Origin of the sequence: Streptomyces sp. AN091965 (assembly GCF_022698285.1) — a bacterium.
Classification (GTDB): Bacteria; Actinomycetota; Actinomycetes; order Streptomycetales; family Streptomycetaceae; genus Streptomyces.
Genome location: NZ_JALDMY010000001.1, coordinates 2,776,900 through 2,832,465, shown reverse-complemented (window position 1 = coordinate 2,832,465; position 55,566 = coordinate 2,776,900). Strand labels below are relative to the sequence as shown.

Genomic DNA, 55,566 nt, shown 5'->3' with positions numbered 1-55,566 from the left:
GGCGGCGATGATGGCGGCGGTGAGGGTGACGTTGCGGTGTTTGGCGGTGAGGGTGTTGAGGCGGGGGATGAGTCCGGCGCGGTGGAGTGCGGTGGCGCCGAATCCGGCGGTGATGAGGAAGCCGATGAAGAGTTCGGTGTAGGCCTCGATGCCGTAGGCGAGGACGTAGAGGCCGATGCCGAAGGAGGCGGCGATGATGAGGATTTCGATGGCTTCTGGGAGTGGTTTGGCGCGTTTGGGTGCGGGTGCTTTGAGGCTGTGGCGCAGGCGTTGCCAGGGGTTGGTGGTGTCGGTGTCGGGGGTGTCGGAGGGGAGGCCGAGGGCGCCGATGGTGGCGATGAGGGCGCCGATGCCGGAGACCCAGGCGCCGGGTTCGAGGTTGACGATGCCGCCGAGGTGGTCGGCGATGGCGCCCATGGTGTAGCCGGTGGTGCCGAGGACGCCGAGGGTGAGGAGGAGGGTGGGGCTGTTGGTGCCGCCGGGGAGGAGCCAGTTGAGTCCGCGGATGCGGTAGGTGGCGAGGGTGAAGAGGATGGTGAGGGCGGCGCCGGTGAGGGTGATGAGTTGGAGGCCGCCGGGGTAGCCGGTGACGGTGAGGTCGCCGGGGAAGTCGTCGGTCCAGGTCCAGGCGAGGAAGGTGCCGATGAGGGCGGTGGCGGAGCCGATGAGGACGAGGAGGCGGGCGAGGGGTTCGGGGAGGGGGAGGGTGGAGATGGGGGCGCCGGTGTGGGTTTTGGCGAGTTGGGGGGCGTCCGGGGTGTTGGGTGTTTTGGTGGTCATGGGTATCACGCCCGATCCGCGACGCGTTCGCCTAGGAGCCCTTGGGGCCTGAGGAGGAGGACGAGGATGAGGAGGGCGAAGGCCCATACGTCCTTCCAGGCGCCGCCGCCGAACTGTTCCATGCCGGGTACGTCGCCCATGTAGCCGGTGGCGAGGGCTTCGGCGACGCCGAGGACGATGCCGCCGAGCATGGCGCCGTAGATGTTGCCGATGCCGCCGAGTACGGCTGCGGTGAAGGCTTTGAGGCCCATGATGAAGCCCATTTTGAAGCCGACTTGGCCGTTGTGGAGGCCGTATCCGACGGCGGCGATGGCGGCGAACGCGGCGCCGATGGCGAAGGCCATGACGATGATGCGGTCGGTGTTGATGCCCATGAGCTTGGCGGTGTCGGGGTCTTGTGCGGTGGCCTGCATGCCGCGGCCGGAGCGGGTTTTGTTGACGTACCAGCCGAGGATGAGCATGCAGGCGGGGGCGGCGATGATGAGGAAGAAGTCGCCGCGTTGGATGTCGGCGCCGAAGACATGGACGGGGTCGCCGCTGAATTGCGGGAAGGAACGGTCCTTCTTGGCTTCGGGGTACCACTTCCATACGGCTTGTTGGAGCAGGATGGACAGGCCGATGGCGGTGATGAGGGGGGCTAGTCGTGGTGCTCCGCGCAGGGGGCGGTAGGCGAAGCGTTCGGCTGCGGTGCCGACGGCGACGGAGCAGATGATGCCGCCGATGATCATGATGGGGATCGCGGCGAGCAGGGAGAATCCGTCGGGGAGCCACAGGGAGACGGTGAGGGCGCCGAAGCCGCCGACCATGAAGATCTCGCCGTGGGCGAAGTTGATGAGCTGGACGATTCCGTAGACCATCGTGTAGCCGATCGCGATGAGACCGTACATCGCGCCGAGGATGAGTCCATTGGCCAGCTGTTGCGGCAGTTCGTTCACCGCAGGGCCTCCGTTGGATGGTTCGGATATGGCACCGCGCGGGAGCGCTGGTAGCGCGTCCCGCGCGGTCTTGTGTCAGTGGGTGTGGGTGCCTGTTAGGCAGGCACGCTGATGTCCGCTGCGGTACGGGGGCGCCCTGTGGGGGCGTGGGGAACTGTGCGGCCGGTGGCAGAGGGGCCGCGGGTTCGGCACCGCATATCCGGGGAAGCGCTTAGCGGGGCTTGTAGGCCTCGCTGAACTTGGATGCCCACTTGTTGTCCTTGCCGACCTGGTAGGCGGTCATCATGGTGTTCGTGGTGTCGCCGTACTGGTCGAAGGAGACGTCGCCGGTGACGCCCTGGAATTTGACCTTGCTCATCGCTTCGAGGACCTTGACGCGGCCGTCGGAGGGGAGTTTTCCGTCGTTGCCTTCGACGGCGAGCTTTACCGCTTCGATGATGGACCAGGTGGCGTCGTAGGTGCCGCCGCCGTAGGTCTCCATGTTCTCTTTGTAGTTCTTGTTGTATTCCTCGATGAACTTCTTGGCGGAGTCCAGTTCCTCGACGGGCTTGCCGACGGAGGTGCCGAGGTCGCCGATGGCCTTCTTGTTGAGCTTGGGGAACTCTTCGCTCTTCATGCCGTCGCCGCCCATGAGGGGGATCTTGGCGCCGGATTCCTTGAGCTGCTGGCTGAGGGGGGCGGCGGCGGGGTATTCGCCGCCGTAGTAGACGGCTTCGGCGCCCTTGCCCTTGACCTGGGAGACGACGGATTTGAAGTCGCGGTCCTCGGGGTTGACGTGGTCCTGGCCGACGATCTTGCCGCCGAGGTCGGTGAAGGTGTCCTTGAAGGAGGCGGCGAGGCCTGCTCCGTAGGTCTTCTGGTCGTCGAGCAGGTAGACCTTCTTGATCTTCGCCTTCTGGAACAGGTACTGGGCGGCGAACTGGCCCTGGACCTGGTCGGTGGTGGCGGTGCGGAAGAAGGTCTTGAACTGGCGCTTGCGCTCGCCCTTCTTCCAGCCGTCGCCCTGGGTGAGCTCGGTGCCGGTGTTGGCGGGCGAGATCTGGGTGAGGTTGGCGTCGTTGAAGGGCTTCTGCATCGACTGGGAGACGCTGGAGTTCAGCGGGCCGACGACGCCGAGGACGTCCTTGTCGCTGATGAACTTCTGGGCGTTCTGGCCGCCGACGGAGGGCTGGGCCTGGTCGTCGAGGGGCTGGAGCTTGAACTCGACCCCGTCGACGGTGTTCTCCTTGTTGGCCGTCTTGACGGCCAGTTCGGCGGAGTTGCGCATGCCGATGCCCAGGGCGGAGAGGTCGCCGGTGAGGGGGGCGTCGAAGCCGATGACGACGGTCTTCTTGTCTCCGCTGCTGCTGTCGTCGTCCTTGTCCTTGTCGCGCGACCCGCAGGCGGTGAGGGTGAGGGCGCCGGTGGTCAACACCGTGGTGAGGATGAGCGCGGAACGGTTTCGCACGAGTGGTCCTTTCCCCAGGCGCGGCCCTCTGCTGAGGTGCCGTGAAGATCGCCGGGCCGTACTGGTGGTGGTACAGGGCCGTGCAATTCAGTTCGCGCCCGGCGGCGCGGTGACTGGCCGTGACTCTAAGGGCGCATTTGATCCTGGAGGAGTGGTCGGACCTAGGCTGTGACGCTCTTGTTATGCCACGGAGTATTCCGCGCTGGAACGCAGGGGGTGGTTGTGGCGGAATCTGCACGCTTCGGCGCATCCGGCGCGCGGGAAGGGGCAGGACTGTTTCCCGGTTTTACTCATGACGCCGGTGTTCGGGGGAGTGTGGGGCCGGGCGCCCCGGAATGATCTCTTTCGCGGGTGGCGACGCTATTCGATCTTGATTTCAAGATCGTGTCCGGATTACGGAGTGTTACGCGGAAGAAAGGGAGGCGGCCATTCCGTGGCATGTTTCCGCATACGCGAATGTGCGCGGTCAGGAGTGTTTTAGCGGAGCACACCTGTTTTTCCGGTGAAGACGACACCCGGCGAAGGCCTCACGAGGCGGGTGCGGGGGGCCTGGCGCGCGGCCCCGGCGCTTGGCGAAACACCCCGCCCACCCGACCCCGACGGGGACGGATGGGCGGGGTGTTCGAGCCCGTCGGCGACGGAGAGCCGCGAACGGTGGGATCGGGCACGGTTCTTCAGCCCGTCCGGTGTTCGAGGACGAGGCCGGAGGCCGATGCGGTGACGGACGGCAGAGGAAGGCGCGTCCGCCGACCGGGGGCGGGGCCGGAGGCCGACGGAGGGGCGGGTGGGCGGAGAGAGAAGACCCCGGCCGGAGTCAGGCCGCGGGCCCGGCCTCGGGGGCGTCCCGGAGCAGGCAGGTGAGCCGCGCGCTGCACACCCGCTTCCCCCCCTCCTCGCTGACGACGATCTCGAACGTGGCCGTGGACCGCCCCAGATGCACCGGCGTGGCCACCCCCGTGACGAGCCCGGAGCGCACGCCCCGGTGGTGCGTGCAGTTCAGGTCGACGCCCACGGCGATCTTCCGGCTGCCGCCGTGCAGCATCGCGCCGATGGACCCGAGCGTCTCCGCGAGCACGGCGGACGCGCCCCCGTGCAGCAGTCCGTACGGCTGGGTGTTGCCCTCCACGGGCATCGTGCCGACCACGCGCTCGGCGGAGGCCTCCAGGATCTGTACGCCCATGCGGTTGCCGAGGTTCCCGGCGGAGAACAGGGCGCGCAGGTCGACGCCGAGTCCGGCGTACTCGTCGATGACCTCTTGCGGGAACTTCGTTGGCTGCTGCTCGCCCATGGGGCCGGGCTCCGTTCGTCGTCGACGTCTGAAGGACAGCTATGGCTGAGCGAACGCTCAGTCGGTGATCGATTGTTCCAGGCGTACGACGACGGACTTGCTGGCGGGGGTGTTGCTGGTGTCGGCCGTGGCGTCCAGCGGTACCAGGACGTTGGTCTCCGGGTAGTACGCCGCCGCGCAGCCGCGGGCCGTGGGGTAGTGCACGACGCGGAAGCCGGGCGCGCGCCGCTCGACGCCGTCCTGCCACTCGCTGACGAGGTCCACATAGGTGCCGTCGGCGACGCCGAGCGCCCGGGCGTCGGCGGCGTTGACGAGGACGACGCGGCGGCCGTTCTTGATGCCGCGGTAGCGGTCGTCGAGGCCGTAGATCGTGGTGTTGTACTGGTCGTGGGAGCGCAGGGTCTGGAGGAGCAGACGGCCCTCGGGCAGGGCCGGGTACTCCACGGGCGCGGCGGTGAAGTTGGCCTTGCCGGTGGCGGTGGGGAAGCGGCGCTCGTCGCGGGGGGCGTGGGGCAGGGTGAAGCCGCCGGGGCGGGCCACGCGCGCGTTGAAGTCCTCGAAGCCGGGGATCACGCGGGCGATGCGGTCGCGGACGGCGGCGTAGTCCTTCTCGAACTCTTCCCAGGGCGTGGCCGACGCGGGGCCGAGGGTGCGGCGGGCCAGGCGGCACACGATGGCGGGCTCCGACAGGAGGTCGGGGCCCGCGGGCTTGAGGCGGCCGCGGGAGGCGTGCACCATGCCCATGGAGTCCTCGACGGTCACGAACTGTTCGCCGCTGCCCTGGAGGTCGCGCTCGGTGCGGCCGAGCGTCGGCAGGATCAGGGCGCGTGCGCCGGTGACGACGTGCGAGCGGTTGAGCTTGGTGGAGACGTGCACGGTCAAGCGGGCGCGCCGCATGGCCGCTTCCGTGACGTCGGTGTCGGGGGAGGCGGAGACGAAGTTGCCGCCCATGGCGAAGAACACCTTCGCGTCGCCGTCGCGCAGCGCGCGGATGGCGCGGACGACGTCGAGGCCGTGGTGGCGCGGCGGCGCGAAGCCGAACTCCTTCTCCAGGGCGTCCAGGAAGGCGGGGGCGGGCCGTTCGAAGATGCCCATCGTGCGGTCGCCCTGCACGTTGGAGTGGCCGCGGACGGGGCAGACGCCGGCGCCGGGGCGGCCGATGTTGCCGCGCAGGAGCAGGAAGTTGACGACCTCGCGGATGGTGGGCACGGCGTGCTTGTGCTGGGTGAGGCCCATCGCCCAGCACACGACGGTCCGCTCGGAGGCGAGGACCATGCGCAGGGCCCGCTCGATGTCGGTGCGCTCCAGGCCGGTGGCGGCGAGCGTCTCGTCCCAGTCGGCGGCGCGCGCGGCGGCGGCGAAGTCCTCGTAGCCGTGGGTGTGTTCGCGTACGAAGGTCTCGTCGACGGCGCCTTCGGTCTCCAGGACGAGCTTGTTGAGGAGGCGGAAGAGGGCTTGGTCGCCGCCGAGGCGGATCTGGAGGAACAGGTCGGTGAGGGCGGTGCCCTTGAGCATGCCCTGGGGGGTCTGGGGGTTCTTGAAGCGCTCCAGGCCCGCTTCGGGCAGCGGGTTCACCGTGATGATCTTCGCGCCGCCCTGCTTGGCCTTCTCCAGGGCGGAGAGCATGCGCGGGTGGTTGGTGCCGGGGTTCTGCCCGGCGACGATGATCAGGTCCGCCTTGTAGAGGTCTTCCAGGAGGACGCTGCCCTTGCCGACGCCGAGGGTCTCGGTGAGGGCGGAGCCGGACGACTCGTGGCACATGTTCGAGCAGTCGGGGAGGTTGTTCGTGCCGAGTTCGCGGGCGAACAGCTGGTAGAGGAACGCCGCTTCGTTGCTGGTGCGGCCGGAGGTGTAGAAGACCGCCTCGTCGGGGGAGTCGAGGGCGGTGAGTTCCTCGGCGATGATGTCGAAGGCACGCTCCCACGACACGGCTTCGTAGCGGTCCGCGCCGTCGGCCAGGTACATGGGGTGGGTGAGGCGGCCCTGCTGGCCCAGCCAGTACCCGCTGCGGGTGGCGAGGTCGGCGACGGGGTGCGCGGCGAAGAAGTCGGGGGTGACGCGGCGCAGGGTGGCTTCCTCGGCGACCGCCTTCGCGCCGTTCTCGCAGAACTCGGCCTTGTGGCGGTGGTCGGGCTCGGGCCAGGCGCAGCCGGGGCAGTCGAAGCCGTTCTTCTGGTTGACGCGCAGCAGGGTGAGGGCGGTGCGCCGCACGCCCATCTGCTGCTGTGCGATCCGCAGGGTGTGGCCGATGGCGGGCAGGCCGGCGGCGGCGTGTTGTGCGTCCGCGACCTGCGGGGCGTCCTGGACCGGGTCACCTTGGGGCGGCTTCGTCGCCATGGCCTGCTCCTCTTCGAGCGCATGTGCGTGCGGGTGCCTCCGATCCTCCCACGCGGTGCTGACACCGCCGGTGCGCGGGGGGCGACCTGGGGAGGTGTCCTGCGGCCCGTGCGGGCCGCACAGCGGGTCCGACACCGGGGCGGCCGGCGGCGGGGGCGGGGCCGAGTGTCAGTGGGGCGTGGCAGGATCGGGGGCGTGGCAGAGAAAGCATCGAAGAAGACCGAGAAGACGACCGCCGGCGATCGGCCGCGCCTGCTCCTGATGGACGGGCACTCCCTGGCCTACCGGGCGTTCTTCGCGCTGCCCGCGGAGAACTTCACGACGGCGACGGGCCAGCCGACGAACGCGATCTACGGCTTCGCGTCGATGCTGGCGAACACCCTGCGTGACGAGGCGCCCACGCACTTCGCGGTCGCCTTCGACGTGTCGCGCAAGACGTGGCGCTCGCAGGAGTTCGCGGAGTACAAGGCGAACCGCTCGAAGACCCCGGACGAGTTCAAGGGCCAGGTCGAGCTGATCGGCGAGCTCCTCGACGCGATGGGCGCGGTGCGCTTCGCGGTGGACGGCTTCGAGGCGGACGACGTCATCGCGACGCTCGCCACGCAGGCCGAGGCGGCGGGCTTCGAGGTCCTCATCGTCACGGGCGACCGGGACTCCTTCCAGTTGATCACCGAGCACGTGACGGTGCTGTATCCGACGAAGGGCGTCTCGGAGCTGACCCGCTTCACCCCGGACAAGGTCCAGGAGAAGTACGGCCTCACCCCGAGCCAGTACCCGGACTTCGCGGCGCTGCGCGGCGACCCCTCGGACAACCTCCCGGGCATCCCGGGCGTCGGCGAGAAGACGGCCGCGAAGTGGATCAACCAGTTCGGTTCCTTCGCGGAGCTCGTGGAGCGCGCCGAGGAGGTCAAGGGCAAGGCCGGGCAGAACTTCCGCGACCACCTGGAGGCCGTGAAGCTGAACCGCAGGCTCACGGAGATGGTGCGGGACGTCGAGCTGTCCCGGACGGTCGCCGAGCTGGAGCGCGCTCCGTACGACCGCAAGGCCGTCGCGATGGTCCTGGACACCCTGGAGATCCGCAATCCGTCGCTGCGGGAGCGGCTGCTCGCGGTGGACCCGGGCGCGGAGGAGGCCGAGCAGGCCCCCGTCGCCGAGGGCGTGGCGGTGGACGGGGCGGTCCTCGGCACGGGCGAGGTGGCGCCGTGGCTCGCCGAGCACGGCAAGGCGGTCCTCGGTCTGGCGACGGTCGACTCCTGGTCGCTGGGCACGGGTTCGGTCACCGAGGTCGCGCTGGCCGCGGCCGCGGGGGCGGCCGCCTGGTTCGACCCGGCGCAGCTGGACGAGGCCGACGAGAAGGCGTTCGCGTCCTGGCTGGCCGACGCCGACAAGCCGAAGGTGCTGAACAACGCGAAGGCCGCGATGCGCGTCTTCGCCGAGCACGGCTGGACCGTCGAGGGCGTCACCATGGACACCGCGCTCGCCGCGTATCTGGTGAAGCCGGGCCGCCGCTCCTTCGACCTGGAGGCGCTCGCGCTGGAGTATCTGGGCCGTGAGCTGGCGCCCGCCGCCGAGTCCGACGGACAGCTTGCCTTCGGTACGGAGGACGACGAGCAGGCCGGTGCCGAGGCCCTGATGGTGCAGGCCCGCACGATCCTGGACCTGGGCACGGCGTTCGGCGAGAAGCTGCCGGAGGTCGGCGCGGCCGGGCTGCTCACCGATGTGGAGCTGCCGACGTCCGCGCTCCTGGCCCGCCTGGAGCGGCACGGCATCGCGGCGGACCGCGCGCATCTGGAGTCCATGGAGCAGCAGTTCGCGGGCGCCGTGCAGCAGGCGGTGAAGGAGGCGCACGCGGCGGCGGGCCACGAGTTCAACCTGGGCTCGCCCAAGCAGCTCCAGGAGGTCCTCTTCGGCGAGCTGGGCCTGCCCAGGACGAAGAAGACGAAGACCGGGTACACCACGGACGCCGACGCGCTCGCCTGGCTCGCCGCCCAGACGGACAACGAGCTGCCGGTCATCATGCTCCGCCACCGCGAGCAGGCGAAGCTGCGCGTCACCGTCGAGGGCCTGGTCAAGACGATCGCCGCGGACGGCCGCATCCACACGACGTACAACCAGACGGTGGCCGCCACCGGCCGTCTTTCGTCGACGGAGCCGAATCTGCAGAACATCCCGGTGCGCACGGACGAGGGCCGGGCGATCCGCCGCGGCTTCGTCGTCGGCGAGGGCTTCGAGTCCCTGATGACGGCGGACTACAGCCAGATCGAGCTGCGCGTGATGGCGCACCTGTCGGAGGACGAGGGCCTCATCGAGGCGTTCACGTCCGGCGAGGACCTGCACACGACGGTCGCCTCGCAGGTGTTCGGCGTGGCGGGCGCGGACGTGGACGCGGAGATGCGCCGCAAGATCAAGGCGATGTCGTACGGCCTGGCGTACGGCCTGTCGGCGTTCGGCCTCTCCCAGCAGCTGAACATCGAGGCGGCGGAGGCCCGCGCCCTGATGGACACGTACTTCGAGCGGTTCGGCGGGGTGCGCGACTATCTGCGCCGGGTCGTCGACGACGCCCGCGCCACGGGGTACACGGAGACGATGCTGGGCCGCCGCCGCTATCTGCCGGACCTGAACAGCGACAACCGGCAGCGCCGTGAGATGGCCGAGCGGATGGCGTTGAACGCGCCGATCCAGGGCACCGCGGCGGACATCGTCAAGGTCGCGATGCTGAATGTGGACCGGGCGCTGACCCAGGCGGAGCTGACCTCGCGGATGCTGCTCCAGGTCCACGACGAAATCGTCCTGGAGATCGCGCCGGGCGAGCGGGAGGCCGTCGAGGAGCTCGTGCGCCGTGAGATGGCCGGGGCGGTGTCGCTGCGGGCGCCGCTCGACGTGTCGGTGGGCGTGGGCCCCGACTGGGAGTCGGCCGCGCACTAGCCTCCCGGCGCGGGCTGCGGTTCATCGGCCTGTGGCCTCGTCCTCAGCCGCCGGACGGGCTTCGAGGCCCGGCCCGTCCGGTGTTCACGCCGTGCTGAGCGCCGGGCCGCGGGCGGGGGCGGCTGCGGGGGCCGTCCCCGTGTACGGCCGACCGTTCGCGGCCTTTCGGGCTCGCCTCGTCGCCGGGCGGGCGCACGGCTTCCGCCACGGGGAAGTGAACGGTCGCGGGCCGGTAGGAGAACCGCTACAGGCCCGTGACTGGCCAATCAGACAAAAACGGACGCGAACAGGTGTCTCGGCTCCGAGAGTTGTCGTAGTGTCGCCTGAGCCGTCCCCTTGAGGGCACGCGCGCGGGCGACGGGGCGGCACGAGCAGGTCGTCAAGGGGAGGGATTCACGGACATGGCGCCGGTATTCGGCAAGCGGCTGCGCAAGGCGACGGTGACCACCGCGGTCGCCGCCGCGGCGGTGGCGGCCCTGGCCGCCTCGCAGGCCCCGGGCGTGGCGACGACGGACCAGCCGCGTGACGAATGGGCCGCCGACTCCGCGCCGCCGCCGGACGGCGACTCCGCGACCGGCAACTCGCCGTACTACACGGACCTGCCGCCCCTCGAAAGCCCGGTGCCGCCCAGCGGCAAGCCGGGTGGCGGCGCCAAGGGCGACGCGGAGGCAGGCCTGCCCGCCACGGTCCTGGACGCGTACAAGAAGGCCGAGTCGGCCGTGCGCACGGCGAAGCCCGGCTGCAACCTGCCCTGGCAGCTGCTCGCCGCGATCGGCAAGGTCGAGTCGGGCCAGGCCCGCGGCGGCCGCGTCGACGACGACGGCACGACCCTCACGCCGATCCTCGGTCCGGTCCTCGACGGCAACGGCTTCGCGAAGATCACGGACACCGACGGCGGCGCCTTCGACGGCGACACCACGCACGACCGTGCCGTGGGCCCCATGCAGTTCATCCCCTCGACCTGGGCGTCCTCCGGCAAGGACGGCAACGGCGACGGCAAGAAGGACCCGAACAACATCTACGACGCCGCGCTCGCCGCCGCGCACTACCTGTGCGGGACCGGCCGCGACCTGGCCGTCAAGGACGACCTGCACGCCGCGATCCTCAGCTACAACCGGTCCACGGAGTATCTGAACACGGTCCTGTCGTGGCTGGAGTACTACCGCAAGGGCACCCACGAGATCCCCGACGGCACCGGTCAGCTGCCGGGCGACCGCAGCGACACCGACCAGCCGCGGCGGCCCGGCCCGACCACGCCGTCCTCCCCGCGCCCCGGCACCACCCCGGTGGAGCGCGAGGGCACGTACACCCCGCCGCCCTCCGGTGGCGGCAAGCCGGGCGACGGCGGCTCGCAGAAGCCGCGGCCGCCCAAGCCCCGGCCCAAGCCGCCGTCCCCGCAGGAGCAGGTCTACGCGCTGAAGAACATGGGCCCGGTCGAGCTCACCGCGACGGCGGGCGACGCCTTCGCCGAGCGCGTGCGGGTGTACGCCGAGACCGGCTCGGGCCGCGCGGTGCCCAAGGTGAAGATCCGGTTCACGATCAGCGGCAAGACGGACACGCGCTTCGAGGGCGGCGTCCGCAGCGTCACCGTCGCCACGAACTCCCAGGGCGAGGCCGTCTCGCCGAAGCTGCGGGCGGGCGAGACGACGGGCGACTTCACCGTCCGCGCGCTGGTGGTGGGCCGCACCATCGACCCGGTCAAGGTGTCCGGCACCGTCACCGCCCGCAAGGCCGACAAGGTCGTGCGCACCAGCGACAAGCCGCTGACGTGCGTGGCGGGGCAGGCCTTCGCCGAGCGGGTCGAGGTCAAGGCGACGTACAAGAACAAGCCCGCGGCCGGTGTCGCCGCCACCGCCACGATGATCAAGTCCAAGGAGAGCCCGGTCGTCGCTGACAAGGGCCCCTACTTCAAGGACGCCGACGGCAAGCCGGTCCGCACCCTCAAGGGCCTCAAGACGGACGCCGACGGCAAGCTGCTGCTGCCGAAGCTGTACGCCGACGACGCGGCGGGCACGTATCTGCTGCGCATCGTCACCCAGGGCGGTGGCACGCTCCTGGTCGAGCTGGAGGTGACGGCACCCGTCACGGAGGAGCCCGAGGAGCCGGGCGAGCCGTCGTCGACCCCGTCCGGGACCGCGTCGCCGTCCGCGTCCACGTCGGCATCGGCGTCGCCGAGCACCTGACCGGCCCGCCCGGCACCCGCACCACCGAGACCGCCCCCGCGCCCCGTACGGCGCGGGGGCGGCCCGCGTTCACGGCAGCCCGCAGCCCGCAGCCCGCAGCCCGCAGCCCGCAGCCCGCAGCCCGCAGCCCGCAGCCCGCAGCCCGCAGCCCGCAGCCCGCAGCCCGCAGCCCGCAGCCCGCAGCCCGCAGCCCGCAGCCCGCAGCCCGCAGCCCGTCTCCGCGCGAGCTGTTCTCATCTCGTCCGGGCGTTGCTACGGTGCCCCCGATCTGACGAATAGTCAGTTGCGGACGGGCGGTCAGGCGCGTCCGGCCCGAGCCCGCCCGGGAGGCCCCCATGCGTGCCCTCATCGCCGCCGCCACCGGACTGGCCCTCGCCCTCGCCCTGGTCCTGACCGTCACGGCCATCGGCGCCCCGTCCGGCGAGACCTCGCCGAAACCGCTGCTCACCACCGTCCCCGAGCACCCCTAGGGAGGGCCGCGATGCGCCGCAAGGCCGGTCTGGTCCTGCTCGCCCTCGCCGTGTTCTTCGCGACCACGGCCCCGCTCCTTCGCTGGTACGCCTTCCCGCGCCTGGTCAAGATCCCGCCCGGCCGGTACGAGACGATGGTCCTGGAGGCGAAGCCCGCGACCCTCATCGACTACGGCACGATGAAGGCCAAGAAGGTCCCCAAGGTCACCATCGTGCAGACCCTCAAGGGCAACGTGGAGGCCTCCGAGAAGATCGAGAAGAGCGCCGACCGCGACGTCGTGGTCTGGGACGCGCTGTCGTACGTCCAGGGCCCCGACGGCAAGATGGTCTCCAAGATCCCCGAGCGCTACATCTTCGACGCCCACAGCCAGGAACCCGTCCACGCCACCGGCGAGATGGTCGACGGCGACCGGGTGCGGCGCGAGGGCATCGAGTTCAAATGGCCCTTCCTGACGGAGAAGCGGGACTACGAGTACTTCGACGCGCAGGCCCGCGTCACCAAGCCCATCCACTACGGGGGCACCCGCACCTTCCGAGGCGTCGAGGTCTACTACTTCGAGCAGACCATCCCCTGGACCAAGGTCCCCCTGCCCAAAGCACTCCCGGTCAAGGACCTCAAGGCCGAGGCCATCGCCAAGACGGGCACGACGCGCTGGTACACCACGGTCCGCAGGTTCTGGGTCGAGCCGACCACCGGGGCCCCCGTGTACGGCGAGGAGATCCACAAGGAGGAGCTGCGCGGCGGCACCCTGCTCGGCGGCCGCGACAAGGTCACCGCGTTCTCCGGGCACGTGAAGATGCGTGAGGACTACATCCGCCACACCGTGGACCTGGTCAAGTCCCAGCGCGTCCTGGTCCTGCTCATGACCTCGTACCTGCCGTGGGGGTTCCTCGGCCTCGGTGTGCTCCTGCTGGCCCTCGCCCTGTGGCTGGAGGCGCGCGGCCGCACGCCCGGCGACCCGGAGCCGACGGGGGAGCCGGAACCCAGGCCGCAGCCGGTGAACGCCTGAGCCTCAGGCCCGTTCGGCGCGCTCCTGGCGGGCCTTGGTGTGCCGCGTGGGCGTGGCCCGCGCCGGGTCCTCGGGCCACGGGTGCTTCGGATAGCGGCCGCGCAGCTCCGCCCGCACCGAGCGGTAGCCGTCCCGCCAGAACGAGGCCAGGTCCGCGGTGACCGCCGCCGGACGCCCCGCGGGCGACAGGAGGTGCACGAGGAGCGGCACCCCGGCCACCCGGGGCGTGTCGTCGAGCCCGAACAGCTCCTGCAGCTTCACCGCCAGAACCGGCCGCTCCGGATCCGTGTAGTCCACCCGGATCCGGGAGCCGCTCGGCACCTCCACGCGCTCCGGCGCGAGCTCGTCCAGGCGCACCGCCTCGCCGCCCGCCCACGGAAGGAGTCGCGTCAGTGCCTGCCCCGCCTCGATCCGGGCCAGGTCCGCGCGGCGCCGGGCCCGGCCGAGCTCCGGTTCGAGCCAGGCGTCGGGCGCGGCGAGCAGGGCCGCGTCGGACACGTCGGGCCAGGGCTCGCCCAGGTGCAGCCGCAGGAAGCGGAGCCGGTCCCGCAGCGCGGCGGCGTCCTTGCTCCAGCGCAGCAGCGCCACGCCCTCCCGCCGCAGGCCGTCGAGCAGCGCGTCCCGTACGCGGCGGGGGTCGGGGTCCCGCAGCGGCCGCACCGCGAGCTCCACCGCGCCGAGCCGCGCCACGTGCCGGGCCACCACGTCCCCCTCCGCCCAGGCGACCTCGTCCCCTTCCGCGTACAGGGAGGAGGCGGCGGCCCGTGCGACGTCCTCGTCGACGACCGCGCCGAGCCGTACGCGCGCGTGTCCCGCGCCGACGGGCCGGTCGGCCACCGCCACGGCCACCCAGGGCGCCCCGCCGAGCCCGGAGCCCGGGCCCGCCTCGGCCCGGGTGCCGCCCGCCATCAGATACGTCCCGTCCGCCGCGCGCCGGGCGACGCGCTCGGGGAAGGCGAGGGCGGCCACGAGCCCGACGACGGCGTCGTCGCGGGAGCCGGGCGCGCGCGGCGCCGTGGCGGGGGCGGACGCGGCGGAGCCGTCCGTGGCGGCGGCCACGGCCGCCGTGAGCCGGGACACCTCCGTACGCCACCGCCCCGCGTACCCGTCGCCCCCGCGCCGGGCGCCGCGCAGGGCCGCCGCGAGGTCGTCGCCGTACTCCCGGGGCGGTTCCTCGCTCAGCAGCGCCACCGCCTCCGCGGCCCGGCGGGCGCCGACGCGCGGCGCGGCGTCCAGGAGGGCGCGTGCGAGCCGGGGGTGCACCCCCATCCGGGAAAGGCGCAGGCCTCGCTCCGTGGCTCGGCCCGTGTCCGCGTCGACCGCCCCGACGGCGGTCAGGACCTCGCGGGCGGCCGCCATGGCGCCGCCGGGCGGCGGATCGAGCAGCGCGAGAGCGCCGGCCCCAGGGTCGCCCCAGCACGCCGCCTGGAGGGCGAACGCCGTCAGGTCCGCGACCTTGATCTCGGGGGCGGGGAACCGCGGAAGGCGGCCGTCCTCCGCCGGGGTCCAGCAGCGGTACACCGTGCCCGGTGCCTCGCGCCCGGCACGCCCCGCCCGCTGGCGCCCGGCCGCCTGCGAGGCCCGTACCGTCGTCAGGGCGCTGAGCCCGCGCGCGTGGTCCACGCGCGGCTCCCGGGCCAGGCCCGAGTCGACCACCACCCGCACCCCCGGCACCGTCAGGGACGACTCGGCCACCGAGGTCGCGAGCACCACGCGCCGCCGCTCGCCTCCGGCGAGCACCGCGTCCTGCACCTCGGCCGGGGCGCGCCCGTGCACCTGGAGGACCTCCACGTCCGCGAGCCCGGCCAGCTGCCCGGCCACGCGGCCGATCTCGCCGACGCCCGGCAGGAAGCACAGCACGTCGCCCGCGCGCTCCCGCAGCGCCCGCCGCACCACCGCGGCGACGTGGGAGAGCAGCGCGGGGTCCACGCGCAGGCCGTGCGGCGGCCGCACCGGGGCCGTCGGGGGCGCCCACACCACCTCCACGGGGTGGGCGACGCCCGCCGCCTGCACCACCGGCGCGTCCCCGAGGACCCGGGCCCAGCTCTCGGCGTCCGTCGTCGCGGATGCCGCCACCAGCTTCAGCTCCGGGCGCAGCGCCTCGCGCACGTCGATCAGGAAGGCCGCCGCGGTGTCCGCGTCCAGGTGCCGCTCGTGGCACTCGTCCAGGATGACGACGTCCACGCCCGCCAGCTCCTGGTCCCGTTGCAGGCGCTGGAGCAGGACGCCGGTCGTGACGACCTCCACGCGCGTGTGGGGACCGGCCACGCGCTCACCGCGCACCGTGTAGCCGACGGTCCGGCCGACCTTCTCGCCGAGGAGCCACGCCATGCGCCGGGCGGCGGCGCGGGCCGCGATGCGCCGGGGCTCGGCGACGACCACGCGCCGCACCGGTCCCTCACCCTCCGTGAGGCCCGCGAGGGCCAGCGGCACCAGGGTGGTCTTGCCCGTGCCGGGCGGCGCGCACAGCACGGCGGCTCCGGGCCCGTCGAGGGCGGCGCGCAGCGCGGGCAGCGCCTCGCGCACGGGCAGGTTCAGGGCGGCGTCACGGATCACGCCCCCAGTGTCGTACGGACCCGGCGGACGGCCGCCGGGCCCCCGGGGGAACGTCAGTCCCGCTCGCACACGAAGATCGCGGTCCCCGGGATCAGGTTCCCGCGCAGCGGGGACCAGCCGCCCCACTCCTGGGTGTTCCACGCGGGCCACTCCGGCTCCACCAGGTCCATCAGGCGGAAACCGCCCGCGACCACGTCCCGGACCCGGTCGCCGAGCGTCCTGTGGTGCTCGACGTAGACCGCGCGGCCGCTGTCGTCCTGCTCGACGTACGGCGTGCGGTCGAAGTACGAGGCGGCCACCGACAGGCCCTCGGGGCCCGGCTCGTCGGGGAACGCCCAGCGGATCGGGTGCGTCACGGAGAACACGAACCGGCCGCCGGGCCGCAGCACCCGTCGCACCTCCCGCAGCACCCGCACGGGCTCCGCGACGAACGGCAGCGCCCCGTACGCGGAGCAGGCGAGGTCGAAGGAGCCGTCCGCGAAGGGCAGCGCGCCCGCGTCCGCCTCCACCAGCGGTACCCGGCCGCCGTCGATCCGCAGGGCGTGCTGGAGCTGGCGGTGGGAGAGGTCGAGTGCCACGGGCCGCGCGCCCTGTCCTGCCAGCCAGCGCGAGCACTGGGCGGCGCCCGCGCCGATCTCCAGGACGTCCTTGCCCTTCAGGGCCTCCGCCGGGCCGAGCAGCTCCGCCTCGACCTCGTCGAGCCCCTCGGGGCCCCAGACGAAGCGGTCGTCGCCGAGGAACGTGCCGTGCTCGATCTGGTACTCGTCGGCGTTCCGGTCCCACCAGCCCCGATTGGCGCACACACTCTCGGTGACGCCGGAGTCACGACGGGTGGCCTCGGGCTCGGACGTGTCGGGCTCTTGGATGATCTGCTCCCTCGTCGGTACGCTGCGGGCGCCGCCGTCCGGAAGGCGACGCGGCAGAGCGCGCTGCGGCCGGTGTGGCCTCATGGAACTGGATTTGTGCCGGGTATGCGGCGTTCCGCCCCGGGTGTGCGCCTTCGCGCATTGACCCTGTCGGGCGGCCCCCGTATGCTACAAGTTGCGCTGCGAGCTTGCGTTCCTCAGACATAGCAGGCTGCGCTCGCGTCTGTATGTATGTCCCCTCGGTTGTCGAGGCGCTTTCCGTTCCCTTCGGGGTCCGGAAGCCTGCGTCTCCTAAGCTGTCCGGCTTCTGCAGAGCGAAACGGGCTCCGGCGTATGCAGTACCTACGACTTCAATGTCCGTACCGGAGCCCTTTCCCACATGACGAGCAGCACCGAGACCACCGCCACCACCCCGCAGGTTGCGGTCAACGACATCGGTAACGAGGAAGCCTTCCTCGCCGCGATCGACGAGACGATCAAGTACTTCAACGACGGCGACATCGTCGACGGCGTCATCGTGAAGGTCGACCGGGACGAGGTCCTGCTCGACATCGGTTACAAGACCGAAGGCGTCATCCCGAGCCGCGAGCTCTCCATCAAGCACGACGTCGACCCGAACGAGGTCGTCGCGGTTGGTGACGAGATCGAGGCCCTGGTTCTCCAGAAGGAGGACAAGGAAGGTCGCCTGATCCTCTCGAAGAAGCGCGCCCAGTACGAGCGTGCCTGGGGCACCATCGAGAAGATCAAGGAAGAAGACGGCATCGTCACCGGTACCGTCATCGAGGTCGTCAAGGGTGGTCTCATCCTCGACATCGGCCTCCGCGGCTTCCTCCCGGCCTCCCTGGTCGAGATGCGCCGTGTTCGCGACCTCCAGCCCTACGTGGGCAAGGAGCTCGAGGCGAAGATCATCGAGCTGGACAAGAACCGCAACAACGTGGTCCTGTCCCGCCGCGCCTGGCTGGAGCAGACCCAGAGCGAGGTCCGTCAGACCTTCCTCACCACCCTCCAGAAGGGCCAGGTGCGCTCGGGCGTCGTCTCCTCCATCGTCAACTTCGGTGCCTTCGTGGACCTGGGTGGCGTCGACGGTCTCGTCCACGTCTCCGAGCTGTCCTGGAAGCACATCGACCACCCGTCCGAGGTCGTCGAGGTCGGCCAGGAGGTCACGGTCGAGGTCCTGGACGTCGACATGGACCGCGAGCGCGTCTCCCTGTCGCTGAAGGCGACCCAGGAAGACCCGTGGCAGCAGTTCGCCCGCACCCACCAGATCGGCCAGGTCGTGCCCGGCAAGGTCACGAAGCTGGTTCCGTTCGGTGCGTTCGTCCGCGTGGACGAGGGCATCGAGGGTCTGGTCCACATCTCCGAGCTGGCCGAGCGCCACGTGGAGATCCCGGAGCAGGTCGTCCAGGTCAACGACGAGATCTTCGTCAAGGTCATCGACATCGACCTCGAGCGTCGCCGGATCTCGCTGTCCCTGAAGCAGGCCAACGAGTCCTTCGGTGCCGACCCGGCGTCGGTCGAGTTCGACCCGACCCTGTACGGCATGGCCGCGTCCTACGACGACCAGGGCAACTACATCTACCCCGAGGGCTTCGACCCGGAGACCAACGACTGGCTGGAGGGCTTCGACGCCCAGCGCGAGGCGTGGGAGACCCAGTACGCCGAGGCGCAGCAGCGCTTCGAGCAGCACCAGGCTCAGGTCATCAAGTCCCGCGAGGCCGACGCCCAGGCGGCGGCCGAGGGCGGCGACGCCGCGGCTGCGGCTCCGGCCGCTTCCGGTGGCGGCGGCGGTTCGTACTCCTCCGAGGGTGCGGACACCTCCGGCGCGCTGGCTTCGGACGAGGCGCTCGCCGCGCTTCGCGAGAAGCTTGCCGGCGGTCAGAGCTGACCGCACGCCGTTCACTGAGCGGTAGCTGAACGCCCTGTGGGCCCGCACTCTTCGGAGTGCGGGCCCACAGGCGTTCTGCCGTGTGCTTCTTTCCGGCCGCGGGTTGTTCTGGGCTGGCCGCGCCGTTCCCCGCGCCTCTAAAGGGCGCTGCTCCCCGGCAGGACTGTTACGGCGTGACGGGGACGTTCGTCAGGCCCTTGCCGCCCCGTACCGTGTTGCTCGCGTGGACCGTCGTCCGACAGGACCCGCTCTGGTTCGTCACGTTGATCGCCAGCTGCTTGTCGCCCGTCGCGCCGGTCAGGTCGGACCTGTTGGCGCGGAACACCGTGCCGCACCCCCAGCCGGACTGCTGGGAGTGCGTCTCGAAGCCGTTGTTCGTGGTGTTCTTGCCGGTGTTGTTCTCGATGACGTAGTCGTTGCCCTTCACGTCGATCCACGAGTCGTCGTAGTTGTTGCCCGTCAGGCCCCTGCCGTCGAACGTGTTGCCCGCGACGCGGCCGCCCCGGGTGCCCTCCTTCAGGTCGACGGCCTCCCCGCCCACGTCCGGGCCGATGACGTTGTCCAGGATCACCACGTTGTCGCTCCTGTCGGACAGGGTGTTCGCGGAGCCCACGTACACGCCCTCGCCCATGCCCCGGTCGTCGTTGCCGGTGTCGTAGATGCGGGAGTTCTTGATGACGCCGTCGGAGCTCGACTTGCGGAAGTGCACGCCCTCCATGTCCAGGCCGTGGACCGTCACGCCGTCCACCACGACACCGCGCGCGGAGTCGATCATGATGCCCTTCTGGCCGCCGGTGACGGTGACGCCCTTGACCGTCCAGTACGAGGCCCCGTCGAGGTGCAGGCCGTAGCCGCCGCCCGCGGTCAGGACCGCCTTGGGGGAGCCGGTCAGGGTGATGCGGGCGCCGGAGCGCGCGGCGGTCGTGGTCTTGAAGTTCCCGGAGTACGTGCCGTCGGCGAGGTGGATCGTGTCGCCGGGTGCCGCGGCGGCGAGGGCCGTCTTGAGCTGGGCGGCCGTGGAGACCTCGATGGTCCCGGCGGGCGCCCCGGACCGCGCGTGCGCGGTGAGGGCGAGGCCGCCCGTGGCGGTGGCGGCGGCCAGGACGGAGGCGAGCAGGGAGCGCGTGCGCATGGGGGGTCCCTTCCCGTGAACGGACGAAGCAGGTTCGTGTACGTGAATGCTGGGCGGGATGCTGAACGCCGAACTGCTTCGAGACGGTAGAGGTGGGGCATGTGCGCGTCAAGGTCTGCGCCGAAGGCGGGTGAGCCGGCGTGTGGGGACATGCGGAAGCCGTGAACTCGGCGCCTCCTGGGCCCAGTTCACGGACAGGAACAGCGCGAGGTGCCGGTTCCGCCGCTCCGGCGGGGGCGCGTCAGCCCTGCTCTTCGCGCGCCCTCGGCTCCGCGTCGCGCAGGCTCTGTTCCGTGCGCCCGGTGCGCGCTTCCGTGCGGTGGCCCCGCGCGATGTAGTCGCGTACGACGGCCTCGACGGCGTCCTGCGGGGAGCCCACTCCGGCCAGGACCATCACCTCCACCACGAGTTCCGCGTCGAGACTGATGCTGACCTTGGCCACGGGTGCCCCCTTCGCTGCGTCGTACCCGGACCCTAACTGCTCAGGTGCGCACGCCGATCGCCGACGGCGGGAATGCCCGCCTTCCACGGCGCGTTCTGCTCTATGAACACGAGGAGGAGCGGTCACTGTGCTTGATCCGCAGGGTTTGTACGCGTGGGAGCCCAAGGGGCTCGCGGTCGTCGACATGGCGCTTGCCCAGGAGTCGGCCGGTCTTGTCATGCTCTACCACTTCGACGGATACATCGACGCGGGCGAGACCGGCGACCAGATCGTCGAGCGGCTCGTGGACAACCTGCCCGGACAGGTCGTGGCCCGCTTCGACCACGACCGGCTCGTCGACTACCGCGCGCGGCGCCCGCTGCTCACCTTCCAGCGCGACAAGTGGAGCGACTACGAGGAGCCCACCCTCGACGTGCGGCTGCTCCAGGACGCCACCGGCGCGCCCTTCCTGCTGCTCTCCGGCCCCGAGCCGGACATCGAGTGGGAGCGCTTCGCCGCCGCCGTCAAGGAGATCGTCGAACGGCTCGGCGTGCGGCTCTCGGTGAACTTCCACGGCATCCCGATGGGCGTCCCGCACACCCGCCCCGTCGGCCTCACCCCGCACGGCAACCGCACCGACCTGGTGCCGGGCCACGCCAGCCCCTTCGACGAGGCGCAGGTGCCCGGCAGCGCGGAGGCGCTCGTCGAGTACCGCCTGTCGCAGGCGGGGCACGACGTGCTCGGCGTCGCCGCGCACGTGCCGCACTACGTGGCCCGGTCGGCGTACCCCGACGCGGCCCTGACCGTCCTGGAGGCGATCACCGCCGCCACCGGTCTCGTGCTGCCCTCGGCCGCGCACGCGCTGCGCACGGAGGCCCACCGCACCCAGACCGAGATCGACCGCCAGATCCAGGAGGGCGACGAGGAACTGGTCGCGCTCGTGCAGGGACTTGAGCACCAGTACGACGCCGCCGCGGGCGCGGAGTCGCGGGGCAACATGCTCGCCGAGCCCGTGGACATCCCGTCGGCGGACGAGATCGGCCGCGAGTTCGAGCGCTTCCTCGCGGAGCGGGAGGGCGACGGCTGACGGCAGGGCCTAAGCTGCCGGTCATGCTGAAGGTGGGTTTGACCGGCGGTATCGGCGCCGGCAAGAGCGAGGTGTCGCGGCTGCTCGTCGCGTCCGGGGCCGTCCTGATCGACGCCGACCGCATCGCGCGCGAGGTGGTGGCGCCCGGCACGGACGGGCTCGCCGAGGTCGTCGAGGCCTTCGGCACGGACGTCCTCGCCGCGGACGGCTCCCTGGACCGGCCGAAGCTCGGGGCGATCGTCTTCTCCGACGCCGCGAAGCTGGCCACGCTCAACGGCATCGTGCACCCCCGGGTGGGCGCGCGCTCGGCCGAGCTGGAGCGGGCGGCGGCCCCGGACGCGGTGGTCGTGCACGACGTGCCGCTGCTCACCGAGAACGGGCTCGCGCCGCTGTACGACCTGGTCATCGTCGTCGACGCCGGTCCCGCGACCCAACTCGACCGCCTGGTACGGCTGCGCGGCATGACCGAGGACGACGCCCGCGCCCGGATGGCCGCCCAGGCCACGCGCGAGAAGCGCCTGGAGATCGCTGACATCGTGATCGACAACGACGGCCCCCTGGACGACCTCGCCCCGCGCGTGGCGGCCGTCTGGCAGGACCTTCAGGAACGGGCGCGGAACGCCCCGTAGGGGGGATGGGTGCGGGCTGAGCGGGAAGCGCCCGTAGGGGCGCGGGGAACTGCGCGACCAGCCACAGCGGCCCCGCAGACGATCGACGTGTCCAGGGCGGCAATGCCGGCGAAGCGCCGAAGCGCAGGAAGGGCGGGGCCGTGGCCGTATGGGCGGCGTTCACCGTAGTGGGCGGGCTCGTGGCCCTGCTCGCGGGCGCGTACGGCCTCGACCGGACCCGGCGCGTCACCGAGGCGGGGGAGTGGGCGGAGGCGCTGGTCAAGGCGGTGCGGCAGGGCGCCGACCGGCCCGCGCTCCAGTTCGAGACGGCGGACGGGCAGGTCGTGGAGGTCCCCTCGCCGGTGCCGGTGAGCCGCAGACGGCCGCTGCGGGCGGGGCAGCGGGTGCCGATCCTGTACGACGCCGACGACCCCCGCGAGGTAGTGGTCCTCGGGCGCGAACGGCGCGGCCTCGACTGGACGTTCGTGGGGGCGGGCGCGGGCCTGGTGCTTGCGGGGCTCGTCCTCGCCGTCGTGGTGTAGGCGGCCCGGGGCGCGGGGCCGCCCGCGCGATCGTCACGTAGGACCGTACGGGAATATGCGCACACACCCGGGGCGTTAACGCACAGAGGCGAGGGAAGGAGTCCGGCGTGCCCGAAAGCAGCCCGGAGAGTCATGTCATCGACTTCCGCGCGGCGGAGCAGCTCCTCGCCGCACGGGATCCGCGGGGCGCGGTGAAGCTCCTCGACACGGTCATCGCCGCCCATCCGGAGAACACGGCGGCGCGTCTGCTGCGCGCCCGAGCCTTCTTCGCCTCCGCCCAACTGCGGGCGGCTGAGCTGGAGTTCAGCATCGTCCTGGAGCGCGAGCCGGACAACGCGTTCGCGCACTTCGCGCTCGCCCGCACCTATGAGCGTGCCCTGCGGCCCGACCAGGCGCGCCGCCACTTCCGGCTCGCGGCGGCGCTCGACCCGCAGCCGGACTATCTGGCGGCGGCGCGGTTCGACGACACGGACGGCCCCGGCCGCGGCGCGTGAAGGACCCGGCGCACCGCGCGGGGCACCGGGTGCGCTCAGGTCCGCGGCGGCTCGTACGGCGGCACGTCGCGTCCGGGCTGGAAGTGCGGCCCCTGCCGGATGTGGCGCAGGACGAGCGCCATGTCCACGGTGATCACCACCCACAGCACGCCGCACGCCGCGGCCCAGCCGGGGCGCCCGGCGAGCGCGAAGGCCACCGTGCCCGCGGTCGCCCAGATCAAGCCCCATACGCTGAACCAGAAGCGCATGCGCAAGGGGCTGCGTGCCGTGACCGGTTCACTGCCTGTGCGCATCGGACGTCATCTCCTCCTTCCAGGGTCCTCCCGGCGCGGGCGGAGCGGAAGGGGCGACCGAGGGGTAGGTGGGGCTGTGCTGGACGTGCTGCGGGCCGCGGCGGAGAGTGACGAGGGGCTCGCCGCGTGGCTGAAGGAGCTTGCGGACGCGGGGGAACCGCGGGCCGCCGCCGTCCTGCCGGAGGCCGAGGAGCTGACGGAGGTCCTCTTCGACCTGGCCGTGCCCCACGAGGACGTCAACGAGATCGTGGCGCTGCGCGCGCACGTGCTCGGGCACGACGACACCCGGTGGCTCCTGGAGCGGTGCGTCGACGCGCTCGTACGGGACCTGGGCGAGCCCGGGGCGCAGCCCCGGATGCCGGTGCTGCCCGAGGAGCTGGGCGAGTTGGGCAGCTGCTTCTACGTGTTCGTGTTCCTCGCCGCGCTGCCGTACGTGCGCGCGTACCACCGCCGTCGCGGCATATCCGATGACGTGGCCCGCCGCACCCTCGCCGACCTCGGGCGGCACATGGCCGTGCACCGCAGGGGGCACGGGGGCCGCGGCGTGCCGGTGCCCTCCTGGAACGCGCTGCACTTCCGGGGCGAGCTCTACCAGCTGGGGCGGCTGCAGTTCCAGCGGGCGCGGCTCGGCGCGCGCATGGGCGAGGCCGTCGCGCGGGCCGGTCTCGGTCTCGGGCCCCGGGACCTGTGTCTGAGCGTGCACATACCGGACTTCCACGGTCCGCTGTCGCCCGAGGCCTGCGACCGCTCGGTGGCGCTCGCCCGGGAGTTCTTCCCGCGCCACTTCCCCCAGGAGCGCTACGAGGTCGCGGTGTGCCACTCGTGGCTGCTCGACCCGCAGTTGAAGCGGTATCTGCCCGCCGAGGCGAACATCGTGCGCTTCCAGGACCGCTTCCGGCTCGCCGCGACGTACGGCGACGACGAGCCCGACGACACCGTGCCGATCGGCTTCGTCTTCGGCGACCGGGACCTGCCGGTGGCCGGGCTGCCGCGGCGCACCCGCGTGGAGCGGGCCGTCGGCGACCACCTGCGGGCGGGCGGCCACTGGTACGGCGGCCACGGCTGGTTCCGGCTGTAGCTCCGGCGCCCCTCATCGCGCCGGCGCGCCGATGGGGTCAGGGGGCCGGGGGCAGCCCCGGGGCGCCGCGCAGGCGTTCGAGGTCGCGGCGGTCCCGCTTCGTGGGGCGCCCCGTGCCGCGGTCGCGGATGCCCGCCGGAGCCACCGCCTCGCGCGGCGGCGGGGGCGGGCTGTTGTCCACGTAGCACTCGACCGCCACGGGTGCGCCCACCCGCTTGCGGATCACGCGCTTGACGATCACGACCCGCTCGCGGCCCCCGGCCTGGCGCAGCCGGACCTCGTCGCCGGGCTTCACGCCGTACGCGGGCTTCACGCGCTCGCCGTTGACCCGCACGTGCCCGCCCTTGCAGGCGGCCGCACCCATCGAGCGGCTCTTGACCAGGCGTACCGACCAGATCCAGCTGTCGACGCGCACGGCGTTGCCCGTCGCGTCGCCTCCCGAAGTCTCTGAAGCCATGCGTCGACCTTAATGCGGCATCGGTGCGGGCGGCCCGGGCGCACGGCGAGCCGTCCGGAATCCGCGAGCCACCGCACCCGATAATTCGGGATCATCACGGCAAATTACGCATCACAGCTGATCCCGAGGTGCTGCCCATGACGCCCGAAGAGCTCGCCACCACGGTCGACGGCCTGATGGACGGCTTGCACGCCGACCTCGTACGGCTGTCGTCGATCCCCTCGATCGCCTTCCCCGGGTTTCCGAGCGGGCCCGTGGAGGAGGCCCACGACCTGGTCGCCGCGCTGCTGCGGGACGCCGGCGTGCCCGCGGTCGAGCGCATCGACCTGCCCGACACCGCCCCGGTCGTCTACGGCGAGATCCCGCCGCCCGGCCCCGGCGCCCCGACCGTCCTGCTGTACGGCCACTACGACGTGCAGCCGCCCGGCGACGAGAAGCTGTGGCGGTCGCCGCCCTTCGAGCCGACGCCCGTCGAAGGGGGCCTGCGGGCCCGGGGCATCGCCGACGACAAGTCCAACGTCATCGCACACCTCGGGATGCTGCGCGCGTACGGGGGCCGGCCGCCCGTCGGGGTGAAGATCGTCGTCGAGGGCCAGGAGGAGTACGGCAGCGCCTTCGACGGCTATCCGCCCACCGATCCCGGCCGCTTCGCCTGCGACGCCATGGTCATCGCCGACCTCGGCAACCTCCGCCCCGGCACCCCCACCCTCACCACGGGCCTGCGCGGTGCCGCCGAGGTCGTCGTCGAGGTGCGCACCCTCGACGAGCCGCGCCACAGCGGCGAGTTCGGCGGCGCCGCGCCCGACGCGCTGCTCGTCCTGCTCAAGGCCCTGGCCACCCTCCACGACGTCCACGGCGACGTGGCCGTGGCGGGCCTGCACCGCGCGGAGTGGACCGGGACCTCGTACACCGAGGAGGAGTTCCGCGACCTCGCGGGCGTGCGCGACGGCGTGCCGCTGATCGGCAGCGGCGGCCTCGGCGAGCGGCTGTGGAGCGGGCCCGCGATCACCGTGATCGGCCTGGACGCGCCCGGTGTGGAGCACGCCGCTTCAGCGGTCGTGCCGCACGCGAGGGCCAAGCTGAACCTGCGCTTCCATCCGCGCCAGGACCCGCGCGAGGCCCGGGACGCGCTCGTCGAGCACCTGCGGTCCCTCAGGCCCTTCGGCGTCCCGCTGACCGTCACGCCCGGGGACACCGGGCCCGGCTACGAGGCCACGACCGGCGGTCCCGCCTACCGCGCGGCGCTCACCGCCCTCAAGGAGGCCTGGGGCGCGGACGCCTCGTACGTGGCGACGGGCGGGTCGATCCCGCTGGTCAACGGGCTCGCCGCGGCGGCGCCGGGCGCGGAGGTGCTCCTCTTCGGCGCCCAGGACAGCATGTGCAATCTGCACGCCCCGAACGAGCGAGTCCTCTTCTCCGAGCTGCGCAACACCGTCGTGGCCATGGGCGCCTTCGTACGCGAGTACGCGGACGGCTTCCGCGCCGGTGACCGGGCGGGAGGCACGGCATGACCACGTCCCCGCCCGCACCCCCGCCCCCACCCCCGTCCGCGCCCGAAGAGCCCGCCGCGAAGCGGAAGTTCACCTTCCCCAGCGCCCTGACCGTGCTCGCCGTCGTCACCGTGGCGGTGTGGCTGCTCGCCTTCCTGATCCCGTCGGGGGAGTACGACCGCAACGCCAAGGGCGCCCCCGTCCAGGGCAGTTACCACCGCGTCGCGGGCGATCAGTCCTTCGTGGACCGCCTCAACGACCTGTTCCTCGCGCCCGTCAACGGCCTGTACGGCATCCAGGACACCGAGTCCGGGCAGGTCGGCCCGGATCTGACCGGCGATCTGTACGGCAGCGCGGGCGTGTTCCTCTTCGTCCTCGCGATCGGCGCGTTCATCACCGTCGTCTTCGCCACCGGTGCCCTGGACCGGGGCATCGGCCGGCTCGCCCACCGGCTGCGCGAACGCGGCGCGCTGCTCATCGCGGGCGTCATGGTGGTGTTCTCCGTCCTCGGCACCGTCGAGGGCTTCGCCGAGGAGACGCTCGGCTTCTACGGCCTGATCGTGCCGCTGATGCTGGCCCTCGGCTACGACCGCATGACGGCCGTCGGCGCGATCATCCTGGGCGCGGGCGTCGGCGTGCTGTGCTCGACGGTCAACCCCTTCGCGACGGGCGTGGCCTCCTCGGCGGCGGACATCTCCCTCGGCGACGGCATCGTGCTGCGGTTCGCGATGTGGCTGGTGCTCACGGGAGTGACGGTCGCGTACGTCGTCTGGTACGCGCGGCGCGTGCGGCGCGACCCCGAGCGCTCGCTCAGCGGATTCCTGCCGGGCGACCGCGAGCAGACGGCGGGCGCGGGGCGCACGGACGCCGAGGCGCCCGAGCTGACCGGGCTGCACAAGGCGATCCTGGTCGTCGTCGCCCTGGTCTTCGCCTTCATGATCTTCTCGGTGGTGCCGTGGTCGAGCGCGCTGACCGGGGACGCGGACGCGAAGCCGTACGGCTTCGAACTCGACTGGTCCTTCCCGCAGCTCGCCGCCCTGTTCCTGTGCGCGGCGGTGCTCGTGGGCCTGGTCGCGCGGATGGGCGAGCAGAAGCTCAGCGCGACCGTCATCCAGGGCGCGGCCGACTTCATCTCGCCCGCCCTGGTGATCGTGCTGGCCCGGGGCGTCACCGTGATCATGAACAACTCGCGGGTCACGGACACGGTCCTGCACTCGATCGAGGGCGTGGTCAAGGGGACGTCGTCCGGGGTGTTCGCGGTGATCGTGTTCGTGGTGAACCTGCCGCTCGCGTTCCTGATCCCGTCCACGTCCGGGCACGCCACGCTCGCCATGCCGATCCTCGCTCCGCTCGCGGACTTCGCCGGGGTGTCGCGGTCCGTCGTCGTCACCGCCTGGGCGGCGGCCAGCGGGTGGATGAACCTGTGGGTGCCGACCACCGCGGTGACCATCGGCGGCGTCGCCCTGGCGAAGGTGGGCTACGACCGGTACCTGCGGTTCGTGTGGCCGCTGCTCGCGATCCTGTTCGTGCTGATCTGCGGGTTCGTGGCGTTGGGGGCGGCGGTGACGTGACGAGGGGCCCTGTCCCCGGACCCGCCCCTTCCCGAAACCGGGGGCTCTGCCCCCTGTACCCCCGTTCATCGGCCTTCGGCCTCGTCCTCGCACGCCGGACGGGCTGAATTTCTCCCGGGAGCCCGGATGCCGTCCCAGGCCATCGTCCGCAGTGTCCTCGTCGCCGTGCTCGGCCTGTGCGTACTGGCCGCCGTTCCGCCGCCCGACTCCAGGGCGCCGCGCGCCGACGTCTCCTTCTGGGTGAACCCGGACACCAGCGCCGCGCGGCAGGCCACCGTGTGGCTGCGGCAGGGGCGGTTCTCCGACGCCTGGGCGATGGCCCGGATCGCGGTGCGGCCGCAGGCCGAGTGGCTGAGCAAGGACGGGCCCGAGCCGGTGGTGCGGTCGTTCGTGCGGCGGGCGGCCGCGGCGGGGCGCACCGCCGTGCTCGTCACGTACTTCGTCCCGGACCGCGACTGCGGCGCCTACTCGGCCGGCGGCGCGCGCGACGCGGCCCACTACCGGGCGTGGATCGACCGCTTCGCGGCCGGGCTCGGGGCGCACGACGCGTACGTGATCGTCGAACCCGACGCCGTGGCCCTCGCGGTGGCGGGCTGCGCGGGCGCCGACACCGAGGAGCGGTACGGGCTGCTCGCCCACGCGGTGGACCGGCTCAAGCGGCAGCCGGGCGCCAAGGTGTACGTCGACGCGGGCAACGCCACCTGGATCCCGCAGGTGAAGCGGCTCGTCGGCCCGCTGCGGCAGGCGGGCGTGGACCGCGCCGACGGCTTCGCCCTGAACGTGTCCAACTTCCACACCGACGCGGTGAGCGCGGAGTACGGACACCGGCTCGCGCGGGCGCTCGGCGGCGACCCGCACTTCGTCATCGACTCCAGCCGCAACGGCAACGGCCCGTACGCGGGCGTCGAGCCGTGGTGCAACCCGCCGGGGCGCGCCCTCGGCACCGCCCCCACCACCCGCACCGGCGTCCCCGGCGTCGACGCCTATCTGTGGGTGAAGCGCCCCGGCGAGTCCGACGGGACCTGCCGGGGCGGGCCCGTGGCGGGGGGCTGGTGGCCGAGGTACGCGCTGGAACTCGCGCGGAACTCCCGCATCTGACGGCGCGGGGCGGCACGCGGGTGCGGGGGGTCAGGGCCGCCAGTCGTAGCGCACGTCCGGCTCGCCCTCCTCGTTGTCGCCGTCCGTCCACTGGGCGGCGGTGAAGCCGTGGCGCTCGTAGAACCTCCGGGCGGGCGCGTTGACCTGGAAGGTCCAGAGGGTCAGGCCTTCCGGGCTGCGCTCCTTGGCGAGGGCGACGAAGCGGTCGCCGATGCCCCGGCCGCGCCAGGCGGGGTCGAGGTAGAGCTGGTCGAGCCGCTCGCCGTCCAGGACCATCATCCCGACGACCGAGCCCGCCGCCCGAGCCACCCACGTGGTGCCGCGCGGTATCACCACGTGCCGGATGTACGCCCGCACCTCGTCGTCGGTGTGGGGGCGGCGCACGTCCGGCAGGGCGGTGTCGTACGAGCGCAGATAGACCTCCGCCACGGCGGCGCCGTCCCCGGCGGTGGCGGTTCGCAGGGTGACGGTCACGCGCCGGGCACCACCGCGGTGGCGGTGATCTCCACGAGCTGGCCCGGATAGCCGAGGACGGTCACGCCGAGGAGCGTGGACGTGTGCGGCTCGGTGCTGAGCAGGCCCGAGGCGCGGACGACCTCCCAGGCCTCGGTCAGCACGCCGGGCTCGTGCCCGACGACGTACACGGTGCTCGCGACGACCTGCGACAGGTCGCTGCCGACGGCGCGCAGGGCCTCGTCGAGGTTGGCGACGACCTGCCGCGTCTGCGCCGCGACGTCGCCTTCGCCGATCAGGGTGCCCTCGGCGTCCAGGGGCACGGAACCCGCCATGAAGGCGAGCCGCGTACCGGCTTCGACGACGACGGAGTGGGCGTATCCGGGGGGTGGGAAGAGGGTCGGGACAACGGTGCGGTGTGGGGTCATGGGGGCATCGTGCGAGGTGCGCGGGGGCGGGCGCACCTCAATTTCCGCGGGGCCGTGGCGGGTTCGGGCTGTCGTGTACGCGGCGTCAGCGCACCGCCGCGGGGGAACTGCCGCCCGGTACGCGCAGTTCGGGGCGGCCCGAGCCGTCGGCGGGGACGGTCCAGATGTCCTGTTTGCGCCCCTCGCGGCCCGGCAGGGCGTAGGCCAGGGTGCCGTCGTCGAGCCACGCCGCCTGGTCGTCGACGGAGCGGCGCTCGGCGAGCGGGTGCTCGCGCATGGTGCGCAGGTCGAGGACGTACAGGCGCCACGGGTCCGAGGTGCCCCCGCGCACCCGCTTCTTGAAGGCCAGGCGCGTGTTGTCGGGGGACAGCGACGGGCACTCGACGTTCTCGCGCAGCGCCTCGGCGGCCCACTTCCGCATGTCGCCGCGGACGAGGTACGTCTTGCCCTTCGTCGAGACGGTGGCGTAGAAGCGGTTGTCGTCGCGGGCGAAGGTGACGCCCCAGTAGTTGACGTCGGGGGAGTGGTGGCGGCGGCCGTCGAGGGTGAGCGGGATCTCCTCCATGTTCTTGATCAGATAGCCGGTGCGGGTGTCCAGGATCGAGGTGCGCGTGGAGAAGGAGCCGCCCCCGCCCGAGTACGAGTCGCCGGTGGCGAACATGGTCCACGACAGCATCCGCCCCGACGCCGAGACGCGCGCCCGGTTCGGGATGCCGGGCAGGGCGATGCGCCGCTTCTCGCGCAGCCGGCCGTCGAGGACGACGGCGTACGCCTTGGGCGGGATGCCGGGGCGGCGCAGGAGGCACAGGCCGGTGCCCCCGGCCGCGTAGAAGCGCTCGCACGTCGGCCCGCCGGTGGTGCGCGGGCCCCGGCCCGCGAGCGGGAGCCGGGCGACGCGGCCCGCTCCCGCCTCGGTCGAGCGGAAGTACAACTGGCCCTGGTCCAGGGCGAACTCGGAGGTGGTGACGGCGGGCTCGGCCTCGCGCGCGGCCCGCACGGTGTACGTGACGGCGACGGTGGCGAGGACGGCGGCGGCCAGGGCGACGGCGAGGACGCGGGGCCGGGTGGACAGGGTCATCGGGCGTGGGCGGGTCATGGTCGGGTCGTCCTCCGTCGGGGCGTGCCGTGGGGGTCCTCGGCGCGGGGCAGCAGCGCGGCCGCGCCCGCGATCGCCGCGGTGAGGGCGAGCCCCGCGCAGGTCAGCGCGGTGCCGATGCCCCACAGCGTCCACGCGGCGCCGAAGCCCGCGGCGGCGACGAGCCTGCTGAGCGCCTGGCCCGTCTGCACGACGGCCATGCCGCTGGCCCGCTGGTCCGGCTCCACGAAGGGGGTCACGAGCGCCATGAGCACGCCGTCGGTGGCGGCGTAGAACACGCCGAGGGCGAGCAGCACGCCCACGAGCAGCGGCCGTCCGCCGGTCGGCAGGAGCAGCAGGGCGTACGCGGCGAGGAGCGCGCCGTGGCCCGCGAGGAAGGGCCCGCGCCGCCCGAACCGGTCGGCGAGCCGCCCCACGGGCACGGCGAGCAGCAGATAGACGGCGGCGGTGCCGAGCGGGAGCAGCGGGAACCAGCTCTCCGCGAAGTCGAGCCGCCGCTGGAGCAGCAGGTACAGGAAGGCGTCGCCGACCGTCGCGGCCCCCAGCAGCGCGGCGGCGCCGCAGACCCGCCGGAAGCCCGCGTGGCGCAGGAGCGCGAGGGCGAGGCGCGGCGCCGAGGGGCCGCGCGCCCGGCGGGCGGCCGGGGGCGGCGCCTCCCGTCCGGGGACGAACGCGACGAGCAGCAGCACCCCGAAGAGCCCGCAGCAGAAGCTGACCATGAACACGGCGTCGTAGGCGTCCGCCGTGACCCACAGCAGCGCGAACGCCGCGAGCGGGCCGAGCAGCGCGCCCGTGGTGTCCATCGCCCGGTGCACGCCGAAGGCGCGGCCGAGCTGGTCCGGTGGGCTGTGCAGGGAGATCAGCGCGTCGCGCGGGGCGGTGCGCACGCCCTTGCCGAGCCGGTCCGCCGCGATGGCGGCACCGATCCCGGCGGTGGCACCGCCCGCGAGCAGCAGGCCGAGCCGGGACAGGGCCGACAGGAGGTAGCCGGAGCCGGCGACGAGCTTGTGCCGCTCGCGCCGGTCGGCGACGTACCCGCCCACGAGGCGGACCACGGCGGTGACGCCGTTGTAGAGCCCGTCGAGGAAGCCGAACTGGAGCGGTGAGAGCCCCAGGCCCAGGACGAAGTACAGCGGCAGCACGGCCGCGACCATCTCCGACGAGATGTCGGTGACGAGGCTGACGGCGCCGAGCGCGAGCACGGGGCCGGTGACGCGGCCGCGGGCGCGGCGGCCGTCCGCGGCCGTGGCGACCGCGTCGGTGGTGGCCAGATACATGGGCGTGGCACCAGGTCCGGCGTCAGCGGCAGGAGTAGGCGGGGCTGCTGTCCTTCGTGGACCCGTCGGTTCCGATGAGCTTCCACGAGAAGCCGTCGTCGGCGAAGTCGATCTTCACCACGCCGTAGGTGTTGGTGATCCGCTTCTGGCTGTGCGGCTGCACCTCCTCGATCTTGTACGGGTTGGCGCCGCCGGTCCCGGCGATGACCTCGACGATCCCGTTCGAGGCGTCGGCGTCCCCGTCCGCGTCCTGCGGCGCGAACCGCTCGTAGTGGTGGTCGTGGCCGCCGAGCACCAGCTCCGTCTTCGCGCCCTGGAGGAGCTTCCAGACGGGCTTGCTGACCGGGTTGTTGCCGTGCTCGCCGGAGGAGAACAGCGGGTGGTGGAAGTAGGCCGCCACGCACTTCTTGCCGTTGGCGGCGAGGTCGCGCTTGAGCCAGTCGATCTGCGCCCGGTCGTCGAAGCTGTTGGAGTCCAGGGCGACGAAGTGCCAGTTGCCCTGGTCGAAGCTGTAGTAGCTCTTGCCGTCGGGGTAGGCGACGGATCCGAAGTAGGACTTGTAGCCCTTGAGCGCGCCCGCCGGGTCGTACGTCTCGTGGTTGCCCGGCACCGGCTTCGTCTTGTTCTTGAAGGCGCCCCAGGTGGTCGCGTAGTACTTCTGGAAGTCCTTCAGACGGGCGTCGTCGTACTGGTTGTCGCCCATGGTCATCACGAAGCTCGGGTTGAGCTGCTGCACCAGGGCCGCCGTCTTCGGGTGCGCGCACTTGCTGTCGCTCTTGGTGCACTGCTCGGCGATGTCGCCCACGGCGACGGCGGAGAACGCGGCCCGCCCGACGCCCTCCTTCTCGGCCGCGTCGGCGGGCGAGAAGAGGAGCAGGCCGCCGGTGGTGGCGAGGGCGGTGGCGGCGGCCGCGGGCACGAGCCAACGGGCTCGTCCGGTGCGGCGGTCGGCGTTCCGGTCGTTGTCGTTCCGGTTTTCGGCACGGGGTGTCTGCGGCATGTCCGTCTCCTGGCGGGTGGGGGGGTGCGGGAGGGGCCGTGCCAGGAATGGTGGCGAGGTAGACATGAGCGCGTCAATATCCGGACAGGGAATTGTTAGGAAACTTTCCTACTGAAGGCGGCGGCCCGGCGGTGACCAACTCCCGTGCCCTCGGCTACCGTTGACGCCCGAGCCAAGGGGCACACCTCCGGACCGTCACGAAGGAGACCCGATGGACGCAGAGCTGGCCGCCCTCGCCGGGGCCGGGGCCACCGCGCTCGTGCAGGCGATGGTGGGGGACGGGTGGGCCGCGGCGCGGGGGCGGGTCGTGGCCTTCCTCGGGCGGCGGCGCGGAGCGGACGAGGACCAGGTGAGCGGCGCGCTCGACGAGACCCGCGACGACCTGCTGGCCGCGCGGGCCGCGGGCGACGCCGACGCCGAGGCCGACGCGCGGGCCGAGTGGCGCAACCGCATGCGCCGGGCCCTGCGCGCGGACCCGGACGCGGCGGCGGAGCTGCGCCTGCTCCTCGACGAACTGGGCCACGGCGGCGACGACCGCGGCGGGGTCGTGCACAACACCATCAGCGGCGGCGTGCAGCGCGGGAACGTCATCCAGGCCCACACCGTGGGGGACGTGCACCTCGGGTAGGCGAGGGTGCCGGTGCCCCGGCACCCTCGCCCGCGCTGCTCGGAGGCGTCGGTCCGCTCAGAAGTCGACCCGCGCGCGGTCGTCGAGGCGGCCCACCGAGTCCTGGGCGAACTTCTTCTCGTAGTCGGAGCGGATCTCCTCGATCAGCTTGTCGTTCTTCTTCGCGTCGGCCGTCGGGTACAGCAGGACCAGCTCGTAGCTGCGCTCGCGCTCGATCTTGCCGTTGCTGTCCTTCCACTGGCCGCGGCCCTGCTGGACGGTCAGGCCGTCGGGGAAGCCGGGCGTCACCTCGGTGTCGATGAACTTCATGAACTGCTTGTCCGTCACGGCCGGGCCGCCGTCGGGGCGTTCGGTGCCGAAGAACAGATGGGTCTCGACGAAGGGCTTGCCGCGCTCCGCCGCCGTCGGGGCGGCGGGCTTCTGCGCCGGGTCGCCGTCCAGGGCCGCGTACGCCGTCGGCGCGCCGATCGCGAGGGCCGCGGCCGCCGCGGCCACGGCCAGGCGGGGGCCGGTGAGCGTGAGGGTGAGCGCCATGTGAGGGTGCCTTTCGTGGCAGGGCGGGGCCGGACGTGGCCGTCGGGCCCGATCTTCGACGGTCGACAAGAGTAGGGGGCCGAAAGCGCCCGCGCTCCAGCGCCACGAGGTGTGGCCGTAAGTCGCCGTCTTCCGCGACGTCACATGAATCCCGTACGTTTCCCCGGACTTGACCGGTGCGGTGGAAGGGGACGGCGGTGCGCGTGGTGGCGGTGCGAAAGGCGATACGCGGGATGGTGACGGGGAGCGTCGTCGTCGCGGCCTCGCTCGCGGGGACGGCGGTGGCCACGGAGCCCGCGGCCGCCGGGAGCGACGCCTCGTACGGCGCCACCACCGGCGTCGGCGTCCACAACGCGTACGAGAAGACGAAGTACCCCTACTTCGCCGACGCGCTCGACTCCGGCGCCGCCATGCTCGAACTCGACGTGTGGACGAACGTCTTCGGCGGCGGCTGGCGCGTCTCGCACAGCAACCCGATCGGCAACGACAACAACTGCGAGAACGCCCAGCGCCCGGAGGAACTGCGCACCAAGGCGCGCGACCAGCGCCTCGACGGCTGCCTCGCCGACCTGAAGGCCTGGCACGACGCACACCCGGGACACCGGCCCGTGCTCCTCAAGGTCGAGCTGAAGGACGGCTTCCAGGCGCGGGGCGGCCGCGGGCCCGCCGACCTCGACGCCCTCCTCAGGGCGAAGCTCGGCGGCGCCCTGTACCGGCCCGGCGACCTCGCGACCGGCGGGGCCACGCTCGACGAGGCCGTCCGCGCCAAGGGCTGGCCCTCCAGGGCCGCGCTCGCCGGGAAGTTCGTCGTCGAGCTGATCCCCGGCACCGTCGAGCAGAACAACCCCGTCGACACCCTGTGGACCGACCGCGAGTACGCGACGCATCTGCGCGACCTGGCCGCCGCGGGCAGGCTCGGCGACGCCGCCGCCTTCCCCGCCGTGCTCGGCGCCGCGTCCGGCGACCCGCGCACGCGGTACGCGGACGCCACGATCCGGCCGTGGTTCGTGCTCTTCGACGGCGACGCCTCGGTCTACACGGGCGGGTCCGTCGACACCAAGTGGTACGCCGACCGGGGCTATCTGGTCGTCATGACTGACGCCCACAAGGTGGCCCCCGCCATCGACGGCACCCGGCCCACCGAGGCCCAGGCCCGCGACCGGGCCGCGCTGCTCGCGGGGCGGCACGCCAGCGTCGTGTCGGCGGACTGGTACCCGCTGCCGCAGGTCCTGTCGACGGTGCTGCCGCGCGGCTAGAGCTTGTCCGGCGGCCCCGTGGCGCGCCTCACGGCTGGAACCGCACCCACACCGGGGCGTGGTCCGAGCCCGCCGCGCCCTTACGGTCACCGGGGTCCGCCCCCACCGAGGGCAGCTCCGGCGCGCCGGACGCGCCGGGAAGGCCCGTGCCCGCGGTGCCGCCGGCGGTCACGCGGCGCAGCAGGCGGTGGCTCAGGAGCACGTGGTCGATCAGCTCGCGGCGGCCGGAGTTGACGCGCGAGCAGCGGCGCTCGGGCGGGATCAGCGGCGCCACGTTCCACAGCCGCGCCGCGTCGCCCCGGTCGGGCGTCGCGTGGCCCGGTGTGCCCAGCTCGGAGCCGGGCGGGCCGAGCAGGAGCTGCGTCGTCGCGGCGGCCACCTCGTCGTTGAGGTCGCCGAGCACCACGACGTCCCGGGTCCGGCCGTCGCCCGCGAGGAGCCGGTCGGCGAGCGCCCGCAGCGTCGTCGCCTCCGCCGTGCGGCGGTACAGCGCGTAGGCGCCGACGCGCGCCCGCTCGCCCTCGTCCCGGGGGCTGAACCGCCCGCCGGGGTAGGAGAGGAGCTTCGACTTGAGGTGGCACACGGCCGCGTCCACGGCGATGGCCCGGCTCACGATCCGCACCGCGAACAGGCCGCGCCCCGCCGCCGCGACCCGCGCCCCGGCGTCGTCCTTCTGCACGGGCAGCAGCTTCGCCGGGAACGCCTCCTCGTCGGCGAGCACCTGCGGCTCCAGGCGGCTGAGGAACCCCACGCGGATGCCCCGGTCGTCCGCGTGCCGCGACACGGCCGTGTGCCAGGCGCCGTCGAGCAGCCCGGCAAGGTCCTCCAGGGCCGCCGGGTCGCCGACCTCCTGCACCCCGAGCAGGCTCGGGTCGAGCGCGCGGACCGTCGCCGCGAGCGCGGACAGCTTCGCCTCGTACGCCGCCTTGTCCTTGGGGCCGAACGGCGTGCCGGGGCGGTAGAGGTTCTCCAGGTTCCAGGTGCCGAGGAGCATGAACGGGCTCCCTCCGCGGTTCGGGCGGCGATCGGTTCACGCCGAGCGGTCGGTGCACGCCGAGCGGTCGGTTCACGCCAGCGTGCTCCCGGAATCGCCGCGTCGGCAGAGTCCCCGCGCGGATGCGTGGGCGAACGTACCGTGAACGCATGACAGCGCCTGTCGCACCCGGCCCCGCCGACCTCGTCATCAGCGGTTGCACCGCCCTCGTCCACGACGCCGCCGAGCACGTCGGCTTCGCCGAGGACGCCGCGATCGTCGTACGCGACTCAGTGATCGCCGAGGTGACCACCGCGGCCGCCGCCCGGGACCTGGCCGCCGCCGAACGCCTCGACGCGCGCGGCCAGGCCGCCCTGCCCGGACTGATCAACTGCCATACGCACGCCCCGATGGTGGCCCTGCGCGGCATCGCCGAGGACGTGCCGGTGGAGGAGTGGTTCAACGACCACGTGTGGCCCATCGAGGCCAACCTCCAAGCGCGGGACGTCGAGCTGGGCGCGCGGCTCGCCTGCGCCGAGCTGATCCGCGGTGGCGTCACCACCTTCGCCGACCACTACTTCGCCATGGACACCGTCGCCGACGTCGTCGCCGAGACCGGCCTTCGCGCCCTGCTCGGCCAGGCGTACTTCTCCTCGCAGGGGCCCGCCGGCCGGGCGGCGTCCCTGGACTTCGCGCTCCGCAGGGCGGGCGACGCCGACGGCCGCGTCACCACCTGCCTCGCCCCGCACGCCCCGTACACCGTCGACGACGCCGACCTCGCCGCGACCGCGGAACTCGCGCGGGAGCACGGCCTCCTGGTGCATCTGCACGCCGCCGAGAGCCGCGCCCAGACCGAGCACAGCGTCGCCCGGCACGGCGTCACGCCCATCGAGGTGCTGCGCCGCGCGGGCCTGCTCGACGTCGACGTCCTCATCGCCCACGGCACCGGCATCCTGGAGTCCGACGCCGCCGCCCTGCGCGCCGCCACCGGCCGGGTCGCCGTCGCCAGCGCGCCGCGCGGCTATCTGAAGTTCGCCTGGGGCCCCACGCCGGTACGGCTGCTCGCGGACCTCGGCATCCCGGTGGGGCTCGCCACCGACGGCGCCGCCTCCAACAACTCCCTGGACGTGTGGGAGTCCATGGCGCTCACCGCGCTCGTCCAGAAGTCCGCCACCGGCGACCCCCGCTGGCTGACCTCCCGTCAGGCCCTGCACCACGCCACGCTGCAGAGCGCGCGGGCCGTCGGGCTCGGCGAGCGGATCGGCAGCCTCGCCCCGGGGCGCCGGGCCGACATCGTCCTCGTCGACCTCACCGGGCCGCACACCCAGCCCGTGCACGACCTGGCCGCGACCCTGGTGCACAGCGCCCGCAGCGGCGACGTCCGTACGACGATCGTCGACGGGCGCGTCCTCATGCGCGACCGGGAGCTGCTGACCGTCGACGTCCCCGCCGTGACACGGGAGTTGGCGCGGCGGCTGCCCGCACTCGTCGCCCGCGGCCACGGCGGGCGGATCCAGGAGTACGACGCCTGACGGCCCGCCCGGCACCCCCGGGACGGCACTCCTTAGGCTGAACCCCATGGCGACACCCGCGACTCCCGAAGTGCTCGACGGCCTCATCGACGACCCGTACACCACGTACGCCCTGCTGCGCGAGAGCGCGCCCGTGCGCCGCGTCACCGGCACCGACGGCAACGCCGCCTGGCTCGTCACCCGCCACGCCGACGTCCGCGAGGCCCTCGCCGACCCGCGCCTGTCCCTGGACAAGGCGCACGCCCTGCCCGGCAACTACCGGGGCTTCTCGCTGCCGCCCGCCCTGGACGCCAACCTCCTCAACATGGACCCGCCGGACCACACCCGCGTCCGGCGCCTGGTCGCCAAGGCGTTCACGCCCGGCCGGACGGAACGCCTGCGCGAGCCGGTGCGGCGGGCCGCCGACGAACTCCTCGACGCCCTGGCGGAGGCGGGCGGTGGCGACCTCGTGGCCGCGTACGCCGCTCCGCTGCCCATCGCCGTCATCTGCGACCTCCTCGGCGTCCCCGCCACCCGCAGGCCCGACTTCCGCACCTGGACCGACGCCCTCGTCGCCCCCGACCCGGCGCGGCCCCACCTCGCCAAGGAGGCGGTCGCGGGGCTGCTCGGCTACTTCACCGCCCTCATCGCTGAGAAGCGCGCACGGCCCGGCGACGACCTGCTGTCCGACCTGATCGCCGTGCGGGACGACGACGGCGACGGCGGTGGACGCCTCAGCGAGGACGAGCTGATGTCGCTCGCCTTCCTGATCCTGTTCGCCGGGTACGAGAACGTGGTGCAGCTCATCGGCACCGCCGTCCTCGGCCTGCTCAGCCACCCCGAGCAGCTCGCCGCGGTGCGCGCCGACCCGGCTCTGCTGCCCGGCGCCGTCGAGGAGTTCCTGCGCCACGAGGGCCCGGTGCTGCTCGCCATCCGCCGCTTCCCCCTGGAGGACGTCACGATCGGCGGCGTCCGCGTGCCCAAGGGGGAGACCGTGCTGCTGTCGCCGGGCTCCGCGGGCCGCGACCCCGAGCGGTTCGCCGACCCCGACCGGCTCGACGTCACGCGCGACGCGAGCGGCCACCTCGCGCTCGGCCACGGCATCCACTACTGCCTGGGCGCGCCGCTCGCCCGCATGGAGACGGCCACGGCGCTCGCCGCGCTCATCGAGCGCTTCCCGGACCTGGCGCTCGCCGTGCCCGTGGAGGAGCTGCGCCGGCGCCCCTCGATGCGGGCCCGTGGCCTGCTCGAACTCCCCGTCGTGTGCTGACTCCCGAGAAAGTTCCAGAAATCCCCTCCGCGACCGATGAGTTCCGCCGCGGCCCCCGGTCCACCCTCCTGAGAACGCCCGAGAACCGTGGATCGCGACCGGAGGAAAGCGCCATGGGACTTCCGCACATCGTCACGCGCGCGGAGTGGCAGGCCGCGCGCGAGGAGCTGCTCGCCAGGGAGAAGGCCGCGACGCGCGCCCGCGACGCGCTGAACGCCGAGCGGCGCGAGCTCCCGATGGTGGAGATCGACAAGGAGTACGTGTTCGACGGCGCCGACGGCAAGGCGACGCTGCTCGACCTGTTCGCCGGACGCGCCCAGCTCATCGTCTACCACTTCATGTTCGCCCCCGAGTGGGACGCGGGCTGCACCAGCTGCTCGGCCTTCCTCGACCAGATCGGGCACCTCGCCCATCTGCACGCCCGGGGCACGACGTTCGTCGCGGCCTCGCGCGCCCCCTTCACCCGCATCCTGCCGTTCAAGGCCCGCATGGGCTGGGTGGTGCCCTGGTACTCCACGTGCGGGTCGGAGTTCAACCGCGACTTCGCCGCGTCGTACCCGGATCCGGCCGGGCGCCTCCTGGACCGCCCGGGCATCAGCTGCTTCCTGCGGGACGGCGACCGCGTCTTCCACACGTACGCGACGTTCGACCGCGGCCTCGACGGCCTCGGCTCCACGACGAGCCTGCTGGACCTCACCGCGCTCGGCCGCCAGGAGGAGTGGGAGGAGCCCAAGGGGCGCGCGTCGGAGCTCGGCGCGCCCGCGGGGAGCGCCCGGGTGCGGTACCACGACGAGTACGACGAATACGCCTACTGAGCCTGGACGGCGGGGGCCCGAGTGCCCCAACTCGGTGTCAGATCGGTCACGTTGCGAGTCCTCGGGCGCGCTCCGTGCGTTGTTATCGGTGCGGAGCCTTCGCTCCGCACCGAGCACACGGGGGAACTGAGGACATGAGCAACGAACGAGTGGTGCTGGAGCGCTTTCCCGCGGGCGGACCGCGTGGATCGTGGCCCGCGGAGGAGTTCGCGCACGCACGGCGCAGCGAGGGTCAGTGCGCGGAGGTCGTGATGGACCTGGCGACCGACGCCTTCCTGGTGATCGTCCGGGAACAGCTGGAGCGGGGCGCCGACGCGTGCCGCCCCCGGGGCGAGCGCGCCGCCGCCTGAGTGGACTCCGGGCCGGGGCCAGCTGCTCCCGGCCCGGCGCTGAAGGGGGCCGGGCCTCTGCGTCCGGGTGCTAGGCCCGGACCGGTCCGGCCCACGCGGGGACGTCCCCGGACATCCGGCACAGGGCCAGATACAGCGGAATGGGCGGCGTATAGGGGACCGCCGCCTCCGGGCGGTGGACGAGGACCGGCTCCCGCACCGTGTCCGGCAGCAGCGCGCCCGGCGAGTAGTAAGCCGAAGGCGGCCACGGGAGGGCCACGTCGGAGTCGGCGGGCACGATCCACCACCAGCGCGGTCCGTCCTCGTACACACATCCTGCCCGGGGCAGCCGGTCGAGGAGCCGCGGACCGAACTCCGCGGGCATCGCCACCGCGTCGCAGCCGAGGGGCTGCCCCATTCCGGCGGGGACGGCGAGCCGTGCCACTGGCTGCACACTCACGGCTCGCCGTCCGACCGCCCGCTCCCGCTCGCGCGAGAGCCGTACCAAGGTGTCAAGGCCGAACAGTCGTGATGTCCCCGCGCTCACATATCCCCCGACCGCATCGCTGTCGCACTCGCATCCCCGTCACGACGGCCTAAAGGCCGCCGGTGGCGCTCTGGTCCATCCGGTGGCGGGTGTCGCCGGTCAGGCCCCTGCCGTGGCCTTCCGTGACGACATCGCCGTGGTCGTCGAAGTTGTCCAAATCCAGTCCCATGCCGCCGAACGCGGCGGCGCCGAAGGCCGGTCCCGCCCGGTCGCGGCCGTCGACCTCGTCGCCGAGGCCGCCGAACGCGCTCCCGCCGGGCGGGCAACCGGTCGTCGGTAGCTCCGCCCACACCGAAAGGCCGGTACCGGAGTCCTGGACACCCCATGCGTTGCTCACGGCGCTCACGAGAAGCAACCCCCTCCCGTGCTCCTCGTCAGGCCCGCGCAGGCCGGTCGGGCGTGGAACCCCCGAACCACAGCCCTCGTCGCGGATGGCGATCCGCACGGTGTCGGCTTCCGTGCGGATCTCGCAGACGACGGTCCGGCTAGCGGTGTGCACGATGGCGTTGGTGACCAGCTCCGATACGACGAGCGCCGCGGTGTCGCAGGCGTCGTCGCCGACCGCGAGGGAACTGAGCCGGTCACGCGTCAGCCGCCTGGCGCGGCCGACGGAACTCGGCAGCGCGGCCAGGGTGAAGGAGACGCAGGGCTCGGCAGCCGCCGCCCGGTTCTCGGCGCACACGCCAAGTCGGGGATCGGTGGCTTCAGTTCCTAACGATGCGGGCGGAGTCACGCTCTCCACTATCGCCCCGGCGCGAACACCTTGGCAAGGGCCACTCTGAAAAGTGCACAGTGACATGTTCCTTTGAGACGCCGCATGGCACACTTCTCGCAACGCCTCACCAAGTGGCGTGAGTTGGTGCGATGAGTGACTACGCAGAGTAACGTGAAGTGGCAAGATCCGATGCAGAGAGTGACGCGTAGTGGGTGGAGGTAGGACGTGAGCGAACCGCGGTCGGCGCCGACCGTCGGACAGGTCGTTCTCGGTCGTCGCCTGCAGGACCTGCGTGAGCGTGCGGGGCTCAAGCGTGACGAGGCCGCACGGATCCTGCGCGTGGCCCCGGCCACGGTGCGCCGCATGGAGACCGCCGAGGTCGCGCTGAAGATCCCGTATCTGCAACTGCTCCTCAAGGCGTACGGCGTCGCGGACGAAGAGGCCGAGTCGTTCGTCGCCCTCGCCGAGGAGGCCAACAAGCCGGGCTGGTGGCAGCGCTTCCACGACATCCTGCCGGGCTGGTTCAGCATGTACGTCAGCCTGGAGGGCGCCGCGAGCCTCATCAGGTCGTACGAACCGCACTTCATGCCCGGTCTGCTGCAGACCGAGGACTACGCGCGCGGCGTCCTGCTCTCCGGAGCCATCGGCCAGACCCGGCCCGAGGACACCGAGCGCTATGTCGCCCTGCGCATGGAGCGCCAGACGCTGCTGACCCGGGAGGACGCGCCGCGGCTGTGGGTCGTGATGGACGAGACGGCCCTGCGCCGTCCCGTCGGCGGGCCCGACGTTATGCGCGCGCAGATCGACCGGTTGCTTGAGGCCACCGAAATGCCTCGGGTGACGCTGCAGGTCGCGCCGTTCGCGGCGGGCCCGCACCCGGGCACGTTCGGACCGTTCGTGCTCTTCCGCTTCGCCATGGCGGAGCTGCCGGACATGGTCTACAGCGAGTACCTCACCGGCGCCGTCTATCTGGACGCGCGCGCCGAGGTGGCGACGCATCTGGAGGTCATGGACCGCATGGCGGCCCAGGCCGCGACCGCACAACGCACGAAGGAGATCCTCCGGGATGTCCGCAAGGAGCTGTGAATGGACCGAGATCGACACCGAGCGGGCACGGGCCCCTCGTCACGGCCCGACACCCGCGCCGATTCCCGGCCCCCCGGGTCCTCCCGGATCTACAACGGCATGCCCGCCCGCGAGCTCGGCAGCGAGGGCTGGCACAAGCCGTGGAGCGGCGGCAACGGCGGCAACTGCCTGGAAGCCATGAAGCTGGACGACGGGCGCGTCGCCGTGCGCCAGTCCTCGGACCCGGACGGTCCCGCGCTCATCTACACGGACGGCGAGATCAGGGCGTTCATACAGGGAGCGAAGGCCGGGGAGGCCGACTTCCTGCTGTCGTGACGCGCGTAGCGGCGACCGCGGTCGCCGCGCGCGGAATCTGGCGCGATTCGTACGTTGCCGAACTGGCGAGGGAGCCGCAGTTGACCGGGACCGGAGCGGGCAGCCGGGGGGCCACGGGGGAGTTCGTGCCGCCGCCCGCAGAGTCCGCGTCGCCTTACGAGGAGTCCGCGTCGCCGCACGGGGAGTCCCCCTCGTCGCACGGGGAGTCCCCGTCGCCTTGCATAGACACCAGCAAGCCGCATCCGGCGCGGATGTACGACTGGTGGCTGGGCGGCAAGGACAACTACCCGGTCGACGAGGAGATGGGCCGTCAGCTCGTCGCCATGGACCCGCGGATCCCGGGCATCGCGCGGGCCAACCGGGCGTTCATGCAGCGCGCCACGCGGTGGCTCGCGGCGTCCGGGGTCCGCCAGTTCCTCGACGTCGGCTCCGGCATCCCGACCGAGCCCAATCTGCACCAGATCGCCCAGGGCGTCGTGCCCGACGCCCGCGTGGTGTACTGCGACAACGACCCGATCGTGCTCGCCCACGCGGAGGCGCTGCTGCGCTCGACGCCCCAGGGCGCCACCGAGTACATCCAGGCGGACGTACGGGAACCCGCCGCGATCCTCGAACAGGCGCGCAAGACCCTCGACTTCAGCCGGCCCGTCGCCCTCTCCCTGATCGCCCTGCTGCACTTCGTCCCCGACGACAGCGGCCCGTACGACCTGGTGGACCGGCTGATGTCCGCGCTGCCGCCGGGCAGCTGGCTGATGCTGTCGCACGGCACCGGCGAGTTCACCCCCGACCGGGCCCGCGCCGCGGGCGACCTCTACGCGTCCCGCGCCCTCAACCTCGCCCTGCGCGACCGCACGGACGTCCGGCGCTTCTTCGCCGGCCTCGACCTCACGGCCCCGGGCGTGACGACGGTCGACACCTGGCATCCGGAACTGGGCGAGCGCGTTCCCGTGGCGGGGGAGGGGCCGGTGCCGATCTTCGGCGGGGTGGCGCGTAAGGGGTGAGGGGCGCTGCGCTTCGGCTCACGGGTCGTCAGCGGGCGCCCCTGCCGGGCTCGTCAGCGGGCACCTGCCGGGGCGTGAGTGGGCCCCTGGCCGGGTCGTCAGTGGGCCGCGGACGGGGTCGGCCTTCGGCGCGTCGTAATCCTTCGGGCGAGCCCGGGCGTGGTCACGCCGTGAGGGGGCTGGTGTGGGCGCCCAGCGGTGAGGGCAGGTGCGTGGTGCCCATCAGCCAGCGGTCCACGGCCGCCGCCGCGGCCCTGCCCTCCGCGATCGCCCACACCACCAAGGACTGGCCGCGGCCCGCGTCCCCGGCGACGAACACCCCCGGGACGTCCGTCGCGTAGGCGTCGTCACGCGCCACGGCCCCGCCCGGCGTCACGGACACGCCCAGCTCCCCGACCGGGCCCCCGGCCACCTCCGGCCCCCGGAACCCCAGCGCGAGCAGCACCAGGTCGGCGCGCAGCAGCCGCTCCGCGCCGGGCACCGGCCGCCGCTCCCCGTCCACCCCGGACAGGCGCACGGCCCGCACCCGCCCCGCCGCGTCCCCGGCGAACCGCAGCGTGGCCGCCGCGAAGAGCCGCGCGTCCGCGTCGGGGCGCTGGGCGAACCCCAGCTCCCCGGCCTCCTCGTGCGCGGGGGACACGCGGTACACGTGCGGGTACGTCGGCCACGGCTCCGCCGCGCCGTCCCGCTCGGCGCCCGGCAGCGGGCGGATGTCGACCTGCGTCACCGACGCCGCGCCCTCCCGCACCGCCGTGCCCAGGCAGTCCGCGCCGGTGTCGCCGCCGCCCACGATCACCACGTGCTTCCCGGCCGCCGACAGGGGGGAGGCGTCGAGGTCCCCCTCGCACACGCGGTTGGCGAGCGGCAGGTACTCCATCGCCTGCCGGACCCCGGCCAGCTGCCGCCCCGGCACCGCGAGCTCCCGCCACGCCGTGGCCCCCACCGCGAGGACCACCGCGTCGTGCCGGGCGCGCAGCGCCGCCGCGCCCACGTCCCGCCCGACGTGCGTCGACGTGCGGAACGTGGTGCCCTCGGCGGTCAGCTGCGCGAGCCGCCGCTCAAGGTGCCGCTTCTCCATCTTGAACGCGGGGATCCCGTACCGCAGCAGCCCGCCCGCGCGGTCCTCGCGCTCGTACACCACGACCGTGTGCCCCGCGCGCGTCAGCTGCTGCGCCGCCGCGAGGCCCGCCGGACCCGAGCCGACGACGCCGACGCTCCTGCCGGTGAGCCGCTCCGGCGGCCGCGGCGGCGCGAGGCCGTCCGCCCAGACGCGGTCGGCGATGGCGGCCTCGACGTTCTTGATCGTCACCGCGGGCTGGTTGATCGCGAGCACGCAGCCCGCCTCGCACGGGGCGGGACACAGCCGCCCGGTGAACTCGGGGAAGTTGTTCGTCGCGTGCAGCCGCTCCGCCGCCGCGTACCAGTCGGCGCGCGAGACGAGCTCGTTCCACTCCGGGACGAGGTTCCCCAGCGGGCACGCCTCGTGGCAGAACGGCACCCCGCAGTCCATGCACCGGTCCGCCTGCCGCTCCACCAGCGGAAGCAGCGCGCCCGGCTCGTACACCTCGTCCCAGTCCTTGACCCGGTCGCCTACCGCTCGCCGCGGCCACTCCTCGCGCGCCACCCTGAGGAACCCTTTGGGGTCGGCCATGGCCGTCTCCCTACGTCTCCCCGCCCGCGATACGCGTCCTTCGAGCCACGGTACGTCGCGGGGGCGGGCCGGGCATGCCGGGAGCGGGGCGACGACCGCGCGGCGCCGACCAGGTCGGACGGCCGGGTCCTGCGGAGCCGGCGGCGCGGCCCCGTCAGGTCAGGCCGAGGACGAAGGCCGCCGAGGCCGCGGTGGCCGCCGCGGTGCGCACGTGGTTCCACATGGTCCACTCCGCCACATACGTGCGCCAGTACGCGGCCCCGCGCTCCGAGCCCGCGTCGACCTTCGCCAGGGCGTCGTTGCGCGGCACGTTCGCCGCCACGGTGACGCCGAAGCAGCCCACGAGATACAGCGTGCAGCCGAGCAGGAGCTCCACCCTGCCCTCCTCCGGCCACAGCACGAACGTGACCACGGCGAGCACCGCGCACAGGCCCGTCGCCCCCATGAACACGGCCATGAACGCCGGAGTGACCGCCGTGACGTTGATCGCGTTCATCGCGGCGATGCCCTGGGCCGGGGGCAGCGCGGCGAGGCCCTTCATCACGAACGTGGAGAAGCCGATGAACACCCCCGCGACCAGGCCGCAGGAGATCGCCCCGAGGACGGTGAGCACGAAGTAGGGTCCCTCGATCATGGCAACTCCCTGAGTGGGTCCGGCCTCTGGACGATCGGCTCGCGGGGTGCTTTCCCACGGGGGACCGGGCCTGGGGACGGTCGGCGCGCCGCGCAAGATCCTGCACGGTGTGGTGTGTCTACGACAAGTCAAATGCCACGACGCGCCCCCGGCCATACGCCGTTCCCGCACCTCCATGCGCCACCGTCTCGACACCGGCGCGCGCCGCCCCTTCCTCTGCGGGGGTGCCTCCTTTCCCACCTCTGTGGGGTTACCTGTCGGGGGCCCTGTGTGGTGAGGGGTGCCGCTCAGTCCGTCCCGTGGTGGGGTGCCGCTCGGTCCGTCCCGTGCCCCCACGCGCGCAGCGCCTCCTCTACGCCGCGCGCGATGCGGCGCCTGGCCTCGCCCCGGGGGATGCCCCGCATCAGCAGGGCGTCGTACTCCGTCTCCGTGTGGCGCACCGCCGCGATCACGGCCGCCGTCACCGCGCGCGGGGTGAGCGCCCGCCCGGCCGCGCTGCGGCCCACCCGGCCGCTGCCGCGCACCGAGGCGTGCGCGGCGATCCGCCGGGCCCGCTCCGGCGGACACCGGGGAAAGAGCCGCAGGATCTCCTCGGCGAACGCCGCCGCGAACCGCTCGTCCACCGCCGCCCGCCGCACGGCGTCCCGCGCGCGCCGCCGCGCCCTGGCCTCCGCGTCGGCCAGACACCGCTGCTCGGCCAGCGCGAGCGCCGCCTCCTCGACCAGGACGCCCTGGCGCTCGTACCGGCTCTTGCGCCGGTTGAAGCGGACCACCACCGCCGACAGCGCGCTGCCATCCCGCGACCGCCTGGTGAGCGCGGTGTCGCCGCGCGGGAGATACACGAGGTGCCCGAGGTCGGCGCAGTCCAGACACCGCGGCCTGCCCTCCTCCAGGGCGAGCAGCGCCAACGGCCCGGCCCCGCACTCTGCGCAGCGCTTGTGCTTGAGGGGCTGGAAGACGACAAGGCGGCCATCGACGGCGGGAGTTGGGGAGCGGGGGAGCGCCATACGGGTATCTTCCCGCCCGACGGCGTGCCGTACGCGGGCCGCGCCCCCGGTGCCCACCCGCACCGCCGCGCGCCCCCGGCGTGCGGGCATCATGGCCCCGTGCGACTCGAAGCGATCACCTGGGAACGGCTCACCGACACCCTCGCCGACCGGCTCCTCGAACTGGCGCCCGCGGACGGCGGCGACTGGCCCCGCGTCGCCTTCGACGGCGCTCCCGCGGCCCGGCCCGGTGACCTCGCCGAGCGCGTCGCCGATGCGCTGCGCGTGCGCGGGCGGTCCGCGCTCGTCGTCGGCACCCAGGGGTTCCTGCGGCCCGCCTCGCTGCGGTTCGAGTACGGCCACGAGGACGTGGAGGCCTACTACAGCGGCTGGTTCGACACGGGTGCCCTCTGGCGCGAGGTCTTCGGTCCGCTGGACCCCGGCGGCACCGGCCGGATCCTGCCCGACCTGTGGGACCCGGCCGCCGACCGTGCCACGCGCAGCCCCTACGTCCAGCTCCCGCCGGGAGGGCTGCTGTTGCTGCACGGCCCCCTGCTGCTCGGTCATTGGTTCCCCTTCGATCTGACGGTGCACGTACGGCTCTCCCCGGGCGCCCTGCACCGGCGCACGGTCCCTGAGGAGCAGTGGACGCTCCCGGCCTTCGAGCGCTACGAGGCCGAGCGCGACCCCACGGCCGCCGCCGACGTGACCGTACGGGCCGACGACCCCCGGCACCCGGCGTGGAACGGCTGAACCTGCCGCGCGTGCCACCGCCCGCCGTGCCGCCGCCCCTGCCGTGGGGCTGACCGCCGTGGCACTGCCCCTGCCGTGGGGCTGACCGCTGTGGCACTGATCCGCCGTGGTCCCGATCCGTTGGGGTGCCGACCCGCTGGGGTGCCGCCGCCCCGTCCCGGCGCGGCCGTCGGGTGCTGACCGGCTGCGGGTGCAGCCGTCCGGCGCGGCGGTGACAATGAGATCGTCGGGGCTGAACGAGGTCGTCGGTACCAGCGGTGCCCCCGCGCCGCGCCGCGCCGGTCGTCCGGCACCGGGAGGTACGTCATGACCACCGCCGCAGACATCATGCACCGCGGGGCCCAGTGGATCCCCGCCCACGAGACCCTGGACCGCGCCGCGCAGCTGATGCGCCAGCTGGACGTGGGCGCCCTGCCCATCAGCGACGAGAACGAGCGGCTGTGCGGCATCCTCACCGACCGCGACATCGTCGTCCGCTGCGTGGCGATGGGGCACGACCCGGCCAAGGTCATCGCGGGCGAACTCGCCCAGGGCACCCCGCGCTGGATCGCCTCGGACGCCGGCGTCGACGCCGTCCTGGAGGAGATGCAGGGCCACCAGATCCGCAGGCTCCCCGTGATCGAGGACAAGCGCCTCGTCGGCATGATCAGCGAGGCCGACCTCGCCAAGCACCTGACGGAGGAGCAGCTCGCGGCCTGGTGCGAGAGCGTCTACGCCAAGGGCTGACGTCTCCCTCCCCGCGGGCGGCGCCTCACAGCCAGCCGTTGCGCCGGAAGCCCCGGTACAGCACGACGCACCCCGTGGCGATCACCCCCATGACGAGCGCGTAGCCGAACCGCCAGTGCAGCTCGGGCATGTGGTCGAAGTTCATGCCGTAGATGCCGCAGACCATCGTCGGGACGGCCACTATGGCGGCCCATGCCGTGATCTTCCGGGTGGCGTCGTTCTGCGCGACCGTCACCTGGGCGAGGTGGGCCTGCAGGATCGAGTTGAGGAGTTCGTCGAAGGCGGCTATCTGCTCGGCGACCCGCTTCAAGTGGTCGTCCACGTCGCGGAAGTACGCCTGTATCTCGGGCGCGATGACACGTATCGGTTGCGTGGCGAGGACCTGGAGGGGGCGACCGAGGGGCACCACCGCGCGCTTCAGCTCGAGCAGCTCCCGCTTGAGCTGATAGATGCGGCCGGGGTCGGCCGTGCGTGCCCCGGTGGCGGAGAAGACCTCTGACTCGACCGCGTCGATGTCCTCCTGCACCGCCTCCGTCACGTCGAGGTAGTCGTCGACGACCTGGTCCGCGATCGCGTGCAGCACCGCGGCCGGTCCCTGCGCGAGCTGCTCGGGCGTCGCCTCGAGCTGTTCGCGCAGCGGGCCGAGGGAGCCGTGCCTGCCGTGCCGCACGGTGATCACGAACTCGCGGCCGACGAAGACCATGATCTCGCCGGTGTCCACCACCTCGCTGGTCGCGGTCAGTTCGGCGTGCTCGACGTAGCAGACGGTCTTGAACACGGCGAACAGCGTCTGGTCATAGCGCTCGACCTTCGGCCGCTGGTGGGCGTGGACCGCGTCCTCGACCGCCAGCGGATGCAGGCCGAACAGCTCGGCGATGCCGGCGAACTCCGGCTCCGTGGGCTCGTGCAGACCAAGCCAGACGAAGCCGTCGTCGTCCTTGCGGACCTGGGCCACGGCCTCGACGAGGTCACCGTCGCGCGCCGCGGTCTGCCGCACCCCCTTTCTGTACGTCACGCACTTCACGACCGAGGAGCCCAGGGGGGAGCGCGCGGGGTGGCTCAGATCGACGCGCGGGCCGCGCCGGGTCAGGCGGGCCACCTTCTGCAGGCCGCGAACGCTCCTCAGGTTCCCGACCTTGCGGAGGCTGCTCACCTTCCGCAAGTTGCTCCCCATCGACATGTGCGGCTCCTCGCGCTGGACTTGATGGACAAGTCTGCCAGTCCGGCCCCCACCGCGTTGGGGCCTGTGGGATCGGAGGGTTCCGCTCCGGGCCGTCGCCGTTACGCCTGCCCACCGCCGTGCCGCGGAACCTTCGGCGCGGGCCGCGCCCCGGGTGGGAGTACGGGCCGCGCCCCGGGTGGGAGTACGGGCCGCGCCCCGGGTGGGAGTATGGGCCGCGCCCCGGGTGGGAGTACGGGCCGCGCCTCATGCGGAGACGCAGGGCGTGACTCTGGCGGAGACGCAGGGCGTGACTCTGGCGGAGACGCAGGGCGTGACTCTGGCGGAGACGCGGGTCGCGCCTCTGGTGGCGGTGCGGGCCGCGCCCCCACCCGTGACACCGCCCGCGCCCCGGCCCCGCAGCCCTCGGCCACCGCGTCGCACAGCTTCGCGCCCGCGAGCCGCGAGGCGATGAACGCGCCGGTGAACGCGTCGCCCGCGCCCGTGGAGTCCCGGGCCTCCACCCGTTCCGCGGGCACGCGCACCCGCACCTCGCCGTCCCGCGCGGCCAGCGCGCCCGCACGGCCCGACTTGACGACCACCGTGGGGAAGCGGCGGCTCAGGGCCCGCGCCGCGTCCGCCGCCCGCGGCAGGCCCGTGAGCAGCTCCGCCTCGCCCTGGCTCGGCAGCAGCACGTCCACGCCGTCGCACCACGCCAGGAAGCGGCCCGGGCCGTGCCGCGCGAGGAAGCCCGCCGACGCCGGGTCCACGCTCACCGTCACCCCGCGTGCCCGCGCCGCGCCGAGCGCCGCCCGCGCGGCCGCCCGGCCGGTGTCGGCGAAGAACAAGTAGCCGGACAGATGCAGCCAGCCCACGCCGTCGAGCAGCTCCGGCGCCCAGTCGGCGGGGGTCAGGCGCAGCGCCGCACCGCTGTCCGTGAGGAAGGTCCGCTCCGCCGTGCCGCAGCCCGTGTCCACCAGACTGATCACGGTGCCGGTGGGGGCGTCGGGGTCGACGACGAGATGGGGGAGCACGCCCGCCCGGGTCAGGTGTTCCTCGTGCCAGGCCGCCGCGTCGGCGCCCACGCGCCCCAGGAAGCGCACGTCCCGGTGCCCCCAACAGGCGGCCCAGCACGCGACGTTGGCGCCCGCACCGCCCGGCACCGTGCGGATCGCGGCCTCCGTGTCGGTGCCGGGCACCAAGGGGGTGCGATGCCGGGCGACGATGTCCGTGACGACGTCCCCGACGACCAGCAGGCCCTGGGGGCGGCCCCCGCCCGTCATCCCTCGGCCCACGCGGCCGCGATCCGCGCCGCCAGACGTACGTTGCCCCGTACCGCCGCCAAGTTCGCCTCCAGGGAGGCCCCTTCGGTGTGCCGCACCAGGTGGTCGAGGAGGAAAGGCGTCACGGCCTGACCCGTCACGCCCCGCGCGTCGCACTCCCGTAGCGCCTGATCGAGTACGCGCGCGTGGAGCGCGGGGTCGAGCTGCTCCTCCTGGGGCACGGGGTTCGCCACGACGAGCGCCGACTCAGGACCGGCCAGCGCGTCCTGCGCCCGCATCACCCCCGCCACCTCGTCCGGCGTACGCAGCGTCCAGTCCACGGGGTGCCCGGAGTCGGCGAGGTAGAAGCCGGGGAAGCGCTCAGTCCGGTACCCGGCGACCGCGACGCCCAGCGTCTCCAGGCGCTGCAGCGTGGCCGCCACGTCCAGGATCGACTTCACCCCCGCGCACACCACGGTGATCCGGGTGCGCGCGAGCAGCCCGAGGTCGGCGGACTCGTCCTGGGTCGTCGTCCACTCCCGGTGCACCCCGCCGAGCCCGCCCGTGGCGAACACCCGCAGGCCCGCGCGGGCGGCGAGCAGCGCGGTCGCCGACACCGTCGTGGCCCCGCAGGCGCCCGTGGCGACGGCCAGGGGCAGATCGCGGTGGCCCAGCTTCCGGATGTCGTCCTGCCCGGCGACCCGTTCCAGCTGCTCCTTGTCGAGGCCGACGTGGGGGCGGCCGTCGAGGACGGCGATCGTCGCAGGGACGGCGCCCTCCTCGCGCACGGCCGCTTCCAGTTCGAGCGCCACGCGCAGGTTGCGCGGGCGCGGCAGACCGTGCGCGATGATCGTGGACTCCAGGGCCACGACCGGCCGCCGTCGTGCGAGAGCCGTCTGTACCTCGTCGGACACCACCAACACGGGTCTGCCTCCTGCCAGTCGGGTCGCCTTCGCTCCTGGGGCCGCCCCCTGGGTTCATCCCTGGCGGGCGGTGAGCCGCGGCAAACCCATTAGGGTGACCGGCCATGACCACGAATGATCAGAGCGTCGCCTCATTTGCCGTGCACATCCCGGACGTCGACCTGGAGGAGGAGCCGCTGGACCCGGAGCAGATCGTCTCCGGTACCCCGGTGGTCACCGGCAAGGTCCTGTGGGAGTCCGCCGACGGCAAGCAGCTGCGCGGCATCTGGCAGATCACGCCGGGCGTGGTGACCGACACCGAGGCCAACGAGCTGTTCGTGGTCGTCAGCGGGCGCGCCACCATCGCGGTGGAGGGCGGCGACGTCATCGAGGTCGGCCCCGGCGACGCGGCCTTCCTGCGCGAGGGCGACCGCACGACGTGGACCGTCCACGAGACGCTGCGCAAGGCGTACCACATCACGCTGGGCGACTAGGGACTGATCACGCCGGGCGGCCTGGCCCGTCCGACGGGGGCGCGCCCGCCGCGCGGAGGCCAGGGCGCCGCACACGGTCGGCGGCCCCGCCCTCCCCGGCCTCACGTCGTGGGCTCAGCAGTCCGCCCTCCCCGGCCGAACAGGGCGAGGGCCGCCAGCGGCAGGAGCAGGAGCGCCGCCGCGAGGTTGAGCCAGCCGTAGCTCGCCCGCGCGACCACGAGTCCCGCGACCGCGCCGCCGACGCCCGCCGCCGCGTTCATCGTCAGGTCCGACAGGCCCTGCGCGGCGGCGCGCGCGGCGGGCGGCACGGAGTCGGTGAGCAGCGCGGAGCCGGACACCAGGCCCGCCGACCAGCCGAGGCCGAGCAGGAACAGACCCGCCGCGGTCTGCGCGTGGTTGCCGCCCGCGGTGCCCGCGAGCAGCGCGGAGACGGCGAGCAGGCCCACGCACAGGCCGATGACGCTGAGCCGCCCGAGCCGGTCCGCGAGCCGCCCCATCACCGGTGAGAACGCGTACATGCCCGCGATGTGCCCGCTGATCACCAGGCCGATCAGATCGATGCTCGCTCCGTGGTGACCGAGGTCGACCGGTGTCATCGACATGATCGAGACCATCGCGGTGTGCGCGATGACGAGCGTCGCCAGGGCGAGCCGGGCCCGCCCGGACGCGGCGACGGCGGCGACGCCGGCCCGCAGCCCCCCGCTCGCCTTCGTGGTGTCCGTGTCGGGGTCCAGGGCGCGCGCGGTCAGGAGCGGGTCCGGGCGCAGCAGCACGGCCACGACGACCGCCGAGATCAGGAACACCCCGGCCGCCCACACGAACGCCCCCGAGGCCTTGGGGATGCCGAGCGCGGACACGCTGTGCCCCGCGGGCGCGGCGAGGTTCGGGCCGATCACCGCGCCGATCGTCGTGGCCCACACGACGTTCGAGATGGCCCGGGCCCTGGTGCTCGGCTCGGCCAGGTCGGCGGCCGCGAACCGCGCCTGGAGGTTCGCCGCGGAGGCCGCGCCGAACGCGGCCATGCCCACGAGGAGCAGCGGAAAGCTCTCGACGGCCGCGGCCACCACGACGACCGCGGCACCCAACGCGCCGATCAGGTACGCCAGGACGAGACCGGCACGGCGCCCCCGTGCCGTCATCAGCGAAGCCAGCGGCACCGAGAGGAGGGCGGTCCCCGCGACGGTCGCGGTGGGCGCGAGGCCGGACAGCGACTCGGTGCCGCTGACCTCCTTGGCGAGCACGGCCGCCAGCGCCACGCCGGTGGCGATGCCGAGCCCGCCGAGGATCTGGCTGGTGACCAGGACCGCGGCGACGCGGCGGCGCAGGGCGGGCAGGTCCGCCACGGCGACGGGTCCGACGGCCGCCCGCTCGGTCGCGGTCATCGCTCGCCCGCCGGGGCCGTGGCCGACGGGGTGCCTGTACGCGGTTTCTGTGCCGGGTGCGGCACACATCTCCGGAGGGGCGGGGGACACGGGGATATGGAGGATGTGGTCACGCGCGCAGTGTGTCAGCAGGCACGGACCCACCGACACGGCTCGTCCCGCCGGCGCGGTCGCCTGCTCGGCCTCAGAACAGCGGCTCGGGCAGGACCCCCTCCAGGGCCAGCAGCCGCCGCTTGGTCTCCAGGCCGCCGCCGAAGCCCCCGATGCCGCCGTCGCTCTCGACCACGCGGTGGCAGGGCACCACGACCGGCACTGGATTGGCGCCCATCGCCATGCCCACGGCCTGCGCCGCTCCGGGCTGGCCGACGCGGCGGGCGAGGTCTCCGTAGCCCACGACCGTCCCGTACGGAACGCCCGCCGCCAGCTCGCGCAGCACCTGCCGGTTGAAGCCGGAGATCAGCGACCAGTCCAGCGGCAGCTCGAAGTCGCGCCGCCGACCGGCGAAGTAGGCCTCCAGCTGGCGTATGGGCTCCGCGAGCAGCGGGGAGGAGGGCGCCTCGACCGGCTCGGCGCCGAGCCGGGCGCCGAGCCGGTCGAGGGCCTTGTCCCGTACGTCGTCGGTGGCGTGGAAGACGACGTTGACCAGGCCGGTCTCCGTCGCGGCGAGCAGCAGCGGACCGATGTCGCCCGCGACGACGGCCCAGACCGGGCCCGGTCGCCCGTCCTGCCGCTGCTCCTGCTGGGTGTGCCCCGTGGCGTTCATGGACACCACCGTACGACCGGGCACTGACAACGCCGCCCGGCGGTGCCGCTCCGGGCGGCATTCACCGGGCGGCATTCACCGGGCGAGCCGGTCAGTCGCGGAGCGCCGCGCGCACCACGTCGGGCTTGTTGGTGATGATGCCGTTCACCCCGAAGTCCGCGACCCGCCGCGCGGCCGCGGCCTCGTCGACGGTCCAGGTGAAGATCTCCAGCGGCTTGCCGTGCGGACCCTTGAGGTCCTGGATCTCGCCCACGTAGTCGTCGGAGATGGACGTGTGCGTGGAGTTGATCTGGTCGGCGAACCGCGCGTACGTCGGCAGGTCGGCGACGGCGGGCGTCCCCAGGAAGCCCGTCTTGATGTCCGGGCGCTGCGCGTGCACCTGCCGGACGCTGTCCGCGCTGAAGCTCTGCACGACCAGCTCGTGCTTCACGTGGTGGCGGTCGAGCCAGCCCGTCTCGCGCAGCACCCGCAGGGTCTCGCGCTCGATGCCGGGGTACAGCTCCGGCTTCTTGATCTCCAGGACGAGCCGCTGGCCGTTCTCCGTGAGGCGGTTCATGTACTGCGTGAGGGTCGGCACGCGCGCGCCCTTGTACTTGGCGCTGAACCAGCTGCCCGCGTCGAGCTTGGCGATCTCCTTGGCGGTGAAGTCCTTGACCTTCCAGGGGGC

The 55,566-nt window shown here is 73.0% G+C and carries 53 protein-coding genes and 1 pseudogene (2 of these 54 cut by a window edge); 25 read left to right on the top strand and 29 right to left on the bottom strand.

Annotated elements, in window-relative coordinates; translation table 11 throughout:
* From MQV74_RS11720 to MQV74_RS11700, 5 genes are all read right to left on the bottom strand, one after another.
* Window positions 1–780 carry the 5' portion of a branched-chain amino acid ABC transporter permease gene (locus MQV74_RS11720; RefSeq protein ID WP_242716646.1) on the bottom strand. The gene continues 1,041 nt to the left of window position 1, outside the view, so 780 of the gene's 1,821 nt are visible here — the first part of the coding sequence; the start codon lies at window positions 778–780; its stop codon lies off the left edge, out of view.
* 5 nt (window positions 781–785) lie between these two features.
* The gene (locus tag MQV74_RS11715; RefSeq protein WP_242716644.1) at window positions 786–1,715 is read right to left on the bottom strand and encodes a branched-chain amino acid ABC transporter permease; all 930 of its coding nucleotides are present in this window, start codon (window positions 1,713–1,715) and stop codon (window positions 786–788) included.
* A 211-nt stretch (window positions 1,716–1,926) separates the two neighbouring features.
* Entirely contained in the window at window positions 1,927–3,162 is a 1,236-nt protein-coding gene (locus tag MQV74_RS11710) for a branched-chain amino acid ABC transporter substrate-binding protein (RefSeq protein ID WP_242716641.1), read from the bottom strand.
* Between the two features lie 814 nt (window positions 3,163–3,976).
* Entirely contained in the window at window positions 3,977–4,450 is a 474-nt protein-coding gene (locus MQV74_RS11705; protein WP_242716639.1) for a PaaI family thioesterase, read from the bottom strand.
* Window positions 4,451–4,507: 57 nt separating this feature from the next.
* Entirely contained in the window at window positions 4,508–6,787 is a 2,280-nt protein-coding gene (locus MQV74_RS11700) for an FdhF/YdeP family oxidoreductase (RefSeq protein WP_242716637.1), read from the bottom strand.
* A gap of 195 nt (window positions 6,788–6,982) precedes the next feature.
* On the opposite strand from MQV74_RS11700, the gene polA reads away from it, so the two are divergent.
* From polA to MQV74_RS11680, 4 genes are all read left to right on the top strand, one after another.
* Window positions 6,983–9,712 (top strand): DNA polymerase I, encoded by a 2,730-nt coding sequence (gene polA, locus MQV74_RS11695; RefSeq protein ID WP_242716634.1) that lies wholly within the window; start codon window positions 6,983–6,985, stop codon window positions 9,710–9,712.
* 401 nt (window positions 9,713–10,113) lie between these two features.
* A complete protein-coding gene (locus MQV74_RS11690; RefSeq protein ID WP_242716632.1) occupies window positions 10,114–11,895 on the top strand; it encodes a lytic transglycosylase domain-containing protein in 1,782 nt (593 codons plus the stop codon).
* Between the two features lie 335 nt (window positions 11,896–12,230).
* Complete coding sequence (locus MQV74_RS11685) at window positions 12,231–12,365, top strand: SPW_0924 family protein (RefSeq protein WP_242716631.1); 135 nt, start codon at window positions 12,231–12,233, stop codon at window positions 12,363–12,365.
* 11 nt (window positions 12,366–12,376) lie between these two features.
* Window positions 12,377–13,375, top strand: coding sequence for a DUF3068 domain-containing protein (locus MQV74_RS11680; protein WP_242716629.1), 999 nt, complete (start codon window positions 12,377–12,379; stop codon window positions 13,373–13,375).
* 3 nt (window positions 13,376–13,378) lie between these two features.
* On the opposite strand, the gene hrpB is transcribed toward MQV74_RS11680, so the two are convergent.
* Complete coding sequence (gene hrpB / locus MQV74_RS11675) at window positions 13,379–15,931, bottom strand: ATP-dependent helicase HrpB (protein ID WP_242716626.1); 2,553 nt, start codon at window positions 15,929–15,931, stop codon at window positions 13,379–13,381.
* Between the two features lie 53 nt (window positions 15,932–15,984).
* The gene (locus tag MQV74_RS11670; protein WP_242716624.1) at window positions 15,985–16,881 is read right to left on the bottom strand and encodes a class I SAM-dependent methyltransferase; all 897 of its coding nucleotides are present in this window, start codon (window positions 16,879–16,881) and stop codon (window positions 15,985–15,987) included.
* A gap of 295 nt (window positions 16,882–17,176) precedes the next feature.
* Here MQV74_RS11670 and rpsA point away from each other — a divergent pair, with 295 nt between their 5' ends.
* Window positions 17,177–18,682 (top strand): 30S ribosomal protein S1, encoded by a 1,506-nt coding sequence (gene rpsA, locus MQV74_RS11665; protein ID WP_138959141.1) that lies wholly within the window; start codon window positions 17,177–17,179, stop codon window positions 18,680–18,682.
* Window positions 18,683–18,848: 166 nt separating this feature from the next.
* On the opposite strand, the gene MQV74_RS11660 is transcribed toward rpsA, so the two are convergent.
* Entirely contained in the window at window positions 18,849–19,814 is a 966-nt protein-coding gene (locus tag MQV74_RS11660) for a right-handed parallel beta-helix repeat-containing protein (RefSeq protein ID WP_242716622.1), read from the bottom strand.
* Window positions 19,815–20,055: 241 nt separating this feature from the next.
* Entirely contained in the window at window positions 20,056–20,256 is a 201-nt protein-coding gene (locus MQV74_RS11655; RefSeq protein WP_242716620.1) for a DUF2191 domain-containing protein, read from the bottom strand.
* Between the two features lie 127 nt (window positions 20,257–20,383).
* Here MQV74_RS11655 and MQV74_RS11650 point away from each other — a divergent pair, with 127 nt between their 5' ends.
* The 4 genes from MQV74_RS11650 to MQV74_RS11635 all read left to right on the top strand — a co-directional run bounded on the left by MQV74_RS11650 (window position 20,384) and on the right by MQV74_RS11635 (window position 22,966).
* Complete coding sequence (locus MQV74_RS11650) at window positions 20,384–21,322, top strand: PAC2 family protein (protein ID WP_242716618.1); 939 nt, start codon at window positions 20,384–20,386, stop codon at window positions 21,320–21,322.
* 23 nt (window positions 21,323–21,345) lie between these two features.
* Window positions 21,346–21,951: a dephospho-CoA kinase gene (gene coaE / locus MQV74_RS11645; RefSeq protein ID WP_242716616.1), complete on the top strand. Its 606-nt coding sequence runs from the start codon at window positions 21,346–21,348 to the stop codon at window positions 21,949–21,951.
* Between the two features lie 140 nt (window positions 21,952–22,091).
* Window positions 22,092–22,472, top strand: a complete 381-nt coding sequence (locus MQV74_RS11640; protein WP_242716614.1) for a DUF3592 domain-containing protein — start codon at window positions 22,092–22,094, stop codon at window positions 22,470–22,472.
* A 107-nt stretch (window positions 22,473–22,579) separates the two neighbouring features.
* Window positions 22,580–22,966 carry a tetratricopeptide repeat protein gene (locus tag MQV74_RS11635; RefSeq protein WP_242716612.1) on the top strand — a complete coding sequence of 129 codons (387 nt, stop codon included), beginning with the start codon at window positions 22,580–22,582 and terminating at the stop codon, window positions 22,964–22,966.
* Window positions 22,967–23,001: 35 nt separating this feature from the next.
* Here the strand turns inward: MQV74_RS11635 and MQV74_RS11630 are convergent, their stop codons facing one another.
* Window positions 23,002–23,259, bottom strand: a complete 258-nt coding sequence (locus MQV74_RS11630; RefSeq protein WP_172385444.1) for a DUF6343 family protein — start codon at window positions 23,257–23,259, stop codon at window positions 23,002–23,004.
* Between the two features lie 76 nt (window positions 23,260–23,335).
* On the opposite strand from MQV74_RS11630, the gene MQV74_RS11625 reads away from it, so the two are divergent.
* Entirely contained in the window at window positions 23,336–24,337 is a 1,002-nt protein-coding gene (locus tag MQV74_RS11625) for an acyltransferase domain-containing protein (protein WP_242716610.1), read from the top strand.
* Window positions 24,338–24,374: 37 nt separating this feature from the next.
* Here MQV74_RS11625 and MQV74_RS11620 read toward each other — a convergent pair whose 3' ends face one another.
* On the bottom strand, window positions 24,375–24,794 hold the full coding sequence (locus MQV74_RS11620; protein WP_242716608.1) for an RNA-binding S4 domain-containing protein: 420 nt from the start codon (window positions 24,792–24,794) through the stop codon (window positions 24,375–24,377).
* Between the two features lie 137 nt (window positions 24,795–24,931).
* Here MQV74_RS11620 and MQV74_RS11615 point away from each other — a divergent pair, with 137 nt between their 5' ends.
* From MQV74_RS11615 to MQV74_RS11605, 3 genes are all read left to right on the top strand, one after another.
* Entirely contained in the window at window positions 24,932–26,305 is a 1,374-nt protein-coding gene (locus tag MQV74_RS11615) for a M20/M25/M40 family metallo-hydrolase (protein ID WP_242716606.1), read from the top strand.
* Window positions 26,302–27,855, top strand: a complete 1,554-nt coding sequence (locus tag MQV74_RS11610; protein ID WP_242716604.1) for a YfcC family protein — start codon at window positions 26,302–26,304, stop codon at window positions 27,853–27,855. Before MQV74_RS11615 ends, MQV74_RS11610 begins: the two co-directional genes overlap by 4 nt.
* A 126-nt stretch (window positions 27,856–27,981) precedes the next feature.
* Window positions 27,982–28,953 carry a glycoside hydrolase family 6 protein gene (locus MQV74_RS11605; RefSeq protein WP_242716602.1) on the top strand — a complete coding sequence of 324 codons (972 nt, stop codon included), beginning with the start codon at window positions 27,982–27,984 and terminating at the stop codon, window positions 28,951–28,953.
* Window positions 28,954–28,983: 30 nt separating this feature from the next.
* On the opposite strand, the gene MQV74_RS11600 is transcribed toward MQV74_RS11605, so the two are convergent.
* The 5 genes from MQV74_RS11600 to MQV74_RS11580 form a co-directional block, all read right to left on the bottom strand.
* Window positions 28,984–29,427 carry a GNAT family N-acetyltransferase gene (locus MQV74_RS11600; protein ID WP_242716600.1) on the bottom strand — a complete coding sequence of 148 codons (444 nt, stop codon included), beginning with the start codon at window positions 29,425–29,427 and terminating at the stop codon, window positions 28,984–28,986.
* The gene (locus MQV74_RS11595; protein ID WP_242716598.1) at window positions 29,424–29,834 is read right to left on the bottom strand and encodes a RidA family protein; all 411 of its coding nucleotides are present in this window, start codon (window positions 29,832–29,834) and stop codon (window positions 29,424–29,426) included. Before MQV74_RS11595 ends, MQV74_RS11600 begins: the two co-directional genes overlap by 4 nt.
* Before the next feature lie 85 nt (window positions 29,835–29,919).
* On the bottom strand, window positions 29,920–30,930 hold the full coding sequence (locus tag MQV74_RS11590; RefSeq protein WP_242716591.1) for a TolB family protein: 1,011 nt from the start codon (window positions 30,928–30,930) through the stop codon (window positions 29,920–29,922).
* Window positions 30,927–32,207 (bottom strand): MFS transporter, encoded by a 1,281-nt coding sequence (locus MQV74_RS11585; protein WP_242716589.1) that lies wholly within the window; start codon window positions 32,205–32,207, stop codon window positions 30,927–30,929. Before MQV74_RS11585 ends, MQV74_RS11590 begins: the two co-directional genes overlap by 4 nt.
* Window positions 32,208–32,229: 22 nt before the next feature.
* Window positions 32,230–33,207: a metallophosphoesterase family protein gene (locus MQV74_RS11580; protein ID WP_242716587.1), complete on the bottom strand. Its 978-nt coding sequence runs from the start codon at window positions 33,205–33,207 to the stop codon at window positions 32,230–32,232.
* A gap of 211 nt (window positions 33,208–33,418) precedes the next feature.
* Here MQV74_RS11580 and MQV74_RS11575 point away from each other — a divergent pair, with 211 nt between their 5' ends.
* On the top strand, window positions 33,419–33,835 hold the full coding sequence (locus tag MQV74_RS11575; RefSeq protein ID WP_242716585.1) for a hypothetical protein: 417 nt from the start codon (window positions 33,419–33,421) through the stop codon (window positions 33,833–33,835).
* Window positions 33,836–33,892: 57 nt separating this feature from the next.
* Here the strand turns inward: MQV74_RS11575 and MQV74_RS11570 are convergent, their stop codons facing one another.
* Window positions 33,893–34,369 (bottom strand): DUF3574 domain-containing protein, encoded by a 477-nt coding sequence (locus MQV74_RS11570; protein WP_242716583.1) that lies wholly within the window; start codon window positions 34,367–34,369, stop codon window positions 33,893–33,895.
* Window positions 34,370–34,602: 233 nt separating this feature from the next.
* Between MQV74_RS11570 and MQV74_RS11565 the strand changes: the two genes are divergently transcribed.
* Window positions 34,603–35,625 (top strand): phosphatidylinositol-specific phospholipase C domain-containing protein, encoded by a 1,023-nt coding sequence (locus MQV74_RS11565; RefSeq protein ID WP_242716581.1) that lies wholly within the window; start codon window positions 34,603–34,605, stop codon window positions 35,623–35,625.
* A gap of 28 nt (window positions 35,626–35,653) precedes the next feature.
* Here the strand turns inward: MQV74_RS11565 and MQV74_RS11560 are convergent, their stop codons facing one another.
* Window positions 35,654–36,619, bottom strand: coding sequence for an endonuclease/exonuclease/phosphatase family protein (locus tag MQV74_RS11560; RefSeq protein WP_242716579.1), 966 nt, complete (start codon window positions 36,617–36,619; stop codon window positions 35,654–35,656).
* A 149-nt stretch (window positions 36,620–36,768) separates the two neighbouring features.
* Between MQV74_RS11560 and MQV74_RS11555 the strand changes: the two genes are divergently transcribed.
* The 4 genes from MQV74_RS11555 (at window position 36,769) to MQV74_RS11540 (ending at window position 40,544) form a co-directional block, all read left to right on the top strand.
* The gene (locus tag MQV74_RS11555; RefSeq protein WP_242716572.1) at window positions 36,769–38,130 is read left to right on the top strand and encodes an amidohydrolase; all 1,362 of its coding nucleotides are present in this window, start codon (window positions 36,769–36,771) and stop codon (window positions 38,128–38,130) included.
* A 46-nt stretch (window positions 38,131–38,176) separates the two neighbouring features.
* On the top strand, window positions 38,177–39,379 hold the full coding sequence (locus MQV74_RS11550; protein ID WP_242716570.1) for a cytochrome P450 family protein: 1,203 nt from the start codon (window positions 38,177–38,179) through the stop codon (window positions 39,377–39,379).
* Between the two features lie 113 nt (window positions 39,380–39,492).
* Window positions 39,493–40,194, top strand: a complete 702-nt coding sequence (locus MQV74_RS11545) for a DUF899 domain-containing protein (protein ID WP_242716568.1) — start codon at window positions 39,493–39,495, stop codon at window positions 40,192–40,194.
* Window positions 40,195–40,328: 134 nt separating this feature from the next.
* Window positions 40,329–40,544 carry a hypothetical protein gene (locus MQV74_RS11540; RefSeq protein WP_242716567.1) on the top strand — a complete coding sequence of 72 codons (216 nt, stop codon included), beginning with the start codon at window positions 40,329–40,331 and terminating at the stop codon, window positions 40,542–40,544.
* 70 nt (window positions 40,545–40,614) lie between these two features.
* On the opposite strand, the gene MQV74_RS11535 is transcribed toward MQV74_RS11540, so the two are convergent.
* A complete protein-coding gene (locus tag MQV74_RS11535) occupies window positions 40,615–40,983 on the bottom strand; it encodes a hypothetical protein (RefSeq protein ID WP_374120607.1) in 369 nt (122 codons plus the stop codon).
* Between the two features lie 136 nt (window positions 40,984–41,119).
* Complete coding sequence (locus tag MQV74_RS11530; RefSeq protein ID WP_308402260.1) at window positions 41,120–41,752, bottom strand: ATP-binding protein; 633 nt, start codon at window positions 41,750–41,752, stop codon at window positions 41,120–41,122.
* Window positions 41,753–42,010: 258 nt separating this feature from the next.
* On the opposite strand from MQV74_RS11530, the gene MQV74_RS11525 reads away from it, so the two are divergent.
* The 3 genes from MQV74_RS11525 to MQV74_RS11515 all read left to right on the top strand — a co-directional run bounded on the left by MQV74_RS11525 (window position 42,011) and on the right by MQV74_RS11515 (window position 44,187).
* Window positions 42,011–42,871 carry a helix-turn-helix domain-containing protein gene (locus tag MQV74_RS11525; RefSeq protein ID WP_242716555.1) on the top strand — a complete coding sequence of 287 codons (861 nt, stop codon included), beginning with the start codon at window positions 42,011–42,013 and terminating at the stop codon, window positions 42,869–42,871.
* A 99-nt stretch (window positions 42,872–42,970) separates the two neighbouring features.
* Complete coding sequence (locus MQV74_RS11520; protein ID WP_051855567.1) at window positions 42,971–43,186, top strand: DUF397 domain-containing protein; 216 nt, start codon at window positions 42,971–42,973, stop codon at window positions 43,184–43,186.
* Window positions 43,187–43,407: 221 nt separating this feature from the next.
* Window positions 43,408–44,187, top strand: coding sequence for an SAM-dependent methyltransferase (locus tag MQV74_RS11515; RefSeq protein ID WP_308402379.1), 780 nt, complete (start codon window positions 43,408–43,410; stop codon window positions 44,185–44,187).
* Window positions 44,188–44,350: 163 nt separating this feature from the next.
* Here MQV74_RS11515 and MQV74_RS11510 read toward each other — a convergent pair whose 3' ends face one another.
* The 3 genes from MQV74_RS11510 to MQV74_RS11500 all read right to left on the bottom strand — a co-directional run bounded on the left by MQV74_RS11510 (window position 44,351) and on the right by MQV74_RS11500 (window position 47,479).
* Window positions 44,351–45,838, bottom strand: coding sequence for a glutamate synthase subunit beta (locus MQV74_RS11510; protein WP_242716553.1), 1,488 nt, complete (start codon window positions 45,836–45,838; stop codon window positions 44,351–44,353).
* Window positions 45,839–45,992: 154 nt separating this feature from the next.
* Entirely contained in the window at window positions 45,993–46,472 is a 480-nt protein-coding gene (locus tag MQV74_RS11505; protein ID WP_242716551.1) for an anthrone oxygenase family protein, read from the bottom strand.
* Between the two features lie 287 nt (window positions 46,473–46,759).
* Window positions 46,760–47,479 carry a DUF2293 domain-containing protein gene (locus tag MQV74_RS11500; protein WP_242716549.1) on the bottom strand — a complete coding sequence of 240 codons (720 nt, stop codon included), beginning with the start codon at window positions 47,477–47,479 and terminating at the stop codon, window positions 46,760–46,762.
* 99 nt (window positions 47,480–47,578) lie between these two features.
* Here MQV74_RS11500 and MQV74_RS11495 point away from each other — a divergent pair, with 99 nt between their 5' ends.
* Together MQV74_RS11495 and MQV74_RS11490 are read left to right on the top strand one after the other, a co-directional pair.
* Window positions 47,579–48,211, top strand: a complete 633-nt coding sequence (locus MQV74_RS11495; RefSeq protein WP_242716547.1) for a uridine kinase — start codon at window positions 47,579–47,581, stop codon at window positions 48,209–48,211.
* 306 nt (window positions 48,212–48,517) lie between these two features.
* Window positions 48,518–48,937 (top strand): CBS domain-containing protein, encoded by a 420-nt coding sequence (locus tag MQV74_RS11490; RefSeq protein ID WP_242716545.1) that lies wholly within the window; start codon window positions 48,518–48,520, stop codon window positions 48,935–48,937.
* Between the two features lie 25 nt (window positions 48,938–48,962).
* Here the strand turns inward: MQV74_RS11490 and corA are convergent, their stop codons facing one another.
* From corA to MQV74_RS11475, 3 genes and pseudogenes are all read right to left on the bottom strand, one after another.
* Window positions 48,963–50,117: a magnesium/cobalt transporter CorA gene (corA, locus tag MQV74_RS11485; RefSeq protein WP_242716538.1), complete on the bottom strand. Its 1,155-nt coding sequence runs from the start codon at window positions 50,115–50,117 to the stop codon at window positions 48,963–48,965.
* 350 nt (window positions 50,118–50,467) lie between these two features.
* Window positions 50,468–51,379 (bottom strand): annotated as a pseudogene (locus tag MQV74_RS11480) (carbohydrate kinase family protein); the annotation flags it as partial.
* Complete coding sequence (locus MQV74_RS11475; protein ID WP_242716536.1) at window positions 51,376–52,281, bottom strand: pseudouridine-5'-phosphate glycosidase; 906 nt, start codon at window positions 52,279–52,281, stop codon at window positions 51,376–51,378. The gene MQV74_RS11475 and the pseudogene MQV74_RS11480, both read right to left, overlap by 4 nt.
* Before the next feature lie 104 nt (window positions 52,282–52,385).
* On the opposite strand from MQV74_RS11475, the gene MQV74_RS11470 reads away from it, so the two are divergent.
* Window positions 52,386–52,754, top strand: coding sequence for a cupin domain-containing protein (locus MQV74_RS11470; protein ID WP_242716534.1), 369 nt, complete (start codon window positions 52,386–52,388; stop codon window positions 52,752–52,754).
* Between the two features lie 101 nt (window positions 52,755–52,855).
* Here the strand turns inward: MQV74_RS11470 and MQV74_RS11465 are convergent, their stop codons facing one another.
* The 3 genes from MQV74_RS11465 to MQV74_RS11455 form a co-directional block, all read right to left on the bottom strand.
* Window positions 52,856–54,136, bottom strand: a complete 1,281-nt coding sequence (locus MQV74_RS11465; protein ID WP_242716532.1) for an MFS transporter — start codon at window positions 54,134–54,136, stop codon at window positions 52,856–52,858.
* Window positions 54,137–54,320: 184 nt separating this feature from the next.
* Window positions 54,321–54,899 (bottom strand): methylated-DNA--[protein]-cysteine S-methyltransferase, encoded by a 579-nt coding sequence (locus MQV74_RS11460; protein WP_242716530.1) that lies wholly within the window; start codon window positions 54,897–54,899, stop codon window positions 54,321–54,323.
* Between the two features lie 91 nt (window positions 54,900–54,990).
* A protein-coding gene (locus MQV74_RS11455) for a glycerophosphodiester phosphodiesterase (protein WP_242716528.1) crosses the window boundary here: on the bottom strand, window positions 54,991–55,566 show its 3' portion. The gene runs 327 nt beyond the window's last position; only the last 576 of its 903 coding nucleotides appear in the window; the start codon falls outside the window, past its right edge; the stop codon is at window positions 54,991–54,993.

Bases quoted from the DNA above. Each gene is read 5' to 3' on its own strand.
- MQV74_RS11520 (WP_051855567.1), top strand. From the start codon at position 42,971: ATGCCCGCCCGCGAGCTCGGCAGCGAGGGCTGGCACAAGCCGTGGAGC.
- MQV74_RS11465 (WP_242716532.1), bottom strand. From the start codon at position 54,136: ATGACCGCGACCGAGCGGGCGGCCGTCGGACCCGTCGCCGTGGCGGAC.
- MQV74_RS11705 (WP_242716639.1), bottom strand. From the start codon at position 4,450: ATGGGCGAGCAGCAGCCAACGAAGTTCCCGCAAGAGGTCATCGACGAG.
- corA (WP_242716538.1), bottom strand. From the start codon at position 50,117: ATGTCGATGGGGAGCAACTTGCGGAAGGTGAGCAGCCTCCGCAAGGTC.
- MQV74_RS11610 (WP_242716604.1), top strand. From the start codon at position 26,302: ATGACCACGTCCCCGCCCGCACCCCCGCCCCCACCCCCGTCCGCGCCC.
- MQV74_RS11690 (WP_242716632.1), top strand. From the start codon at position 10,114: ATGGCGCCGGTATTCGGCAAGCGGCTGCGCAAGGCGACGGTGACCACC.
- coaE (WP_242716616.1), top strand. From the start codon at position 21,346: ATGCTGAAGGTGGGTTTGACCGGCGGTATCGGCGCCGGCAAGAGCGAG.
- MQV74_RS11685 (WP_242716631.1), top strand. From the start codon at position 12,231: ATGCGTGCCCTCATCGCCGCCGCCACCGGACTGGCCCTCGCCCTCGCC.
- MQV74_RS11560 (WP_242716579.1), bottom strand. From the start codon at position 36,619: ATGCTCCTCGGCACCTGGAACCTGGAGAACCTCTACCGCCCCGGCACG.
- MQV74_RS11570 (WP_242716583.1), bottom strand. From the start codon at position 34,369: ATGGCGCTCACCCTCACGCTCACCGGCCCCCGCCTGGCCGTGGCCGCG.
- MQV74_RS11540 (WP_242716567.1), top strand. From the start codon at position 40,329: ATGAGCAACGAACGAGTGGTGCTGGAGCGCTTTCCCGCGGGCGGACCG.
- MQV74_RS11470 (WP_242716534.1), top strand. From the start codon at position 52,386: ATGACCACGAATGATCAGAGCGTCGCCTCATTTGCCGTGCACATCCCG.
- MQV74_RS11580 (WP_242716587.1), bottom strand. From the start codon at position 33,207: ATGCCGCAGACACCCCGTGCCGAAAACCGGAACGACAACGACCGGAAC.
- MQV74_RS11660 (WP_242716622.1), bottom strand. From the start codon at position 19,814: ATGCGCACGCGCTCCCTGCTCGCCTCCGTCCTGGCCGCCGCCACCGCC.
- MQV74_RS11585 (WP_242716589.1), bottom strand. From the start codon at position 32,207: ATGTATCTGGCCACCACCGACGCGGTCGCCACGGCCGCGGACGGCCGC.
- MQV74_RS11700 (WP_242716637.1), bottom strand. From the start codon at position 6,787: ATGGCGACGAAGCCGCCCCAAGGTGACCCGGTCCAGGACGCCCCGCAG.
- MQV74_RS11545 (WP_242716568.1), top strand. From the start codon at position 39,493: ATGGGACTTCCGCACATCGTCACGCGCGCGGAGTGGCAGGCCGCGCGC.
- MQV74_RS11500 (WP_242716549.1), bottom strand. From the start codon at position 47,479: ATGGCGCTCCCCCGCTCCCCAACTCCCGCCGTCGATGGCCGCCTTGTC.
- MQV74_RS11565 (WP_242716581.1), top strand. From the start codon at position 34,603: ATGGTGACGGGGAGCGTCGTCGTCGCGGCCTCGCTCGCGGGGACGGCG.
- MQV74_RS11680 (WP_242716629.1), top strand. From the start codon at position 12,377: ATGCGCCGCAAGGCCGGTCTGGTCCTGCTCGCCCTCGCCGTGTTCTTC.
- MQV74_RS11670 (WP_242716624.1), bottom strand. From the start codon at position 16,881: ATGAGGCCACACCGGCCGCAGCGCGCTCTGCCGCGTCGCCTTCCGGAC.
- MQV74_RS11630 (WP_172385444.1), bottom strand. From the start codon at position 23,259: ATGCGCACAGGCAGTGAACCGGTCACGGCACGCAGCCCCTTGCGCATG.
- MQV74_RS11460 (WP_242716530.1), bottom strand. From the start codon at position 54,899: ATGAACGCCACGGGGCACACCCAGCAGGAGCAGCGGCAGGACGGGCGA.
- MQV74_RS11620 (WP_242716608.1), bottom strand. From the start codon at position 24,794: ATGGCTTCAGAGACTTCGGGAGGCGACGCGACGGGCAACGCCGTGCGC.
- MQV74_RS11510 (WP_242716553.1), bottom strand. From the start codon at position 45,838: ATGGCCGACCCCAAAGGGTTCCTCAGGGTGGCGCGCGAGGAGTGGCCG.
- MQV74_RS11490 (WP_242716545.1), top strand. From the start codon at position 48,518: ATGACCACCGCCGCAGACATCATGCACCGCGGGGCCCAGTGGATCCCC.
- MQV74_RS11605 (WP_242716602.1), top strand. From the start codon at position 27,982: ATGCCGTCCCAGGCCATCGTCCGCAGTGTCCTCGTCGCCGTGCTCGGC.
- MQV74_RS11550 (WP_242716570.1), top strand. From the start codon at position 38,177: ATGGCGACACCCGCGACTCCCGAAGTGCTCGACGGCCTCATCGACGAC.
- MQV74_RS11590 (WP_242716591.1), bottom strand. From the start codon at position 30,930: ATGACCCGCCCACGCCCGATGACCCTGTCCACCCGGCCCCGCGTCCTC.
- MQV74_RS11615 (WP_242716606.1), top strand. From the start codon at position 24,932: ATGACGCCCGAAGAGCTCGCCACCACGGTCGACGGCCTGATGGACGGC.
- MQV74_RS11575 (WP_242716585.1), top strand. From the start codon at position 33,419: ATGGACGCAGAGCTGGCCGCCCTCGCCGGGGCCGGGGCCACCGCGCTC.
- MQV74_RS11595 (WP_242716598.1), bottom strand. From the start codon at position 29,834: ATGACCCCACACCGCACCGTTGTCCCGACCCTCTTCCCACCCCCCGGA.
- MQV74_RS11505 (WP_242716551.1), bottom strand. From the start codon at position 46,472: ATGATCGAGGGACCCTACTTCGTGCTCACCGTCCTCGGGGCGATCTCC.
- rpsA (WP_138959141.1), top strand. From the start codon at position 17,177: ATGACGAGCAGCACCGAGACCACCGCCACCACCCCGCAGGTTGCGGTC.
- MQV74_RS11555 (WP_242716572.1), top strand. From the start codon at position 36,769: ATGACAGCGCCTGTCGCACCCGGCCCCGCCGACCTCGTCATCAGCGGT.